This window comes from Sphaerisporangium dianthi (assembly GCF_042654065.1).
GTDB classification, from domain to species: domain Bacteria; phylum Actinomycetota; class Actinomycetes; order Streptosporangiales; family Streptosporangiaceae; genus Sphaerisporangium; species Sphaerisporangium dianthi.
In genome coordinates this window covers 173,015-230,685 of sequence record NZ_JBHSFP010000007.1, presented here as the reverse complement: position 1 = coordinate 230,685, position 57,671 = coordinate 173,015, and the positions used below count along the sequence as shown (strand labels likewise).

Here is a 57,671-nt window from a genome sequence, read left to right as displayed (position 1 = left end):
CCGCGATCCTCGACGAGTGGATCGACCTCACCTTCGCGCCGGTGGCGCACGGCGATCGCGAGCCGCTCCGGCGCGCCCTGCACGCGATCATGGACGACTCCTGGCGCACCTACGAGCGCTACACCGCGCCGCTCGGCGTCGGGTTCATGGTGCGCCCCGAGCATCACTACGGTCCCGATGTGGACGGGTACGAGTACACGTCATGGGGCACCTACCACTTCGCCGACCGTGACGGCGTCGGGGTGGACCGCACCCGCGCCACCGGCACCGGCTTCGCCGGCCAGTATCCGCCGCACTGGTCGGCGGTGTACGAGTCGCTCGATCGGTGTCCCAACGAGCTGCTGCTGTTCTTCCACCACGTCCCCTACGAGCACGTGCTCCACAGCGGATCGACCGTCATCCAGCACATCTACGACACCCACTTCGCCGGGGTGGAGCAGGTCGCCGAGGCCCGGTCGCTGTGGGAGGGGCTCGCCGGATCGGTGCCGGCGGCCCTGCACGCCCGCGTGCGGGAGCTCTTCGACGAGCAACTCCGCTGCGCGAAGGAGTGGCGCGACCAGGTCAACGCCTACTTCTTCCGCAAGTCCGGAGTCCCCGACGCCCGCGGCCGCCGCATTCCGTGACGCCGCAGCCCCCCGCCGGACACAGCGGCGGGGGGCTGCGGCGGGGCGTCACGCCGGCCAGGTGCTAGCCGTTGGCCACCAGCCGCCACCTGTTGTCGGCGGTCCCGTTGTCGGAGTCCTGGACGGCCTGGGCCCCGTTGGCGGTGGAGTTGTTCTGGATGGCGAGCAGCTTGCCGCTGTTCACGTTGCGGATCTTGTAGGTCCCGTCGCCGACGGCGACCAGGGTCCACCGGTGGTCGGCGGTTCCGTTGTCGGACCACTGCAGGACACGGGCGTTGTCCGCGGTGGACATGTTCTCCACGCCGAGCACCTTGCCGCTGTTGGCGTTGCGGAACCGCACGTTGCCGCCGTCGGTGATCATCACCCAGTTGTGGTCGGCGGTGCCGTTGTCGGTCCACTGCAGCGCGAGGCCGCCGTCGGCGGTGGACATGTTCTGGATGCCCAGCACCAGGCCGCTGGCCGCGTTGACCAGACGGTGGCTCGACGCCCCGCCGCCTCCGCCGCTCGTGTTCCAGTAGACCGTGTAGTTGTGCCCATGGGCGTCGTAGAACGGGATCAGGTTGACCGTCGCGTTGTTGGCGGTGGCCGTGAAGGTGAGCGCCGTCGTGCTGGTCCGGGTGACCGATGAGGTGGTCAGGGTCGGCAGCGCCGACAACGAGGTGTTGCCGTAGTTGCCGGACAGCACGAGCGGCCCGTAGGTGACCGCCGCCACGTTCGCGTTGTCGTTGGCGGCCTTCATGACCACCCGCATGGGCAGGCGCACCGTCACGGTGTCGCCGGAGGTCCACGAGCGCGTGAGGGTGGCGTAGGTGCCGGGCGTGGTGTCCACGCTCTCCTGCGTGCCGTTGACGCTGATCGTGGCGCCCGACGTCCAGGCGGGGATGCGGATCCGCATCGTCCACGAGCCGTCGACGCTGCCCGTGACCTGCAGGTTCGTGGTGTCGCTCGCAGGATAGGAGGTGGTCTGGGTGACCGTGATGCCGCGCTGGGACCAGTTCAGCGTGGACGGCTGGAACAGGTTCACGAACAGCGTGTTGCCGTTGTAGGAGTAGAGGGAGTCCATCAGGCTCGTGTTGACCTCCACCCCCGTGCCCTGGCAGCACCAGAACGAGTTGTAGTCGGTGCTCCACGTGCCGCCGCCCCACGCGGGGCCCACCCCGCGACGGCCACCGGCCTTGAGCGGGGTGAAGTAGGTGACGTGCCCGTGGCCGTCCGCCGGGTTCTGCGCGCCGAGGATGTGGTTGAACAGCGCCCGCTCGTAGAAGTCCATGTAGGACGCCTGGCCGGGGTTGAGCAGCCACAGCTCGCGGGTGAGCTTGAGCATGTTGTAGGTGTTGCAGTGCTCGCAGGTGTCGTTGCTGAGGTACCCGGCGATCGCGTTGGGGGCCCGGAAGTGCTCGGCCTGGCTGTTGCCGCCGATCGCGTAGGTGTGCGCGTTGACGGTGAAGTTCCAGGCGTTGTTCGCGATGTCCCTGTAGCGGGTCGTGCCGGTGGCCTTGTACTCCCGTGCGGCGCCGATCCACTTGGGCACCTGCGTGTTGGCGTGCAGGCCGTTGAGCTGGTCCTGGTTCGAGGCGAGCGGGTTGAACACGGCCGCGTGGTCGAACCGCTGCGCCGTCGTGAGCCAGCGCCCGTCCCCGGTCTGCTGGTAGATGTCGGTCAGCACCGCGTTCATGCCGCCGAACTCGGTGCCCAGCATGGACTGCATCTGGCTGGAGCTGAGCCGGGAGGTGCGCTGGTCCACCCAGCCGGCGAGCGCGAGGAGCACATCGCGGGCCTGGGTGCTGCCGATCAGGCGCCACACGTCGAGCAGGCCGGCCAGCGTCTTGTGGATGCAGTAGTACGGCACGTTGCCGTTGCTCAGCGTGCGCGCCTCGAGGGCGCTGAAGTCGGACTCGGGGAAACCGGAGAGGTAACCGGAGCCGAACCCGGCGGCGCCGTTGTTCGCCTGGCACTTGGCGAGCTCGGCGACCATGTAGGTGGCCTTGTCCCGGCACGTGGTGTCGCCGAGCACGGCGTACGCCTGGGACCAGGCGGTGAGGAAGTGCCCCTGCATGTGGGTGCGGAACGGGAACGAAGGCGCGTCCCACCCGCCGTTGGAGGCGGCGCCGCTGGTGGACAGCCGGTGGTTGGCCCGGAAGTTGTACAGCAGGCGGTTGACGTCGACGAACTGCAGGTACGACAGGGTGCGATTCTGGTTGTCCAGCCAGCGGCCGGACGTCAGGCGAACCTGCCCGAGGTCGAACATGTACGCCGCCACGCCGATGTCGGGCCGGGCCGGGGCGACCACGGCCTCGGCCGCCGGGGCGCCGGCGACCTGACCCACGGCCGAGGCGGCCACGGCGACTCCCGCGGCCTGGAAGAGCTGACGGCGGCTGAGCGGTGAAGGGGACACTTCTTCTCCAAAGCATTGAGGGGGGGACGATCGTCATCCGGAGCATCGAGGCCGTCCGCCTCGTGATCGCCGAGGCGGTGGCCTCGCTCGGACGGCGGGATGATCAGGGCTCTCCTCATGACGCGGGCGGGCTCGGTCTTGCTCCGAGCCCGCCCGCTCCGTTCCATCCGGTCCCGGCCGGGTCCCGTGGTGACGCTCATCGCCTCCGGCGTACGCCTTCGCCGTGACCGTCAGGACACCCGGGCCGGACCCGCGTCACGCCGTCAGCGCTGCAGCGTCAGCACGCCCGGCCGGTAGGGCAGCAGGCCGTAGTCGACGCCGTTGGAGCTGGGGGAACGACCCTGGTAGAGCAGTTGCAGGTTGCACGGGTCGACGGTCTTGGTCTGGTCTGCGTTGCTGCGGACCAGGTCACCGTGGCTGATGTCGTTGGTCCAGGTGGCGCCGCTGTTGGCCTTGCCGGCGAAGGGGTTGCTCTCGTTGGTGGCCTGCGGAGTCCACGAGCCGCCCAGGCTGGTGGAGGTGTAGGAGCGGAAGTAGCGGCCCTGCGAGCCGATCGACTCCACGAGCATGAGGTACAGGTTCTGGCCCTGGATCTTGTAGACCTCGACCCCTTCGAACAGGTTGTTGGTCGTGTCGCTCATGATCTGCGTGTAGCTGGAGCCGAAGCTGCTCGGGAAGTTGCCGATGGGCATGCTCTGCCGGTAGATCTTGCCGTTGTCGCCGGCGAAGAACAGGTACATGTTCTGGCCGTCACCGATGACCGTCTGGTCGATGGGCCCGGTTCCCGGGCCGGAGATGCTCGCGGTGGACAGGGTCTGCACCGACGACCAGCCGTTGGCGTTGGTGGGGTCGCTGGAGGTGCGGTAGGAGAACGCGGTGCCGCCCCACTGGTAGGCCAGCACCCAGATGTTCTTGGGCGCGAAGTAGAACAGCGTCGGCGCGACCGTGCCCGAGTTCATCGTGTTCTGGGGAGCCGAGGCCATGTCCGACCAGTTGGTGAACAGGCCGAAGTTCATCGAGCCCCAGCTCGATCCGAAGTCGTGCGTCGTGGCGTAGACCAGGTGCTTGCCGTTGTAGACGACGTTGGTGAAGTCCTTGAGCGAGACCCAGCCCGACTTCGGTGTCGCCAGCGCGCCGGTCGAGGTCCAGCGGTACGTCGACGGAAGCGGGCACGTGCCGGTCGGCGTCGGAGTCGGAGTCGGCGTGACCGTCGGAGTGATCGTCGGCGTCGGGGTCGGCGTGGGGTTGCCGCCGCCGACCTGGACGAGCTGCCACTGCTGGTTGTTGCCGCCCCAGTCGTCGTACTGGACGATGTTGCCGCCGTCGGCGGTGGAGGCGCCCTGGACCTCCATGACCTTGTTGCTGTTGCGGTTGATCAGCCGCACGTACCCGCCCGCGGAGTCGGCGAGGCGGAACTGCTGGTTGGTGCCGTTGGTGTCGCTCCACTGCACGATGGCCCCGCCGTTGGCGGTGGAGAAGCCGGAGACGTCCAGCATCTTGCCCGACAGCCGGGACTTCACCCGGTAGTAGCCGCCGCCGGAGTCGACGAACTGCCACTGCTGCTGGTTGCCGTTGTTACGGGTCCACTGGGTGATCCGCGCGCCGTCGTTGGTGGCCAGGTTGTACACGTCCAGGGCCTTGCCGCTGTTGCGGTTGACCAGCACGTACCAGGCGGTGGTGTCGACGCTCGCCGCCGACGCCGTCGTGTTGCCCAATACGAGCATGGAGCCCGCCAGGACGGCCGTCACCAGAACGGCGATCAATGACCGTAGGTCACGCCGCCGCCATCGGGAGCCCCGAGGCACCGTATCAATGCCAACCATTTCGTTCTCCTTCGATTTGCATGGGCCTTTCAGCCCGCCAAAATGGCCGTTCACATCGCATGAGCCGGTCGGCCGGACACGCATGCGACGGTTATCGCGACCGCGGTTTCCGCGGTGCGGCGGGCAGCTGAACTCACCGCCGGGATGGTAGCGCTAACATAAGCGAACTAGCGGCAGAACCAGCCGTTCAGCTGGGTATACATGAGATATGGACACAGGATGCCGATAAAGAATGTTAGCGCTAACAAACACCGCCTTAGCCTGGAGCGGTTCAATCGCGTACCCCGCCCCCGGATCGGGGCCGGCGCACCATCTAGTCGGCCACATGGCCTTATCCGGCCCGAAGGGACGAATGGTCATCCCGTCCGGGTCGGACGTTTCGTGCTTATGTCCGGTAAGTTACGACACATCCTGAGTGATCGGTCTGGCGAAGTCAATGGCGGTCAAGAGGCGCCGATCAGAGACCGGGATTCCCTTAGATCGCTGTGCGGAGTCCGTCGCTCGGGTGATGGTGCGCGGCGCGAATACGAAGCGGCATGTCCCGTCAACACTCGGGGTTCCGGACGCCCGGCGCCGTCGGCCGGCGCGGTGCGCTCATCTCGGCCGAAGAGGCCGCGGAAGCACGGCCCCGCGGGCGGCGCGGTGCTGAAACGTTCATCGGAGACCACGCCCCGAGGCGGCGGGAGACGGCATGGCCGGAGCTTCGGCGGCGAGGTCCGCCACCCTCCCGGCATGGCATGTCGATGAAAAGTGGTCCACCGGCCGACGAACAGGCCGGGGCGGTGGTGCGGGCCGGCGATCGCGGCCAGGGATGCCTACAGGGCGGTGCTCCTGAGCCAGCTCGCGGCGGCCTCTCGTGCGGCCGCGACGACGGGACGGTCGCCATGGGCGGCGAGCCATCCCAGTGCTGACGTGCAGGGGGACAGGTCGATCACGTCGAGATAGCGTACGCCTGGCCGGGGGAAGAGGCGGCGCGCCGCTTCGGGGATGAAGGACACCACCTCGCCTCTGGCGATGGCGAGCAGGAGGTCTTCCAGGTCGTGGAACACGGGCCCATATCGCACCGGGGTCCCGTCGGGGCGGGGGTCTTCGGCCCAGTGGTTCCGCCACGGTCGCGGAATCTGGGGCGGGTAGTCGGGAAAGGTGTGTCCGGCGAAATCGGTGACCGACACCGAGTCTCGTCCGGCGAGAGGGTCATCGGCTGAGACGCAGGCGACCCGGGGTTCGCTGGAAAGCCGCAGCAGTTGGACGCCGGCCGGGACCGGTGGGCGCAGAAAGGCGACGTCCACTCTGCCTTCGAGCAGTTGCGTCAGGTGGCAGGTCACGTTCGAGGTGCGCACTTCGATGCTCAGATGGGGGTGCCGGGTGCGCAGGTTCCGCAGGATCGGCTGGGCATAGGGCATCGCCGACTCGGCGGCGAACGTTCCGACGACCAGATGGCCGGTGAGGGTGCGGACCCACTGGTCCGCCTTCTCGCGCAACCGGTGCGTCGCGTCGACGACGGCCTGCGCCTCACCCCGCAGAGCGTGGCCCGCGTCACTCAGACGCACCGCGCGGCCCTCGCGGACGAACAGCGGTACTCCAAGGCGTCGTTCCAGCGCCTGGATCTGGCGGCTCAGCGCCGGCTGGGTCATGCACAGCCGTGCCGCGGCTCTTCCGAAATGCAATTCCTCGGCCAGGGCGAGGAAGAGGCGTATCTGATGAGTGCTCACCTCGCTTCTGGTCGCTCCGTGAACGATGTCGGTGTGCGAGCGGAAGTCCTTGGCTGCGTGCGTGGGGCCGAGGGCGGGGGTCATGGAGAAAAACTAGTCACTTGACTGTTACGTCGCTGATAAGGCCACTGGAACCCCTCTTGCGGTCGTGCGCCCCTTCCCGCTCCCTCTTGCCGATCACGGTCGGCCGCCGGCCGCGTCGGCTCGGGACGCGCCCTGGGCGACCGTCGCGGCTCGCACAACAGTGGCGACGAGCGGTTCAGGGCGGCGGAGCGTGTGAGCGAGCATTTCCGGCCACGCGGCCGTACGCCGTGCCCTCCGGGCGGGGGTGTGGGGTGACGGTATTTTCGGCCGCATCGCGATCAGCCTGAGATGCGGAACAAATCAGGCCGGATCTGCTGAGGCGACTCCCGGGGGAGCTTCCCGTCAGCGGTCATGACGTGAAGGTTATCAATGGCGACAAGATGCTCATGGCCGTAACGGTGGTGCTACGAGCCTCGCTTGTATGACATTTCATCTGGCGGCGAACGCATCACGGGGGCTGACGTTCGCCGCCGCCAGGACGGATCACGTCGATGAATTCTCATCGTCGAGGTAAATGGAGGAGAGAATGGTAAAAAGCCTCAAGGCCGGGATCGCTCTCGCGATCGTCGCGATATTCGCGGCGGCAGGGCTCGGCGCGGCGCCGGCCCACGCCGATTCCGTGAGCTCCTTCCGTATTCGCGACGACCTTGGCAACACGACAGGCTCCATCACGTGGATCGACTACCGATCGGTCAGGATTCAGGGCGAGGTGTGCGACTACAGCGGTGGCGCGAACACCTCGGTGTGGTTCGAATTCTACCTTGCGGGACGCGTTTCTTTCGGCGATTTGGAAAGTCGTTCAGTCACCAGCGGGTGCAGATCATTCAACTTCGAGAAGGTGGGACCGGCGGGGGGTATCCAAGAAATCGACATGAAGCTGTGCGGTGGCGGGTGCGGATCCACACGAACCTACCGGCGGTCGTAGGCGGTTGGTGAGTAAGGCCATCGAGCATATTCCGCGCCATGAGAGCCCCCGCCGCGGCGGGGGCTCTCATGTTGCCGGGGAGCCGGAAGCCGCCTGGGAGCATGCTCGCCGAAGCGCACTTATTAGGTAACGGCTTACTCGGTGGCCCGTCCTGAGTTCAGGCGATCTTCGTGCCCACCCGGTCGATGATCGCTCCGGAGTCCGCGCCGGTGGCGAGGCCGCCGTACGCCAGGCTCCGTTCCGGGCCGAGGCGGGAGGCGCAGAAGGCGTCCGCCACGGCGGGAACGCTGTGTCTGACCAGCAGGGATGCCTGCAGGACGAGGGCCAGGCGCTCGACGACCTGGCGGGCGCGGTGTTCGAGAGTGGCGGAGTCGGTGAGGGAGTCCTTGGCCTCGCGGACGGCGGTGTCCAAGTGGACGTCGGCGCCTTTCGCCTGGTCGACCTCGTCGAAGAAGGCGTCCAGATTGTCGGGTTCCTTGGCGATGGATCTGAGCAGGTCCAGCGCGGCCACGTTGCCCGAGCCCTCCCAGATGCCGTTCAGCGGCGACTCCCTGAACAGGCGCGGCATCTGCGACTCCTCCACGTACCCGTTGCCGCCCAGGCATTCCAGCGACTCCGCCGCGTGCATCGGCGCCCGCTTGCACACCCAGTACTTGGCGGCCGCCAGGGCCGTGCGGCGCAGCGCGCCCTCGCCGGTGTCGCCGCGGATGGCGCGGTCGGTCGCCCCCGCCAGGCGGACCATCACCGCGGTCGCCGCCTCGGACTCAAGGGCCAGGTCGGCCAGCACGTTGCGCATCAGCGGCTGCTCGGCGAGCGCCTTGCCGAACACGGTGCGGTGGGTCGCGTGATGGACGGCCTGAGTCACCCCGTGCCGCATGCCGGCGGCCGAGCCGATGACGCAGTCGAGCCGCGTCATGTTGACCATCTCGATGATCGTCCGGACCCCGCGGCCCTCCTCGCCGACGAGGTGGGCCACCGCGCCTTCGTACTCGACCTCGGCCGAGGCGTTGGACCTGTTGCCGAGCTTGTCCTTCAGCCGCATGATCCGCATCGCGTTGCGCGACCCGTCCGGCAGGACGCGCGGGAGCAGGAAGCACGACAGCCCGCCGGGGGCCTGCGCGAGCACGAGGAAGGCGTCGCACATGGGCGCGGAGTTGAACCACTTGTGCCCGGTGATCGCGTACGTGCCGTCGCCCAGCGGCTCGGCGCGGGTGGTGTTCGCGCGCACGTCGGAGCCGCCCTGCTTCTCGGTCATCGCCATCCCGGCGAGCACCCCGCGCTTGGCGGCCGCCGGCCGCAGGCCGGGGTCGTAACCGCGGGAGGCCAGCAGGGGCTCCCACTCGGCCGCCAGGGCCCGGGTGTGCCGCAACGCCGCCACGCTGGCGTAGGTCATCGAGATCGGGCAGCCGTGACCGGCCTCCACCTGCGACCACACATAGAACTTGGCCGCACGCGCCACGTGGGCGCCCGGCCTGGGGGAGGTCCACGGCGTGGCGTGCAGGCCGTGCTCGACGGCCACCGCCATCAGTTCGTGCCAGGCGGGGTGGAACTCCACCTCGTCGACGCGGTTGCCGTACCGGTCATGGGTGCGCAGGACCGGCGGATGCTCGTTGGCCAGCCTTCCCCATTCCTGGGCCCTGGCCGACCCGGCGAGCGTCCCGAGGCTGCGCAGTTCCCCGAGCGCCCAGTCGGCGCCCTCCCGCCGCACGCCCTCTACCATGGCGGGGTCGGCCGACACGTCGTGACCGGTGAGCGGCGGGACCTGGTTGGTGACCTCGTGCGTCAAGGGAGCCTCCGGGCGGTGTCGGTGCGTGCCGGTGCGATGCCGTTATGCGTCTTCGATGCGCGCTTCGGCATCCATCTCAACATTTCTTTGGAACAGTGGGATGCTCGGGTCGCTGACCAAGGAAGGGTGGGACCGGTGGAGGCCCCTGGAACGACCGACGATCGGCTGCTTCACCAGCGCGTCGTCGGCGGGGACGAGAGCGCGCTGAGCGAGGTGCACGACCGGCTGTATCCGCTGGTGCTGGGCCTGGCGCTGCGGGTCACACGCGACCGGGTCGTCGCCGAGGACATCTCGCAGGAGGTCTTCGTCACCTTCTGGGAGCGCCCTCTGGCCTTCGACCCCGACCGCGGGTCGCTGCGCGGGTGGCTGGCCACCATCGCGCACCGCCGGGCCGTCGACCACGTCCGCACCGAGGAGCGCCACCGGGTCTCGGCCCTCGGCCCCCGCCTGACCGATCCTGAGCCGAGCCCGCTGGAAGACTGGGTGCTGGCCGCCGACGAGGCCGCCCGGGTGCGGCTCGCCGTCAGCAGGCTTCCGAGCGAGGTCCGCGAGGCGATCGAACTCGCGTACTACCGTGGCCGTACCTATCGTCAGGCGGCCGAGGAGCTCGGGCTGCCCGAGGGCACCGTCAAGTCGCGCATCCGGCTGGGCCTTCGCAGGCTCGCCGACGAGCTCGCCGAGAAGGAGGTGTGACGGTGGACCACCACCCCGGCCCGGCCGGCGACGCCCGCGCCTCGGCGTTCCCCCCACACTCCACCCCCCCATTCGAAGCCCCGGACCCATCCTCCGCCTCCGAACCGTCGTCCCTGGCATCCACGCCGGGGGAGAAGCAGTCGTCCCCGCGCTCCGACGGCCCCGGCCGGCCGTCTGCCGCGCCGGACAGGGAGTTCGCCGTCCTCGGCGCGTCCGACGTGCCCGGCGCCGCCGATCCGGTGACGCGCCTGAGCCTCGACGCGCTGGTCGAGGCCGCCGCCGAGACCGCGCGAGAAGGCGGCGGGCAGGCGAGGCTCATGACGGCCGCCCGCGCGGCCCGCCGTCCCACCGCCGCGACCACGGGCGCCGCCGCCCCGTACGCGGCCAGGGTCGCCGCCATGGACGCCCTGCTCGCCTCCGCGGAGCCCGGTGACTGGTCGGTGCGCATCGTCGAGGGCTGGACGCTGCAACAGCTCGTCGCCCACCTCGCCGCCACCGACAGCCTGGTCGCCGCGGCCATCGGCGCGCCGGTGGCCGGTCCCGCGGTCGCCGCTGACGAGGTCCTGAGCCGCACGGCCGACATGCTCGCCTTCGTCGCCGGGCAGACTCCCGAGCGCACCCGCGCCGACTGGCGCCTCCAGGCCGACGCGATCTGCCGCCACGCCGCCTCGATGGAACCCTCCACGATGATCGCCCCCGGCGGCCTCGGCTTCCCCGTCGCCGACCACCTGCTCGCCCGCATGCTGGAGACGTGGATCCACACCGACGACGCGGCCGCGGTGCTGGGCCGGCCCCTTCCGCTGCCGCTCGACGGGCACATCCACCCGACGGCCGACTTCTGCGCCCGGCTGCTGCCCTGGACGATGCTGCTGTCCGGCGTGGAGGGCGGGGACCGCTCGATACGGCTCACGCTGACGGGTCCGGGGGGCGGCGTCTGGCACGTTCCGCTCGACGTCGCAAGGCCGGCCGTGCCCGACGACGGCTCGCCCGTCCAGGCGGCGATCACCTGTGACGCCGTGGCCTTCTGCTTCCTGCTCGGCGGCAGGGGCGCCCCCGCGACCTTCCCCGCGGAGGTCGAGGGGGACGCGGGCCTGGCCCGCGAGGTCCTGCGCACCGCCCCCGCCCTGTCAGGCCCCTGACCTCCCGCCCTCGTGACGGCCTTCCCGCCGGGCCGCCGAGGCCCCGCCTCGCGCGCCTCGGCGGGGCCGTTGAGTTCCTCCTTACGGAGGATCGGAGCGATCGTGATATCGCGCTAAATTCGTTCCATGAATGATCCGGGTGCTATGCGTGCCTCGGACGCCGAGCGCGAGGCCGTCGTAGAGCGGCTCAGAGAGGCCTCCGTCGAGGGGCGCCTGACGCTGTCGGAGCTGACCGAGCGCACCGAGGCCGCCTATCTGGCCGCCACCCACGCCGAATTGGCCCAGATCACCGCCGACCTGCCGGGCGGCGCGGCGCAGGGCTCCGCTCCCCGTCCCTTCCAGGCCCCGTCGTCCCCGCGCCCGGGGGTGGCCAGGCGCTGGTACGTCGCCGTCATGGGCGACACCAAGCGGCGCGGCAAGTGGCGCGTCGACCAGGAGATCGGCGCCGTCGCGGTGATGGGCGACGTGACGATCGACCTGCGCGAGGCGGAGGTGCGCTCCAACGAGGTCGACATCATCGCCACTGCGGTGATGGGGAACGTGAAGATCATCGTGCCGGACGGCGTGGACGTCGACCTCACGGGCGTGGCCATCATGGGCGACAAGCGGGTGGACGTCGTGGAGGCCCCGCCGAGCCGGCATGTTCCCGTGGTGCGGGTGCGGGCGTACGTCGTGATGGGCGATGTCAAGATCATCGGTGACTCCCGTGCCAAGCCGATCCAGCGGGCCTGGACCGCGTGGAGCGAGTGGTGGCTGGAGAGGCGCGGCGAGATCCACGCCGGCCACCGCGAGCACCTGCGCCTGATGAGCGAGCGGCGCGGCGAACTGCACCGCGCCCACTACGAGTCACGGCGCGAGCAGCGCGAGGCTCTCCGCGAGACCTTGCGCGAGACCCGGGAGGACATGCGCCGGTCCCGCCGGGCCGCCCGCCGTGAGGGTCCCTACCCCCCGCCGCCGCCCGCGCCCCCGTACCGCTAGATCATCGGTCGAGTCACCACTCTGAGACCTCGCCCGAACGATCTATGCGTCACCACCTGCGGTTCCGGGAGGGCCGGGGCCGCAGGATCCGTGGCATGACCGGTGCTCTCGAACCGCGGCCCCGGCCCCGTGCCGCCGGGCGCCGCAGGTCGTCATCCGGCGGCCGCGGCCTGGGCGGCCTGGATGGCCTTGTGCAGAGCGCGGGGCACCGGGGCGACGACGTCGCCCAGCTGCTCCCCGCGCTTGCGGACGGACCGCCACTGCGACCAGGGCATGACGGTCCTGAGTTTGATCACCGCCGCCAGGGCGGTGAGCGCGGCGTCCTCGGGCTCCACCCGTGACAGGGACTGCCCGCCGCGCATGGCGCCGATGACGGTCGCGGCGAGCCGCCGCACCACGCGGGTGTCGCGGACCGTCACCTTCTTCAGCGGGATGAGGCCGAGCAGGCGGGTCTGCTCCACGCGGATCCACCCTCCGGCCTCAAGCTGATCGCGCACCTGGCGCACGGCGCCGCCCGAGCCCTTGCTCACCCAGTGCTGCCAGGTGCGCCGCCTGGACGCGGCGATCTGCTGGAGCGCGGCGTCGAGCAGGGCGTCGTCCGCCACCGCCGGCCTCTTCACCACGGGGCCGCTGGTGGCGTCCTCCAGGTGCCCCCGCAGCAGCAGCTCGGCCAGGATGCCGGCGCGCATCAGGTGGCCGAGCTTCCCGCGGGCGGTGAGCCGTCCGCGCTCGATGTCGTAGGCCAGCAGGTAGAGGCGTTGGGGCAGGGAGCCGGGCAGGTTCACCGGGTGCTCCTCTCCGTCGTGTCGTCGTTCGGGGGGCCGGCCGGCCCGGCCCCCGATGGTCGGGCCGGCCGCGGGTCGTTCAGGCGCCGCCGTGGTCCTGCGCGCCTTCTTGCGTGTCTTCTCCCACGTCTTGCCGCGCGTCCTGCTGCGCGGTGTCGGCGCCGTCCAACTCCGAGGCCGCGCCGCCGGCTCGTGCCGGGGCGGCGGGGTCCTTCGGGGGGCGGCCGCGTCTGGGCATGCCGCCCACCTCACCGGGGAGCCGCCCCGCGCCGGCCAGCGCCCGTCGCAGCAGGAACTCGATCTGTGCGTTCGTGCTGCGCAGCTCGTCCCCGGCCCACCGGGTGAGCGCGTCGTGGACGGCGGGGTCGAGCCGCAGGAGGATCTTCTTGCGTTCGCTCACTGGTACAGGGAGCCGGTGTTCACGATCGGCTGCACGTCCTTGTCGCCGCAGAGCACGACCAGCAGGTTGCTGACCATGGCGGCCTTGCGCTCGTCGTCCAGGTCGACGACGTCGGCGGCGTCCAGGCGGTGCAGGGCGGCCTCGACCATGCCGACCGCGCCCTCCACGATCTGGCGCCGGGCGGCGACGACGGCGCCGGCCTGCTGGCGCCGCAGCATGGCCTGGGCGATCTCGGGGGCGTAGGACAGGCGGGTGATGCGCGACTCGATGACCTTGACCCCGGCCGAGGAGACGCGCGCGGCGATCTCGGCCGACAGCTTGCCGGTGATCTCGTCGGCGTTGTCGCGCAGCGAGAGCTGGCCGTTGTCGTGGGAGTCGTAGGGGTAGTTGCCGGCGATGTGCCGGACGGCGGTCTCGGTCTGGATGGCGACGAACTCCACGAAGTCGTCCACCTCGAACACGGCCTTGGCGGTGTCCTCCACCTGCCACACCACGACCGCCGCCATCTCGATCGGGTTGCCGTCGGCGTCGTTCACCTTGGCGACGTCGGTCTCGTGGTTGCGGATGCGGGTGGAGATCGCCCGCCGCTGGGTGAAGGGAACCGTCCAGCGCAGGCCGTCGGTGCGCACCGTGCCGAGGTAACGGCCGAGCAGCTGCACGACCCTCGCCTGACCGGGGGCGACCGCCATCAGGGCCTGGAGCGGCAGGACGCCGAGGACGATGAGGGCGACGCCGGCGGAGACCGTGACCGGGGTGCCCTGCTCGCCCTGGGACCACAGCAGCGCGACGCCCGCGGCGACCAGCAGCACGCACACGCCGAGAACGGGCCAGCCCGACACCTCCAGGGGACGCCGCTCGCTCACCTGCGCCGCCGGCATCTTCACCACGACGTCGTTCACATTCTCTACCTGGGCCATCGTTCCTCCGGGGGGCCTCGTTCGATGACACAACCATAGCAAAGTGATATCACTTTTCAAGCCCCATTTCGGTCGGTGTGGTCGACAAGGTCACCGTCGCTCCCCGACACTTCGAAGACGATGTCGGGGAAGGCGGCGGGAGCGCTATGAAGATCGTGGTGAACGGAGCGCCCGCCGAGCTGGACGCCGGCCCCGACGAGGCGATGGTGGACGTCCTGCGCGACGGGCTCGGCCTCACCGGCACCAAGGCCGCGTGCCGCACCGGCGTCTGCGGCGCGTGCACGATCATGGTGGAGGGCGCGCCGCGGCTGAGCTGCCTGCTGCCGGCCGCGGCGGCCGAGGACCGCGAGGTCACCACCGTCGAGGGCCTCGATCACCCGGTCCAGCGGGCCCTGGCCGTCCACGACGGCCTGCAGTGCGGCTACTGCACCCCCGGCCTGGCGGTCGAGGCCGCCGCCTTCGTCGACGACTGGCGCGCGCGCAACGGCGACACCGCGCCCTCCCGCGAGCACATCGCCGCCGCCATGGCGGGCCATCTGTGCAGGTGCGGAGCCTACGAGGGCATCCAGGCGGCGATCGCGGCGGCCTGCCGGGGCGAGCACGACGACGCGGCCTCCGCCCCCGAGCCCGAGCGGGTCGAGGCGATGGACAAGGTCACCGGCCGGGCCCGCTACACCACAAACGTGCGGCCGGCGGGCATGCTGGAAGGGGTGATCGTCCGCTCGGCCAAGGCGCACGCCCGCGTCGCCTCGGTGCGGGTGCGCGCGGACGGCGTGGTCGACCTGCTGCCGCCCGACCGCGTGGTCCGCTACGCGGGCCAGCCGATCGCCGCCGTCGCCGCGGCCGGGCGGCCGGAGGCGCTCGCGATCGCGGCGAGCGCGGAGATCGTCTACGAACCCCTCCCGGCCGCCCTGGACGACGCGCCGGACGCGCCGCCCGTCTACGACCAGGACGCGAGGAGGCGGGCGCCCAGCCACGCCGAAGGGCTGTCCGTGCCCGCACCCTGGAACGGCAACGTGCGCGGCCCCTTCACCCGGATGAGCAGGCGGGGCCGGACCGCGGCGCGGCGCGTCCAGGCCGCGCGGGCGGCCGCGGACCCCCGTCTGGTGACCGGCACGTTCACCACCGCCGTGCAGGTGCACACCCCGCTGGAGCCGCACGCGTGCGTGGCCCACTGGGACGGCGGCGACCTGCGCCTGCACGTTTCCACCCAGGCCGTCGGCCAGGTCGCCGAGCAGGCCGCCGAGCGGTGGGGCCTGCCGCCCGACCGGGTGCGCGTCGTCGCCGAGCACGTCGGCGGCGGGTTCGGCGGGAAGGTCGGGATGACCGTCGAGGTCATCGCGGCCGCCGAGCTGGCGCGCGCCTGCGGGGCGCCCGTGCGCGTCGTGCTCGGCCGCGACGAGGAGCTCGCCGCCGCGGGCAACCGGCCCGGCACCCGCACCGAGATCTCCCTGCTCACCGACGACCAGGGCGACCTCGCCGCCCTCACCATGGACGTGTACGGGCGGGGCGGGGTGGCCATCGGATCGGGCGTCGCGATGCAGGCGCGGCTGATGTACGGGACGGCGCCCCGCCGGCTCCGCGACTACGACGTGGTCACCAACGAGCCGCCCGGCGCGCCGTTCCGCGGCCCTGGGGCGCCCCCCATGCTGTGGGCGCTGGAGCAGGCCGTCGACGAGGCCGCGCACCGCCGCGGCGAGGACCCGATCGCCCTGCGCCGCCGCTGGGACGGCAACCGCAAGCGGCACGCCCTGTACGAGTGGGCCGCCGCGCTGCCCGCCTGGGCCGGCCGCCCCGTCACCGGCGCGCAGTCGGGCCGCTTCCGCCGTGGCGTCGGGGTGGCCGCCGCCAACTGGATCTACGTCGTGGACCCCGCCACCGAGGTGGAGCTGCGGATGGAGGGCGGCGTGGTCGTGGCCCGCACCGCCACCCAGGACGTCGGGACGGGCGTCCGCGGCGTCATCGCCGCCGTGGTGAGGGAGGAGCTCGGGCTGCCCGCCGAGCGCGTCCGCGTCGAGATCGGCAGGACCGGCGCCGTGCACGGGCCCCTCGCCGCGAGCAGCCGCAGCACCGCCTCCGTGGCCCCCGCGGCGCGCGACGCGGCGCGGCGGCTGCGCCGTCTGGGCCTCGCCGACGGCACCACGGCGGTCGGCAGGCGGCGCGGCGACAGGTACGGCTATCTCAGCCCGTTCGCGGTCGGCGGCATGACGATCGGCCGGGGGCTCAGCGGCGCGGTCCACGTCACCGAGGTGGAGGTCGACACCCGCCTCGGCGCCGTCCGGCCGCTGCGCGTCTGGGCCGGCATCGCGGTGGGCCGCGTCTACGCCGAACGGCTGGCGCGCGGCCAGTGCGAGGGAGGCGTGGTCCAGGGCATCGGCTACGCCCTGTACGAGGAACGCCACATCGACCCGGTGACCGGCGTGGTCCTCACCGCCAACCTGGACGACTATCACCTTCCCGGCATCGGCGACTGCCCGGAGATCGCCGTGCACTTCCACCGCGACGGATGGGAGCACGTCAACGGGCACGGCGTCGGGCTCGGCGAGGTCGCGACGATCGGCGTGGCCGCCTCCGTGGGCAACGCCGTCCACAACGCCACCGGCTGGCGCCCCCGCGACCTGCCCATCCGCCCCGACCGGCTCCTGGAAGGGATCGCAGGCCGATGACCTCTCCCACCGATGGAGATCGCGGGCCGATCACCTCTGCCACCGGTCTCGCCGGCATCGCCGCGGTCGCGCGACGCGGCGGCGAGTTGCGCGCCGGCGGCACCGATCTGATGTCCCGGCCCTCGCGGGGCCCGCACGTGGACCTGCGCGGCCGGCCCGAACTGTCCGGCGTCACCTGGCGGGCCGACGGCGCCGTCCGCATCGGCGCGCTGACCACGATCGCGGCTCTCGCCACGGACGAGCGCATCGGCGCGGCCCACCCCTCCCTTGCGCTGACCGCGGCCGGCCTCGCCACCCCGCAGATCCGCGCGATGGCCACGGTCGGCGGCAACCTGCTGCAGCGCAACCGCTGCGCCTACTTCCGCAACGCGGCGTTCTCGTGCTTCCAGAGCGGCGGCGACGGCTGCCCGGCCCGCGGCGGGCTCACCCTTCGCGCCGCGGTCGTGCACAGCGGCCCGTGCGTGGCCCCGCACCCGTCATCCCTGGCGATGGCGCTGCTCGGCTGCGAGGCGACGGTGGAGGTGCACGGCGGCGAGACGGCGGCGGAGACGCACGGCGAGGCCACGAAAGAGGCTCATGGCGAGGCCACGGCAGAGGCTCATGGCGAGGCCACGGCAGAGGCTCACGGCGAGGCCACGGCAGAGACTTACGGCGAGGCCACGTTCCCCGTGGCCGAGCTCTACGGGGACGGCGCCGACCCGACGCGCGACCACCTGCTCGCCCCCGGAGCCGTCCTGCTCGCCGTCGTCCTGCCGGCGCCGCGGCCGGGGGAACGCGCCGCCTACCATCGGGCGACCGCCAGGTCGCACGGCGAGTGGCCGCTGGTGGAGGTGGCGGTGCGCCTGGTCGTGGACGGCGAGCGCGTCGTCTTCGCCAGGGTGGCCGCGGGCGGCGTCGCGCGCGTACCACTGCGCCTGCCCGAGGTCGAGAACGCGCTGCTGGCCGGCGAGCCCCTGGAGCGAGCGGCCGCCCTGGCCGCCGCCCGCTGCACCCCGACCCCCCAGAACGCCTACAAGGTCGCCCTGCTCACCGGAACCGTCCTGTCAGCCCTCGAACAAGCCCGGCAGCCCTCACCCTGACGCGGACTGAATGTCAGCGTCGGCGCTTGTCGGTCCGACGAGGGTGGCCGGTGCCGGCCTGCGTGATCCAAAGGATGCGTTGATCGTCATCGATCGCATACAGATCCTGCCGCCCCCGGTCACCTCGTACTGCCACTGCTCCAGCTCGACGCCGTCGATTTTCACTGCCTTGAGATCGAACTTCAGGCGGTGCCGCCGCGCCACGTCGTCGTGGCCACGTGGGTCGGCGGTGATGGCGATCCAAGCTCGATCGAGGTTCGCGGGGGTTTGGGAAAGGAGTGAGGCCCACCCCAGCGCGGCTTGGCGGTCCACGAGGCGGACGATCCAGCCGGTCGGTCGTCGCACCTCGTCACCGCGGTTCAACTTGTCACGCACCGGCAGCGCCGGGCCGTGGCGCGTCGGCGGCCTCGGTGGTGGAGAAGGGGCCGCGGAGTCGGCGGGCGAGTTCGGGATCGGAATAGATCTCGGCGGTGGAGGTCCATTCGCGCAGCGCGCGGGCGAATGGGACGAGCAGCCCTGTGTCGGCGCCCGCGAGTAGATGATCGAGAAGTTCGGTCACGCACTCCAGGCGGGCCTCGGCAGGTAGCCAGGTCAACCAGGGGAGTTCCTCGGCGAAGACCTGTTCGGCCAGACCACGATTCGCGCGCGCGATGATCGACAGCGACCGGGCCGCAAGCCGGAGCCCGTCGGTCATGGCCTGAAAGCGCTCCGACCGCATGAGTACGAGGTTTTCGGCATCCCTGCGTTCCAGGATGACGTCGGCATCATCGAGCGCCGGGAACACGCTGGTCTGCTTGTTGATCAGCGTCGAGAAGGGAAAAGACCGCGTTGCCATGCCGCCACTCTACATTCTAAGTTCGAAAGTAGTTCAGCTAACTCCCCGACCTGTGGGCCGCGCGTCTGCGATGCGCCAGGCGATCTGTCTGCCGGCAAGGCGATCAGATGGTCGCGGGGATGGGGATTCTGGGCTGGAAGGTTCGTGGCAGGGCCTGGGCGTAGCGTTCGAGGAGGATGGCGGGGAGTTCGGGGGCCTGGCCCAGGGGGGCGGCCACCGCGTGGGCGCCCGCTCGCAGGGTGTTCGTGCGCACCTTGTCCGCGAAGTGGCCGGGGGCGAGCAGGTAGGAGGCCACCACGACGCGGCTCGCCGCCCGGCGGGGGGAGGACGGTTCCGTCCGAGGTGGGAAGAATCGTTCCGTTTGGAGCGGGGAGGACGGTTCCGTCCGGTGAGGGTTGGCGGGGTCCGTCCGGTGGTTGGTGGTGGGGCCCGGCCGGCCGGCGAGGAGTTCGCGTACCGCATCCTCGGGAGTGGGGGAGCAGGCGGAGGCGTAGGCGGGGGTGACCGAGTGCCAGCCGCCCGAGCGGGCCCATTCACGGGCCATCCGGGCGATCACGGCGTTGGCCCGCGCGTCGCTGGAGCCCGCGGAGACCAGGACCACGGCGGTGTCCGGGTCGCCGATCTCCACGCCGGCCTCGGCCAGGCGCCGCTCCAGGGCCGTGATGAGCAGCGGGTGCGGGCCGAGCGTCGCCCCCTGGTGGACGCGGAGCCCCGGACGCGTGGCGACCGCCTCCCGCAGTGCGGCGGGGATGTCGACCCGGCTGTGGTAGGCCTCGGTGAGCAGCAGGGGCAGCACCACGGCCCCGTCGATGCCGGCCAGCGCCTCACCGAGCGACGGCCGCGAATGGTCGAGGTAGGCGGCGTGGACGTCGATGCCGGGGCGCGCCAGCCGTACGCCGTCGAGCAGGGCCGCGACGGTGGCGGAGGCGCGCGGGTCGCGGGACCCGTGCGCCACGGCCACCAGGGGCGGGAGGCGTCCCGGGAGAGGGATCGGAAGCGAACTCCGCAGGATCGGCCGCGGGCTTTCGAAGGTCGGGCGCGGGCCTTCGTGCGTCGGAGGTCGGCCTTCGAAGGTCGGACGTGGGACTTCGTGCATCGGAGGGGGACCTTCGAGGGTTGGGCGCGGGCCTCGAAGATCCGGGGACGGACCCCTGAGGCTTGGACGCGCGGCCTCAGGGGCGGGGGAGGCGCTCAGAGGTGGATGCCGCATTCGGTCTTGCCCAGGCCGGCCCAGCGGCCGCTGCGGGGGTCCTCGCCGGGGGCGACGCGGCGGGTGCAGGGCCCGCAGCCGATCGAGGGGTAGCCGTCGTACTGCAGCGGGTTGATCAGCACGCCGTTGTCGGCCATGTAGTTGTCGACGTCGTCCTGCGTCCAGCGGGCGATCGGGTTGACCTTGACCATCTGGCGCTTGGCGTCCCACTCGACGACCTTGGTGCCGGTGCGGGTGGGCGACTCGTCGCGGCGGATGCCGGAGACCCACGCGAGGTAGGGCTCGAGCGCGCGGTTCAGCGGCTCCACCTTGCGCAGGTAGCAGCACAGGTCGGGGTTGCGGCCGTGCAGGCGGGGGCCGAGTTCGCGGTCCTGCTCGGCGACCGTGCGCGAGGGCCGCACGTTGATCACGTTGACGTCGTACACCTGCTGGACGGCGTCCCGGGTGCCGATGGTCTCGGCGAAGTGGTACCCGGTGTCGATGAACAGCACGTCCACTCCCGGCTTCACCCGGCTGACGAGGTCGATCAGGAGGGCGTCGCTCATCGAGGAGGTCAGGCACAGCCGGTCGCCGAAGGTGGCGGCGGCCCAGCGGATGATCTCGCGGGCGGGGGCGTCCTCGAGGAACTCGGCCGCCGACTCGACGATGCCACGCAGGTCGAGCACGCCGCGCTGTCGTTCCAGTCCGGCTTCTATCTCCACCAGTGTCATGACTCGCTCACCACTCCTCGATCTTCCGTTTGTGCGGGTGCCGCCGGGCACAGGGGTGCCCGGGGCTCGCCGCCGTTCATGAACGCACGCCGATGCCGAGGAACCTCAGCTTGAAGGCGCGGGCGCACGAGCGGCAGTACCAGCCGCCGTCGCCCTCGTAGGGTTCGAGGTCCTCCTCGCCGCAGTAGGGGCAGTGGAACGGGACCGCGCGCTCGGTCATGCGTTCCTCCTCCCGATGGCGGCGGGGCGGCCGGGGGCCCTCACTTGAGGTCCGCTTCCTCGGCCCGCTGCACCCATTCGGCGAAAGTCTCTTCGTCGTTCTTCTGGCTCTGGTAGTTCTTCAGGACGCGCTCGACATAGTCGGGCAGCTCGTCGGCTGTGGCCTTGAGGCCGCGCACCTTGCGCCCGAACCCGGCGTTCACGCCGAGCGACCCGCCGAGGTGCACCTGGAAGCCCTCGACCTGGTTGCCGTTCGCGTCGGTGACCAGCTGGCCCTTCAGCCCGATGTCGGCCACCTGGATGCGGGCGCAGGAGTTCGGGCAGCCGTTCACGTTGATGGTGAGCGGCTCTCCGAAGCCGGGGAGGCGGCGCTCCAGCTCGTCGATGAGGTTCGACGCGAGCCCCTTGGTCTCGACGATCGCCAGCTTGCAGTATTCGATGCCGGTGCAGGCCATCGTCTGGCGGCGGAAGGTGCTCGGGTTGACCTGCAGGTCGGCGGCCTCGAGGTCGGCCACGATGCCGTCCACCTGGTCCGGCGCGATGTCGAGGATGACCATCTTCTGCTCGACGGTCGTGCGGACGCGGGCCGAGCCGTAGCGCTCGGCGATGTCGGCGATCAGGTGCAGCTTGTCGCCGTCCAGCCGCCCGACCTTGGGCGCGAAGCCGACGTAGTAGTTGCCGTCCTTCTGCGGGTGCACGCCAACGTGGTCGCGGCGGCCGCCGCGCGGCAGCTCGGGGGCGGGCCCGTCCGGCAGGGTGTAGCCGAGGTACTCCTTCTCGAGCACCTCGCGGAACCGCTCGGCGCCCCAGTCGTTGACCAGGAACTTGATGCGGGCGCGGTGGCGGAGCCTGCGGTAGCCGTAGTCGCGGAAGATGCCGATCACCCCGGCCCACACCTCGTGGACCTGGTCGGGGCGGACGAACGTGCCGAGCCGCTTGGCGAGCATCGGGTTGGTGGACAGGCCGCCGCCCACCCACAGGTCGTAGCCCTTCTCGCCCTGCTCGTCGACGACTCCGACGAAGGCGATGTCGTTGATCTCGTGGACCGTGCAGGAGGCCGGGCAGCCGCTCATCGCCGACTTGAACTTGCGGGGCAGGTTCGAGTACGCCTTGTCGCCGATGTAGCGCGCGACGGTGTCGTCGATCTGGGGCGTCGCGTCGATCACCTCGTCGGCGTCGATGCCGGCCAGCGGGCAGCCGAGCATCACGCGCGGGGTGTCGCCGCAGGCCTCGGTGGTCGACAGGCCGACGGCCTCCAGGGCCTCCCAGATCGCCGGCACCGACTCGACCTCGATCCAGTGGAGCTGGATGTTCTGCCGGTCGGTCACGTCCGCCGTGCCTCGCGCGTAGGTGTTGGCGATGTCGGCGATCGTGCGGAGCTGGGCCAGGTCGAGCTGGCCGCCGTCGATGCGGACGCGGAGCATGAAGTAGCGGTCGTCCAGCTCCTCGGGCTCGAGGATGGCCGTCTTGCCGCCGTCGATGCCGGGCTTGCGCTGGGTGTAGAGGCCGAACCAGCGGAAACGGCCGCGCAGGTCGGCCGGGTCGATGGAGTCGAAGCCCTGCTTGGAGTAGACGTCGATGATCCGCTGACGGACGTTCAGCCCGTCGTCGTTCTTCTTGTTCTCCTCGTTCTTGTTGAGCGGCTCGCGGTAACCGAGAGCCCACTGCCCTTCACCACGCGGGCGCTTGTGGTGGCGGCTGGCAGGCCGGGGCGGGCTGGTCATGGTGCGTCCTTTGCCGAGAATGGTCGTCGGGTCGCACGGACGCTCGTGAGCAGGCAGCCTGACGTCTCAGGACGTGAGACGTGGGCGCAAAAAAAGGACGCCTGTCACGTGCCCGTGCTGGCGAGAAGTCAACAGGGGGCGACGGTCAACAAGCGTCACAACAGATGGCACTGCGGACACGCAGGAAGTCGACGTGGCGTCGCACGACGAGAAGCGGGTCCGCTGGCATGTCCCAAACGATACCCGCCGTGCGCGCGATGTCCAATATCGGGTCCACACTTTGGGATAAGGTGCCCCTTTTGGTAGGGGTTGTCACCCACAGATAGGGGTGCTCCATACCCCACCGGGGTTACGGGCGCGGTCAGGTAAGGGCCCGCGCCAGGCCCGGCGGGCGGCCGTCGCCGGGCGGCCCGGCGAACGCCTGGGCGACCGCCGTCCAGGCCGCGGCCGTGTCGCCGCGCACCTCCAGCGAGGTGTCGGCCAGGGAGCAGCGCTGGGTCACGAGCAGGCAGAAGTCCAGAACGGGGCCGCGCACCAGGTCCGCGGCGCCCTCCGGGCCGCGACTCCACGGCGTGCCGTCCGGCAGCGCCAGCTCCACCCGCACCGGGTCCTTCGGCGCATCCATGCCGCGGACCGTGAAGCCGTACGGCATCGCGCGCACGCCGAGATCGGCCACGTGCCGCAGCCGCGCGGTCGGCACCCGCGCGATGCCGAGGGCGTCCGCCACGTCCTGCCCGTGCGCCCAGGTCTCCATCAGCCGGGCGGTCACGAAGGACATGGCGGACAGGTCCGGCCCGTACCACGGCAGCCGCGTCTTGGGGGCCAGTCCGCCGAAGGCGTCCAGGCTCCGGGCGCGCGCCGTCCGGAACCAGTCGAGGACCTGCTCGGGGGACAGGCTGCGCGCGGCCTGGGCGATCTCGTCCACGGCGGAGTCCCCGCGGGCCGTCAGGGCCGGCAGCGCGGCGCGGAAGCCCTCGGCGTCGGTCACGGCCGTGGTCGCCGCGTCGTCGAACCATGCGAGGTGGCTGATCTGGTCACGCACGGCCCAGCCCTTCGCGGGCGTCGCGAGCTCCCAGCCCGCCGCGTCCAGCGTCCGGATCATGGCCGTCAGCTCCGCGCTTTCCGCTCGGAGATCGATCAGCAGCTCGGACATGGAGACGGCCACGGGTACCTCCGCTTCGCATGCGCTTGCGTCAGCGTAACCGAGTGTCGTTCTGGGAGGAACAGGAGGAAAATGGACGATGTGATCTGCGAAGAATGCAGGGATCACCGGCACGACGACTGCCGGGGCGGTTCCTGGTGCGACTGCCAGCACAGGCCGGCCGGCGAGCCCGGCGAGAGCATGCTCGTCTGGTCCCACACCGGTTAGCCCGCCGTTTCCCGCGCGAGGGCCCGACGTTCCCGCGCTGTGCTTCGATGTCTCGGTGCGGAGCCCGGCCGTGCGGACCGGCGCCCTCCCGTGCGGACCGGCGCCCCTCCCGTGCGGGCCCGCGCCTCCCGTGCGGCACGGCGCACCCCGCGCGCCGGCGCTCCGGGCGACGACCGCGCGTGCGGCCCTGGTTTTTCCGTGCCGCCGACAGAGCGCTTGACTACGCGTTGACCTGCGTTTTCACGGGGCTTGCCGCATATTGGATGGTTATGATGGAGGCCGATCCTCGCCCGGACAGGTAGGACGGCGGTTCAGGGGGTAGACGCCACGCTAGGAGATCGTTACGCGGTGGGGTCGTGGTAGAGCCATGTTGCGAATACCTTTGGATGCCATGACGTCCACCGACGCTCCTACCAGGTCGACCGGCCCCTCCCGCCGGGCGACCCGCTGGAGGTTGGTGCGGGCCAAGGCCAAGCGCAACGCCGCCGCCGGCCTGTCGGCCGTCCGCGGATCGAGGACCTGGGGCCGCGGGGCCAGGACGCGGGCCGCCCTGCGCGACTCGCGCCTGTGGGGGCTCGTCCGCGCCACCACGGTGGCCGGGTTCAACTTCCGGGTGACCGGCCTAGCCGGCGAGGCCGCGTTCTTCGCGCTGCTGTCGCTCCCTCCGTTCGTCCTCGGGCTCATCGGCATGCTCGGGCACATGAGCGGCGTCCTCGGCCCCGGCACCGTGGCCGAGACCCGCGGGTGGGTCCTGAAACAGTCGCAGCTGCTGTTCACCGGGAACACCGTCGAGCGGGTGGTGCGGCCGCTGCTGGACGACGTGCTGAGGGGCGGCCAGGTGTCGCTCATCTCGGTGGGTTTCCTGCTCGCGCTGTGGTCGGGCTCGCGGGCCCTTTTCGTCTATGTCGACCTGATCTCCATCGCCTACGGGCTCGGCGAGACCCGGGGCATCATCCGCACGCGCATCCTGTCGTTCGGCCTCTACCTCGCGGCGCTGCTCATCGGCCTGATCGTCATCCCGGTGCTGGTGATCGGGCCGACGATCCTGTCCAACGCCCTCCCGCAGTACAGCGGGCTGGTCGGCATCCTGTACTGGCCGGTCGTCGTCATCGGCTCGGTGCTCGTCCTCACCCTGCTGTACCACGTGAGCGTCCCCGTGCGCACCCGCTGGTGGCGCGAGGTGCCGGGGGCGCTGCTGGCGCTGCTGATCTGGATCGCCTGCGCGGCGGTGCTCCGCGAGGTGCTGGCGGCGTGGTTCTCGCCGCTGTCGATCTACGGCTCGCTCGCGGCGCCCATCGCCGTCCTGCTCTGGTTGTACATCACCGCGCTCGCGGTGCTCATCGGAGCCACGCTCAACGCCGAGGTCGACCGGCTGTGGCCGGGTGGCGGGCACGGCAGAAACGGCGAGTCCGCTATCGTCTAATCGTCGAAACGCGACGTGACTGGCGCGTCTGGGTGGGGGCTACCACCGGGGAGCGAAGAGGTCGGAGGCCGGGCGCCTGGGTCTCCGCCGGAGCCAACGAAGGGTAGGGCCATGAGTTCTCTTGCAGACGTCGACCCGGAGATCGCCGAGCTGATCAGGGCGGAGGAGCGCCGCCAGGCCGACACCGTCAAGCTGATCCCCTCGGAGAACTACGTCTCCAGGGCCGTTCTCGAGGCGACGGGCACCGTCCTCACCAACAAGTACTCCGAGGGCTACGCCGGCAAGCGCTACTACGAGGGCCAGCAGGTCATCGACCAGATCGAGACCCTGGCCATCGAGCGCGCCAAGTCGCTGTTCGGCGTCGCCCACGCCAACGTCCAGCCGTACTCGGGCTCGCCGGCCAACCTGGCCATCTACATGGCCTTCCTGAACCCGGGCGACACCGTCATGGGCATGGGCCTGCCCTTCGGCGGCCACCTCACCCACGGCTGGTCGGTCTCGGCCACCGGCAAGTGGTTCAACCCGGTCAGGTACGGCGTGCGCCAGGACACCGGCCGCATCGACATGGACGAGGTGCGGGCCCTGGCGCTGGAGCACCGCCCCAAGCTCATCTTCTGCGGCGGCACGGCCATCCCGCGCACGATCGACTTCCCGGCCTTCGCCGAGATCGCCCGCGAGGTCGGCGCCGTCCTGGCCGCCGACATCGCCCACATCGCGGGCCTGGTCGCCGGCGGCGCCCACCCCTCGCCGGTGGGGCACGCCGACGTCATCTCCACCACCACCCACAAGACGCTGCGCGGCCCGCGCGGGGCCATGCTCATGGCCACCGACGACGAGCACGCCAAGGCGCTCAACAAGGCCGTGTTCCCGGGCCTGCAGGGCGGCCCGCACAACCACACGACGGCCGCCATCGCCGTCGCGCTGCGCGAGGCCGCGGCCGACGACTTCAAGACCTACGCCCACCAGGTCGTCCGCAACGCCAAGGCGCTGGCGGAGGAGCTGTCGGGCCGCGGCTTCGAGCTGGTCTCGGGCGGCACCGACAACCACCTCATCCTGATCGACCTGACCTCCAAGGGCGTCGCGGGCAAGCCGGCCGCGCAGGCCCTCGACCGGGCCGGGCTCGAGACCAACTACAACACCGTGCCGTTCGACCCGCGCAAGCCGTTCGACCCGTCGGGCCTGCGCATCGGCACCCCCTCGGTGACCAGCCGCGGCATGGGCGAGAGCGAGATGCGGCAGATCGGCGCCTGGATGGACGAGGTCGTCACCGCGCTGGCCAAGGGGGACGCCGAGGAGGTCATCGCCCGCGTCCACGGCGAGGTCAGCGAGCTGACCGCCAAGTTCCCCGCCCCCGGCCTCAGCTGACCCGCGCGGCCGCGCCGCACGCCGGCGCCGGCCTCGCCGCACCACGACCGATGCCGGGCCCCGCAGCGAACCCGCTCCGGGGCCGGGCATCGCGCGTACGCGGCCCCGCATGCCACTCCGGGCAATTAATGAGTTGCCCGGACCGGACGGCGCCGCGATAGAGTTGTCCCGCTTCGCCGTCACGGAGACGGCGGCACCGACGATACGGGAGGTGAGGATCATGCGGGTCTTTCTGACGACCATGCCCGAATCCATTTCCTCCCGGGTGGCCGCCACGCGCTGAAGCCGCAGGCACCCGGTTGTTTCGAAAGGTGCCCTCAGTTGACCACCTCTGGTCCTGATCTTTCTTCTCTCGGCTGGGACGACTCCCTGGCCGCAGACCTTCCGGGCGGCGCCATCCCCGCCCGTGTGGCCCGCGTCGACCGCGGCGCCGCGGACGTCATCACCGCCGACGGCCACCGGCACGCCCAGTACGCCGCCCCGCTGCGCCGCCTGACGGCGGCCGACCCCGTGGCCCTGCCCTGCGTGGGCGACTGGGCCGCGCTCACCCTGCTGCCCGAGGGCCGCCACGAGTTGGAGGCGACGCTCCCGCGCCGGACCGCCCTCGTGCGCGGAGGGGTGGGCCGCGATTCGCGGGACGGCCTGTCCGGCGACTCGCAGGGGCAGGTGCTCGCCGCCAACGTCGACGTGGTGTTCATCGCCGAGCCCGCCCTGCACGCCACCGACTTCGCCGACCTCGGCCGGGTCGAGCGCCTGCTCGCCCTGGCCTGGGAGAGCGGCGCGCGGCCCGTCGTGCTCATCACCAAGTCCGACCTGGTCGGCGAGCACCTCCCCGGCCTGCTGGACGACGTGGCCGCCGTCGCGCCCGGGGTCGACCTGCACGCCGTCTGCTCGGTCACGGGGGAGGGGGTCGAGGTCGTGCGCGGCCATCTCGCCGGCTCCCGCACCGCGGTGATCCTCGGGGCGTCGGGCGCGGGCAAGTCGACGCTGGTCAACGCGCTGGCGGGCGAGGAGGTCATGGAGACCCAGCAGGTCCGCGCGGCCGACGGCCGGGGCAGGCACACCACCGTGCACCGAGAGCTGATCCCGCTCGCCGGAGGCGGCCTGATCATCGACACGCCGGGCATCCGCCGGGTGGGCCTGTACGAGATGAGCCGGGGCGTCGACCTGGTGTTCTCCGACATCGAGGAACTGGCGGAGGACTGCCGGTTCACCGACTGCGGCCACCAGAGCGAGCCGGGCTGCGCCGTCCTCGCGGCGCTGGAGTCAGGTGAGCTGCCCGAGCGCCGGCTGGAGAGCTGGCGCAAGCTCCAGCGCGAGGCGGCGTGGATGGCCAGGCGCGGAGACGCGCGGCTGCAGGCCGAGGCGACCCGGCAATGGAAGATCATCCACAAGTCCATGCGCAGCAGGAACCGCCCCTGACCGTGCGTCCGACCGCGAGCCATGGCCGTCCGCCCTCCCCGTCGGGATAATTGCCCCCTACTTGGGAGGGCGACGCCATGGACTCGGGTGATCCCGGCACCACCCAGCGGCGCATAGGGCCTTACACGGTGCTCCGCCGCCTGGGTGAGGGCGGGATGGGAGTGGTCCACCTCGCCAGGAGCGCGGACGGGCGCGCGGTGGCGCTGAAGGTCATGCGCCATAAGCTGGCCGGGAGCGAGGAGTTCCGCCGCCGCTTCCGCAAGGAGGCGGAGGCGGCGCGGCGGGTGGCGAGATGGTGCACCGCGCCCGTGCTGGACGCCGCCATGGACGGCACGCTCGCCTACCTGGTCACCGAGTACGTCGACGGCCCCGACCTGGCGGCGGTGGTGACGACCCGGGGGCCGATGGCCGGGGCCGACCTGGAGGCGCTGGCCGTGGGCGTGGCGGTGGCGTTGACGGCCATCCACGCCGCCGGGGTGGTCCACCGCGATCTGAAGCCGTCCAACATCCTGCTCAGCCAGGTGGGTCCGCGAGTGATCGATTTCGGCATCGCGCAGCTCGCCGAGGTGGGCGGCACCGGCTCCACCACGCGATCGATCATCGGCACCCCCGCCTACATGTCACCGGAACAGGCCAGGGGCGAGCGGGTGACGACGGCGAGCGATGTCTTCTCGTGGGGATCCGTCGTGGCCTACGCGGGCACCGGGCGTGCGCCGTTCGGCGGCGGGGGCATGGACGAGGTCCGGCACCGAGTGATCAACTACGCGCCGGATCTGGACGGGCTCGACGAAGAGCTCCGTGCCCTGGTCGAGCGGGCCCTGGACAAGAACCCGGCTCGAAGGCCCTCGGCGCAGCGGCTCATCGACCGGATGCTCGGCCGCGAACGGACGGACGTGGAGACCGCGGCGCTGGCCGTCGGCGAGATGTGGACCCCGCCTTCGCGCGTCATGGCCGGTCAGGCGACCGCCGGGCCAGGGCGGACGGGCTCGGCCACTGCGTCTCCGCACCCTCACGCGGCTCTGGAGGCGGCACATCCGCCGTCCGAGGCGGGCACCGGCGAGTCCGCCAGGCCGCGGCGCCGGCCGAAGTGGCCCCGCGTCGTCACCGCCGCCGGAGTGGCGCTGGTGGTCGTGGCGGCGGTCGTGATCGCCCTGGTCCTGCGGCCCTGGGAGCCCCGCGGCGTACCCGCCGGGACTACCGAAGCGGTTCTCGACGGAAAGGTCGGCGAGTTCCCGGTACGCGTCCAGATCGACTCCCTGATCCGGGACGGAACCACGGTGCAGCTGAAGTGGACGGTGATCAACAAGGGCGCCAAGGGGCAGTTCTGGGTTCCGCAGGCCGCGTTCGGCACCGGAGGCCTGGACTTCACCATGTCGGGGGTGAATCTGGTCCCCCCGGGGATCCACGCGCCGTTCCAGCCGGCCTCGAAGGACGGCCGGTGCCGGTGCAGCGAGTTCGGCGTCCACTACACGATCAACCCGGGCGAGTCGGCGAGGTTGTACGCGATCTACCAGGATGTTCCGGAGACCGTCGGGTGGGTCGACGTCGACTTCCCGCATGTGGGCAGGCTGGAGCGCATCGCGATATCCCCGGCCTGACGGGCGCCGGGTCCGCGTTCACAATCTGATCGCCCCCGCGAAGCGCTGAGCGCCCGCCAGTCGCATGACAAAGCCCTCACCCCTCCACTCCTTCCGGACGGGTGAGGGCTTTCGCCGCCGGAAGTAGGGGCGGAAGGATTCGAACCTTCGGGGTCTCCCGGCAGGACGGCCTTCACTGTGCTCACTAGTCGGTTGCTGTGAAGTGGTGAACGTGCGAGCGCAACCTTCTCGCCGGGATTGGTGACCCTTCTTCCGCTTATTCGCCCCTGCGGATCTAGCGCTTGTGGGAAATGTCCGGGCAGATGACCCAGTGGCCTTCCCTGTCGATAGAGGAGCCCCGGTCGCGGCATCTAGGGCACAGGGGTTCTTTCGGCTTCACCGGCGGGTCTTCGGGCATGCGATATCTCCTTGGGTGGGGGATGGATGAGGGGCGACAGCGAACGGGATTGGGGGAAGGCCGCTTCCCCGGTTCATGTCTCCGGGGAAGCTCTCACCCACGCGCCGCCGCCCCCCCCGCTCTTAGGGGCGGATCTCCTCGTCGGGCAGGGGATCGGCGCCCAAGCTTTCGGCCGCCTGGCTCAGCCCTTCGGCGTCGAGCCGCCGGCGCTTGACGAGACTTCGCGCATAGCCCTGCTCCAGCTCGGCGCTCTCGGCAACGGTCCGGGCGGCGTGCCTGGCCGTCCTGCGCGTGGCGGTCTCCGGCCGCCGCACGGGGTCGGCGGACTCCCGCTGGCGAGGGAAGGTGGGACGATCCGCCGGCCTGTACTTCACCTGGAACCAGACCGTCCGTCCGGCCGCGTCGTCGTAGACCGCCCACTTGTAGGAGATCATCTCCACGAGCATGAGGCCGCGGCCTCCTTCGGCGAACATGTCGGCGCGGACTTCCGGCCTGGTCGGGCCTCCGGCGTCCACCACGTCGACGTGAATCAGATCACGGCAATCGGCGATAGCCAGGGTGATCCTGCCGCCGTCCCTCGAATTCGAGTGAAGCACGGAATTAGTGACAATCTCGGACACCAGTAACGTCACGTCGTCCAGGGCAGGGTGCGTCTCGCCGAGCTTCAGCTTCACGTATTCACGTGCCACTGCGACCGACTCGGGGATACCGACCAAATCTGTGACGCCAAGCAGGCTTCCTGTCCGCATGTGCTTGCCTTTTCGCTCGCCAGTGCGCGTTTTAAAGGACGGCGCCTTATCAGATTGGCGACGAGTTGCTACGATCACTAGATGTTCTCACTCACATCGCACCACAATTGTGTGAGTGCGGATGTGAGTGCACCGAAATGCCCCCACTTCGGTAAGGATGATGCGGTTTGCCTACTCCGCGGGAGATAGACCCGAGTGAGTCCCCTCGTGCTCTTTTCGCCTTCGAACTGCGCCGCCACCGGCAGGCCGCAGGTCTGACGCAGAAGGGACTTGGAGCGCGCATACGCTTCTCGGATTCCCAGGTCGCCATGGTCGAGTCCATGCGACGCACTGCCACCGAATCCTTCGCGCGCGAGTGCGACAGGGCCCTCGGCCTGGACGGCACCATGACGAGCCTCTACATGGCCACGACCTGGAACACCGCGCCGGAGTACTTCCGGCCGTGGCTGGAGGAGGAAGCCGACGCCACGGGACTGCGGAGCTGGGAACCGAACCTCATTCCCGGCCTGTTGCAGACGGAGGCGTACGCCCGCGAGATGTTCGCGACCTCTCCGGCCATCACTCAAGAGGAGATCGAGGAGCGCCTGGCCGGTCGCATGCGGAGGCAGTCCATTCTCCACCGCGATAGACCACCTCTGATCAGCGTCGTCCTGGACGAGGCGGTACTTCATCGGTCCATTGGCGGGGCAGAGGTGATGGAAGCGCAGCTACAGTTCGTGCTCGAAGTCGCCGACCGCCCCGCAGTGACCCTTCAGGTCGTGCCGTACCAGGCCCAGGCACACTGTGGGCTGATCGGCGGGTTCATCATCGCTGAGCGGCATGGGACGCCGTATGCGGCCTACGCGGACGCGCAGCCCGTAGGACGCACTCTGGAGGGCCGGGAAGTCATCGCGCAGCTCGCCGCCCGATATGACGCGATCAGGGCGGCGGCCCTACCGTTCAAGCAGTCGGTCAAGCTCATCAAGGAAGTGGTGAACCACCGTGACTGGTGACCTTCGGGGCGCGCAGTGGCGCAAGAGCACGTTCAGTGGGGATACAGGCAACTGTGTCGAGGTCGCGTCGAACCTGCCCGGCCTTCGCGGCGTCCGCGACAGCAAGGTCCCTGGCGGGCCCGCGCTGGTCTTGTCGCCGGGCGAGTGGTCCGCGTTCCTCGACGGCGTCAAGGCGGGCCGGTTCAACGCCTGACCCGCCCGCGGGCACGTACGCGTAGCCGCAGTAAGGGCCGGCTCCACCAGCCCATAGAAGCTGGTGGAGCAGCCGCCGCCAACGGTCCAAAGCCTGCCACGGCGTCTAGGACGGCCCACAAGTCCGCGGCCTGAGGCGCTCCGGGTCCGTATGGCCGGTGGCCCGGTCATGGCTGCTCCGCCAGGATGCGGTTCAGGTGGTAGTCCAGAGTGCGCCGGACGTCCGCCCGGGTGCGGCGCCGGTGCAGCAGGTCGAGCCCGAGCCCGGTCACGCCGCCGATGAGCAGGTCCGCCTCCCGGGCCGCGTCGGTCGAGGGCCGGGCGCCGGCCGCCGTGATCAGGGCGGCGACCAGTTCCTCCAGCGGGCTGCCCTCGTGCAGGAAGACCGCCGCCAGCGCAGGGTCGGTGAGGCTCCGCGCGTAGTAGGCGGTCATCACCCGCAGGCTCGTGCGGCGCCGGTCGTCGAGCGGAAGCAGTTCCTCGAGGGTGGCGCGTAGCAGCACTCGCGGGTCGGACGCGTCGCGCAGTGCGGCGATCCGCTCCTGGGCCCGGTGCTCGTTCTCCCGGTGCAGCATCTGCAGGGCGGTGACCAGCAGGTGGTGCTTGTCGGTGAAGTGGTACTGCACCACCCGCGGGGACACGCCCGCCTCGGCGGCGATCTCCCGGACGGTGGCCATCTGGAGGCCGCGCTCGGCGGCGATCCGCCAGACCGCCTCGGCGATCTGGCGCCGGCGACCGGTCGGCTCCGGCGCGGCGGGCGCCGGGACCGGCGGGTTCTTGCGGGACCGGTACGCCCGGGCCTGGCAGGCGCGGGAGCAGTAGATCGGGCGGCGGCCGCGCGCGCTCGGCCGTACCGGGCCTCGGCAGACTCGGCACCTCGTTTCGTCACGCACGTGCCCAGCCTAGTCGCGTCATTACCGTGATGTATTGGTCCTTGAAGCCTTGTTGCGGGGGATTATGGATGGTGTCGTTGATACGTTCGTATCTCGACAGGAGTGGATTGTGAACGAAGCCTGGTACCGGCTGGCAATGCTTGTCACGCTCATCGCGGGCGTCTGGGAGGGCCCGATGGCGATCATCTTCCGCGTGTTCACCGACAAGGGCCCGAACGCGCTCGTGGCGGCCAACTACCTGCCCGCCCCCTGGTGCTACATCGTCGCCGTCGCGGCGGCGGCTGCCGCGTTCGCGGTGATCGCCGTCCTGGACACCCGGCACAAGAGGGCGATGTCCGCCGCCGGATGATCCGGCGACGGCTCCGTGCCCGGGGCACCCACCGGGGCGTCGGACAACGTGGGGCTCCGAGAGCGCGGGACAACACAGATCCGCCACGATCATGCGAGGTGCGCCCGGACGGGATCCTGGCGGACAAGGCCTACACCTCCCGCGCGAACCGCCGCTAACTGCGACGACGCGGGATCAAGCGACCATCCCGAGCAGGGCCGATCAGAAGGCCGTCCAAGGCTCGGCACGGTGGGTTCGCGGCTTCGGGGGAGGCGTAGGTTGAGGGTATGGGCGATGGCCGGCGGGTGTTCATGCCCTTCGCCGACAGGGCGGAGGCCGGAACGCTGCTCGCCGGCATGCTGGCGGAGGCCGGCCTCGCCGATCCGGTCGTGCTCGCCCTGCCACGCGGCGGCGTGGCGGTGGCGGCGCCGATCGCCGAACGCCTGGGCGCGCCGATGGACGTCCTGGTGACCCGCAAGATCGGTCACCCCTGGCAGCCGGAGCTCGGCATGGGCGCGATCGCCGAGGGAGGGGACCCGGTGTTCGACGCCGAGCTGCTGTCCCAGCTCGACATCACCGCCGGCGACCTGGAACCGGTCGTCCGCAAGGAGCGGGCGGAGCTGGCCAGGCGGGTCATGGTCTACCGCGGTGGCCGTCCGCTGCCCGCGACGGCGGGCCGGGACGTCGTCGTCGTGGACGACGGGCTGGCGACGGGCGGGACGGCGCGGGCGGCGCTGCGCGCCGTACGGGCGACCGGGCCGCGCCGGCTGCTGCTCGCTGTGCCGGTGGGGTCCGCCCGGACGGTGAACGCGCTCGGCGAGGAGGCCGACGACGTCGTGGTGCTCGCCACACCGCCGGGCTTTCACGCTGTCGGACAGTGGTACGAACGGTTCGACCAGCTCACCGACGCGGATGTCCTCCGCTTGCTGCGGCGTGATGACGGCGCAGGTCGCCACGGTCGGCGGTGATCACGGCGCTCGCGGAGTTCGGGGATGTCCCCGGGAGGGGCGGCGGCGCGGAGCCCGCGTGGGGCGGCGATCACGCGCGCCAAGGTGCTCGCGGAGTCCGGGGGCGCTCGCCGGGGGGCGGCGGCGCGGCGCCCGGGTGGAGCGATGATGGTGGGGGGTGCCCGTCAGAGGGCGGAGGAGCGGTGGGCGCCTTCCGGAGGAAGGGCACCCGCACGATCATGCGGCAATTGCGGCCCTGGAGGCGTACAGGAGCGGAAAAGCCGCATGATCATGCTGGAGGGATCATGCCGGTGGAGGTGTTAGGCAGCACTGATGCCCGCGCTGGCGGCACGCCGCATGCGCCGACGGCGCTCAGACGCGCGCTCGTCCTCGTTGAGCCCGCCCCACGTGCCGTACTTCTCGGGACGTGAAAGGGCGTAGTCGAGGCACTCCGCGCGCACGGGGCACTGGGCGCAGATGGCCTTGGCCTTGCGCTCACGGATGTCGCGCTCCGGCTGACGCTCGCCGTCAGGACCGAAGAACAGCACAAGGTCCTCTCCCCGGCACGCGGCGTCATCCTGCCAACCCCAGCTGGGGCGCGGGCGGGCGATCTGCCGACGTACCTGAGACATGAGAAACCACCTTAGGTGAGTAGGTGAGAGGTATTTCGTGTTTGTGCCGCATTGGACGCATATGGCGTCCCTGGTTCCAACGCCGTGATAGGCCGCGGTGTTCCCGGCTCCGTCGGAGCCTCAGGTCAGAACGGGCGTGCCGCACTGGATGTGCTCCAGCGCCGCCAGCCTGTAGGTTGCGATCGCGTCGGCGCATGCCGTACCGCACGGCGCGAAAACCGCGCGCTCGACCACAACCCGGAAGCTGACGTCCCCGTGGCGCACAATCGCCTCGGTGACGTCACCGTCCGACCTGGTGGATTCCACGGCCACTCCGCCTACCGAGAGCTCGCCCGTATGTGCCCGGACGAAATGCTCGGCGGCCTGCGATGGCTCAGGGATGCCTGCGCGTCCCCGGAAACGGTCGAGAACGATCTCACCGTGCCGGTACGCGTTTGCCGCCGCGATCGCGGCAGCCTGAGACATGCTGCCGTAGTAAAGCCCGTGTGGCAAGCACACGAGGTTAGCGGCGTACCGATCGCCGCCCACATGAGTGGTTTCCCACACTCTTCCCGGCTGGCTCTCACCCAAAACCCGCGCGATGGGAAGGCCGATGCGGGCACAACACGCGTTGCGCCTGGCATGCGTGCAGACCAGGAACACCGGCTCCTTCACCAGTATGCAGGACTCCGGAACCACTCCGCGCACGAGAGATCCCAGGTCAAGATCGCTCGGGTCGTCGAAGAACCCCTCGGCCAGCCACGGGACCTCCGCGGTGGTATCGGCGACCATGAGCCGGAGAGGCGTGGGGGTGGCGCGGCGCTGGAGCGGGCGGCGGACGAGCTGGGCACGGACGCCGAGCCCGGCCGCGCGCCGGATCAGCGCGTGGACCGGCTCGGGCAGCTCACAGTCGGCGAGCTCGGAGGCCCACGGACCCGCGTGCTCGATGAGCAGCCAGAACCGCGCCTTGGTCGTTGCACTGGCCAGCGTGGGCACTTCGCCCGTGTGGCAGCCTGCCGGGTGGTCACACCCCCGTGCCCGCTTGGTCGTCACGCTTCCTCCCCGAAGACTTAGGTAAGACTAACCTAACGGCACTGAGCCCTTTCTCGCGAGGCTCCGAATCCGCTCGGTGTCCGATCTCCCGGGTGATATGCGGCTTTGCAACTGTGAGATAAGTCACTGACCGATTTGCCAGGGATGGTTGTCTTCAGGGCGCAGAAGCGTTACCCCGCCCTCGGCGAGGCGTTACCTGGAGGGCGTGACCTCGCAGGACGTCACCCGGCGGAGGGCCGGCCGGCGTGCTCGCGCAGGACGCGTTCCGCGGCGGGAAGGGCCGCGGCGCGATCGCCGGCCACCAGCCCGATGCGGGTGCGCCGGTCGAGCAGGTCGCCGGCGTCCAGGGCCCCCTCGTGCCGGACCGCCCAGACCAGCTCGGCGAGCGTCACCCCCAGCGGCAGGGTCTCGGCCAAGGAAGGATCGCCCGCCGCCAGGGCGTGCACGGCCGCGGCCTCCCACCCGTAGCGCTCCACCAGCCGTCGCGGCGGCCCGCCCGCGTCCGCGACCGCCGCCGCGACGGCCGGCGACGGCGGTCGCGCGCCCACCAGGGGAAGGCGCGCCGTGCGGCTCGGCGGCGCGTCCGGGAAGGCGGCGTCGACGGCGTCCTGCGCCATCCGCCGGTAGGTCGTCAGCTTGCCCCCCACGACGGTCAGAACGCCGTCAGGAGCCGTGATGACGGCATGCCTGCGGGAGAGGTCGGCCGTGCGCCGGTCGCCGCTCAGCAGCGGTCTCAGGCCCGCGTACGCGCCCGCGACGTCCTCCCGCGCCACGGGGACCTCAAGGACCGAGTTGAGCACCTCGAGCAGGAAGACGATGTCCGCCTCGGGCGCCTCCGGGACGTCCGGCACCGGACCGTCCACCGGCTCGTCTGTCAGCCCGACATAGACCCGCCCGTCGGCCTGCGGGAGGACCAGGGCGAAACGCGCGCCCTGGCCGGGGATCGGCACGTGCAGGCTCGCGCGCGGCTCGCCGAGCACGCCGGGACGCAGGACGAGATGCGTCCCGCGCGAGGGCCGCAGCGACACCGACGGGGACAGCTCTCCCGCCCACACGCCCGCCGCGTTGACCACCTTGCGGGCCCGGACGGCGAAGACCTCGCCCGACAGCTCGTCGCGGATCTCGGCGCCGTCGCCCCGCAGCGAAAGGGCACGGCACCGGGTGAGCACCCGCGCTCCATGGGCGGCCGCCGTGCGCGCGATCGCCACCACCAGCCGGGCGTCGTCGACGACCCGCCCGTCGAACGACGCCATCGCCCCGCGCAGGCCGGCCGGGCGCAGCGCGGGGAAAAGGGCCCGGGCGCGGGCCGCGGTGACCCTGGACGGGCCGGGGAGCGACCGGCGGGAAGTGCCCGCCGAGGCCCGCAGCAGGTCGCCGAGCCGGTAGCCGGCCATCAAGGTCGCGGCCCGCGCCGCGGAGACCTCCGGCGTGAGCGGCAGCAGGTACGGCTGGGCGCGCACCAGGTGCGGAGCCGTGCGCGCGAGCATCGCGCCGCGCTCGACGGCGCTCTCCCACGCCACGCCGACCTGTGCCTTGGCCAGATAGCGAAGCCCGCCGTGGATCATCTTGGAGCTCCACCGCGAGGTGCCGAACGCCAGGTCGTGGGCGTCGATCGCGGCCACCGACAGGCCCCGCGACGCGGCGTCGAGCGCGACCCCGGCCCCCGTGGCGCCGAGCCCGACGACCAGCAGGTCGACGACCGTCCCGCGCACCTCGGCCAGCTCGCGCGCCCGCCGCGCGGCGTTCAGCGACGATCCGGGGCTCACGCCGAGGAGGGAGGACGGAGGCGGCCCGGGCGCGGAGCCAGGAGAGAGCGTCACGGTGCGGCACCTCCAGAATGGGCACCCCGCCGGGGTACCACAGCCGGGCGTGTCACAGTGTAGGGCGTGGAAACTCCCAAGACGGCGGCCGAACCGATGCTCTGGTCCGGCTGGGGCGACCCCGCCAAGGCCGCCGAACTCCCCCAGTCCGTCCGCAAGCTGCTGAGCGAACTGCTCGGCGTGCGCGAGCCCGCCGAGCCGCCCGCCAGCTTCGGCGAGGTCAGGCTGGGGCCGGTGGCCCTGTCGCCTCTGGTGCTGGCCGACCTGCGCAGGGCCGTCGGCGCCGACCACGTCCGGTTCGACGACGACACGAGGATCCGCCACACGCGGGGCAAGTCCACCCCCGACCTGCTGCGCATGCGCGCCGGCGACGGGTCGGAGGCGCCGGACGCGGTGCTGCTGCCGGGCTCGCACGAGGAGGTGCTGGAGGCCCTGCGCGTCTGCGCCCGCCACCGGGTGGCCGTCGTGCCGTTCGGCGGGGGCACCTCGGTGGTCGGCGGGCTCGCCGCCTCCCGGCAGGGCTTCGCCGGCGTGGTCGCCCTGGACCTGGCGCGGCTGAACCGCCTGCTGTCGGTGGACACCGAGTCCATGGTCGCCGAGCTGGAGCCGGGCCTGCGGGCTCCGCAGGCCGAGCAGCTCCTGGCCGGGCACGGGCTCACCCTCGGCCACTTTCCCCAGTCGTACGAGTACGCCACCCTCGGCGGCTTCGCGGCGGCGCGGTCCAGCGGCCAGGCGTCGGCGGGGTACGGGCGGTTCGACGACATGGTGGTGGGCGTGACCGTCGCCACCCCGCGCGGCACCATGGAGTTCGGCCGCGCGCCCAAGTCGGCCGCGGGCCCCGACCTGCGCCAGCTCGTCCTCGGCTCCGAGGGGGCCTTCGGCGTCATCACCTCGCTGCGGCTGCGCGTGCGGCGCGCGCCGGCCGAGAAGATGTACGAGGGCTGGCGCTTCGCCTCGTTCAAGGCCGGCCAGGCGGCGCTGCGCCGCCTGGCCCAGGACGGGCCGATGCCCACCGTGCTGCGCCTGTCCGACGAGACCGAGACCATGGTGGGCCTGGCCAAGCCGGGCGAGATCGGCGGAGTGCAGCCCGACGCCGGCTGCCTGGCCATCCTCGGTTACGAAGGGGAAGGCGAGGACGTCGCCTACCGGCGCGAGCGCGCCGCCGGCACGCTGTCGTCGCTCGGCGGCGTCTACCTCGGCCCCGAGCCGGGCGAGGCGTGGGCGCACGGCCGCTTCAGCGCCCCGTACCTGCGCGACGCCCTGCTGGCCGCGGGGGCGACCGTGGAGACGCTGGAGACGGCCTGCTTCTGGTCGGGCATCCCGCGGCTCTACGACGCCGTGCGGCTGGTGCTCAGCGTGGCGCTCGGGCCCGCCGACGCCGCCGGCCAGGGGAACCCCCCGCTGGTGATGTGCCACCTGTCCCACGTGTACCCGACCGGCGCCTCGCTGTACTTCACGGTCGTCGCGGCGCAGGGCGACGACCCGCTGGAGCAGTGGGACACCGCCAAGCGGGCGGTCAACGAGGCCATCGTGCTGGCGGGCGGCACCATCTCCCACCACCACGGGGTCGGCAAGGACCACCGGACGGCCTACGCGGCCGAGATCGGCGACCTGGGAGTGGAGATCCTGCGCGCGGTCAAGGAACGGCTGGACCCGGCCGGCATCCTCAACCCCGGCATCCTGATCCCCTGACCGCCGCCCGGGGACCGTCACCCCGGCCCCGGGACCGTTCCGGTCACATGGCCCCCGGCCATGACGGTCACGCGGGCCCCCGGTCACGCCGGTCAGGCCGGGCCTGGTCACGCCGGGTCCCGGCCGCCCCGGCCCTGGCCCCGGGAGGGACCCTCGTCACGACGGCCCTCCTGCCGGTCCGGTCGAGATGATTCGGGGGGCCGGGTTCCGGTTCATTCCGGTTGGCGATTCCCGCCGTGCGATGCAGCAAGATCGGGAAAGATGGAGACATGGTGGATGTTGACCGGGCGGCCGAGCGCGGCAGGCGCGCCTCCTCGCGCGTCTCGGAAGAGGGCGCCGGATGGTCCTGCCAGGAGATCGGCACGTTCCAGAAACTGCGTCCCGACACCAGGTCGTTCTCCTGGCTGAAGTTCGCGACGCTGATCCGCTCGCGCAACGAGATCCTCGCCCAGCTGTTCGGCGACCCGGCCAACGAGGTGCGCCGGCGGTGGATGGCCGCCCGCGAAGAGCAGGGCGCCGACCCCGACCACCGCATCCAGATCGATCCGGGCCCTGAGTACAGCTTCCTGCTGCTCGGCGACACCGGCGAGGGCGACGCCTCGCAGTACGCCGTCATCCCGGGCATGCTCGCCCTCGGCGCGGGCACGTCGTTCGCCGTCATCGCCAGCGACGTCATCTACCCCACGGGCTCGGGCAACGAGTACGACGACAAGTTCTTCCGCCCGTACAAGGACTACCCGGGGCCCATCTACGCCCTTCCCGGCAACCACGACTGGTACGACGGCCTCGGCGGTTTCATGCGCGTGTTCTGCGGCGCGCAGGCCCTCCAGCAGGAGCGCCGCGGGTTCTCCCTCTCACCCGCGGGCTTGCGCGGCCTGCTGTGGAAGCGTCCGGAGGCCATCGACGAGCCGCGCCTCGCCGAGGCGCGCCGCCGGCGTGCGCTGCCCGGCCAGCAGGCGACGCAGCCGGGGCCGTACTGGGTCATCGACCTGCCCGGCCTGCTGCTGGTGGGCATCGACACCGGCATTCTGGGCACCATCGACCGCGACCAGGGCGCCTGGCTGCGGCGGGTCTCCGCCGACCCGCGGCCCAAGGTGCTGATCACCGGCAAGCCCATCTACGACCGCAACGACCACCACCCCTGCCCCATCGAGGACGGCGGCACGGTGGACGACATCGTGCGGGACCCGGCGAACAACTACGTGGCCGTCATCGGCGGCGACACCCACAACTACCAGCGCTATCCGGTCCGGGTGGGCGACCGCGTCATCCAGTACATCGTGGCCGGCGGGGGAGGGGCGTTCATGCACGCCACCCACACGATCCCGCGGGTCGACGTCGGCGGCGTGCGCGAGGACGACTTCAAGTGCTATCCGCTGCGCGGTGACTCGCTGTCGTTCTACAGCAAGCTCTACAGCGAGCGGTACGGCACGCGCTGGCTCTACCTCACGCCCGACGAGGGCCTGGTGCTGATGTCCGACCAGATCGGCAACGTCCCGCCGCGCCCGGTCGGCACCGGCGACGGGACGGCCGGCGACCCGGTCCCACCAGCAGGCGGCGTCTCCGCGCCGGATACCGGCGGCGCTGTCGTGGCGTCGGACGGCGGCGCCCCGGTGTCATCGCACGGCGGAGCCCCGGCGGCGCCCGCCGGCGGCGGCGGCGATGGAGGGCCGGGAAGCGCGGCGAAGCCCATGGAGATCACGGCGAGGATGAAGTGGGCGGCCAGGCTGCTCGGCGGGCGCACGATGCCGTTCCGCCTGCCGGTGGGACGCGCCTTCCACCGGTGGTTCTCCGAGCTGTCCGACTGGGACACCCCGCCGTTCTTCAAGAGCTTCCTGCACCTGTCCGTCGAGGCGGGGGTTTTGCGGATCCGCTGCTTCGCGGCGACGGGCTGCCGTCCGCAGGAGATCCAGCCGCCGCTGGAGGACGAGGTGGCCATCCCCCTGACGGCGCCATCCCCCTGACGGCGCCATCCCCCTGACCCTGGCGCCGGCCGCCGCCGACGCCTGACCGCCGGTTCGAGGGTCAGAGCCGCTCGGGCGGTCCGGTGGTGACGGCCACTTCGGACCGCCCGTGGTGACGTCGGAAGCGTCGCCGGGTCGAGAGGGCGAGCCGCTCCGGCGGCTCCTGGCGGGCGCCGGGAGCCGGTCAGCTCGCGGGCTTGAAGCTGCTCCACAGGACCGACATCGCCTCGCGGTTGTCGGGCTGGTCCCATTCGGCGTCGGGAGCGGTGAAGGTCACCTCGTAGGCCGACTTGTCGTCCAGGGCGACGTACCGCGTCACCGCGTGCGTCGTGACGTTGGTGAGTGCGGTGTAGGTGTACTCCCAGACGCTGCCCTGCCACTTGCCGTTCCCGAGCGGGGAGGACTCCAGCCGGGCCTGGGCGTAGTCGGTGAGCGTGGCCTCGTCCTTGGCCTTGGTGAGCAGGTCGAGGCCGTCGTCGCCGGTCGGGGCGACCCGCTTGATCTGGATGCGCCGCCCGGTGTTCTTGGGGCCGGTGTAGGTCACCGCCGCGTTCGAGGCGGACGCCGTCCAGTCCTTCGGGACCGACACCGACACGCCGGCGGCGGTCTGTGTGCGGTACCCGCCGGGGATCTGCGGCGCGGCGAGGGTGTCGGCGCTCTCGGCGGGCGCGGGCGACGCCGGACCCTGGTCGCCGCCGGAGGTCACGAGCGGGGTCGCGACGTTGTCCTGCGGAGGCGACCCCGCCGGCCACAGCACGAACAACAGCGCCGCCACCACGCCGATGACGCCGATGCCCGCGAGCACGAGCAGCACAGGGGAGCGGCCCTCACGGGTGTCGTCGGCGTCCTCGTCCAGATCGGGCCTGCCGCGGCGCCCGCGCCCGTACGGGCCGCCCTCGGGCCGCTCGGAGGAACCGGAGACCGGACCCCCGGATCTGGCGCCGGGGCCCGTGAACCGGCCTTCGCCGGCGAGGTCCTTGGCGAGCTCGGCGGCCAGGTTCGGCGAGGAGGCCGGCGGCCAGACCCGCGACCCCGTCGCCCCGGCCACCAGCGGGTCGTGGCCCGGTTCCTGGGCCGACAGCTCGCTCAGCGCGGCATAGGGGCCCGCCGGGGGATCGGCGGGACGCAGCGCGTCGTAAGGGCTGCCCGGCTGCGGCCCAGAAGGGCCGCGCAGCGCGTCGTAGGGATCGGGCTTGGGGACGCGCGAACCCGTCTGCGGGCCCGACGCGCTCCTGAACGCGTCGTACGGTGCGGCGGGCTGTGACCCGGAGTCGCTTCTGAGGGCGTCGTACGGTGCGGCCGCCTGCGGGCCCGAGGCGCTCCTGAAGGCGTCGTACGGTGCGGCGGGCTGTGACCCGGAGTCGCTCCTGAGCGCGTCATAAGGGCCGGCGGGCTGCGACCCTGAGCCGCTCGCGAGCGCGTCGTAGGGTTCGGGCTGTGGTCCCGTCGGGCTCCTGAGAGCGTCGTAGGGGTTCGGCCGGGGACCGGTCGCGTCCATGCCCGCGTCGAACGACTGCGGCCCGGACGGGCTCCTGAGCGCGTCATAGGGATTGGGCCGCCCGCCCGAGGGGCTCTCCAGCGCGTCGTACCCGGGATGGGCGGGGTAGGGCCCGCTCTGCGGGCCGGTGACGGCCCGGAACAGGTCGGGACGGTCGCCCGCCCGGCCGGCGGCGTTGCGGTCGACCGGCACGCGCACCGGGCCCGACGGCGTCTCGATGATGCGCGAGGGCATCGGCCCGGACGGCATGTCGAGCGGAGGCAGCATGTGCACCGGAGTGGTCTCGTTCTGCACCGGCAGGACCGCGCTCGGCCGCTCGCCGCCCCGCAGAGGCAGCCCTGAGCCGTGGGTGCGCAGCACGCGCTCGAGCAGGTCGGCGGCCTGGGCGGCCGGCATGCGGTCGGCGGGGTTCTTGCGCAGCAACCCTTCGATGACCGGCAGCAGCGCTCCGGCGCGCTGCGGGCGGTTGGGCTCCTGGGTCAGCACGGCGCCGAGCACCGCGACCGCGTCGGGCCCCTCGTACGGCGGGCGGCCCTCGACGGCGGCGTACAGTGTCGCGCCGAACGACCACAGGTCGGCCGCGTGGGTGATCGGGCGGCCCTGCAGCCGCTCCGGGGGGATGTAGGCGGGCGAGCCCATGAGCAGGCCGGTCTGCGTGATGGTGACGTCGCCCTCGATGGCGGCGATGCCGAAGTCGGTGAGCACCACCCGGTCGGCGGTGAGCAGCACGTTGCCCGGCTTGACGTCCCGATGCAGGATGCCGGCGGCGTGCGCGTGCCGCAGCGCGTCCAGCACGCGGATGCCGATCTCGGCCGCCTGGACGACCGGCAGCGGCCCGCTCTGGCGCACGGCCTGCTCCAGCGACCAGGCGCGCACCAGTTCCATGACGATCCAGGGACGGCCGTCCTCCTCGACGACGTCGTGGACGGTGACGATGCCGGGATGGCTGAGCCGGGCGGCGGAGCGGGCCTCGCGCAGCATGCGCCGATGGGCGACCTGCTTGCCCGCGCTGTCGAGGCCGAAGGGCAGGATCAGTTCCTTCACCGCGACGTCGCGGTCGAGCAGCACGTCGTGGGCGTGCCAGACCATGCCCATGCCGCCGCGGCCGACCGGTGAGAGCAGGCGATAACGCCGGCCCACGAGCCGCCCCTGCCCCTCCGGCGCGACGCCGGCATCCCCCAGGGGGCTCTTACCCTCGGCCATGGAGGGCGCCCTCCCGAGCGCGCCATCGGTCGTCATACCGCGGTCCCCAATTCACGCTCGTCCGCGTCATATCCCCATTTGTGGATCATGTAAAGATCATCAGCGTCATCTGGACTGTGAGACTGGCCACTGATATTAGGGTCAAAGTTGGGTCAATGGGAATTCGGTCTTCTTTAAAGTTCAATGAGAGCCGCGAGGGCCTTGGTGAACGCCTCGGCCGGCGGCGTCACCAGACCCGCCCCGACCTGCCCGGTTCCCGCCACGCGGCCCGCGATGCCGGTGTTCACGACCGGGAGCCGGCCGGTGCGGGCGATGAGGGCGACGTCGATGCCCGTCGGCGTGCCTCGGAAGCCGAGCCCGGGGATCTGGTACGCCGGGTGCTCGGCCAGCGTGATCTCGTACATGGAGCGGGTCGCGGCGACGGCGTCCGACACGTCGCCGCCGACGAAGCGGACGATCGCGGGGGAGGCGGCCATGGCGAACCCGCCGAGCCCGGAGGTCTCGGTGATGGTGGAGTCGCCGATGTCGGGATTGGCGTCGTCAGGGCCGTACGCGCCCAGGTAGAGGCCGTCGGGGACGCCCGCGGGGCCGGTGAACCACCGGTCGCCCAGCCCGGACACCTGGACGCCGAAGTCGGTGCCGTTGCGCGCCATGGCCACCACCAGCGACGACCCGGGGACGCCGCGCGCCGCGTCGGCGCTGACCTTGCCCGCGGCCATGCCGGCGTTGAGGAAGAAGTGGTCGTTGCCGTTGATGAAGCGCAGCACGGCGGAGGCGTGCTCGGGCGAGGCGTCCACCACCGACGGCGCGAGTTCGCGGACGAACAGGGAGGTGGCGGCGCGGTTGCGGTTGTGCAGCTCGTCGCCCATCTGCAGCGCCTGGGCGATCAGCGACCGCAGGTCGATCGGGCCGCTGAGCGCCAGGGCGGCCGCCAGCACCGGGCCGAGCACCTCGCCCATCCAGCGCAGCCGCTCGATCACCTCGGGTCCGTACGCCCCGTAGCGCAGCACCTTGCCGAGGCCCTCGTTCAGCGAGCAGTAGGCCGTGCCGCCGTGCTCGTCGTCGACGACCTCGAACATCCACATCGACGGGCTCACCACCCCCGCCATCGGCCCCACCGTGCGGTGGTGGTGGCAGGAGTCCAGCCGCACGCTGCCCGCGACCAGCAGGCGCTCGGCCTCCTCGGCGTCCGCGGCCAGGCCCTCGAAGACGGCGGCGCCGATGAGCGCCCCGCGCATCGGGCCGGAGGCGCGTTCCCACTCGATGGGCGGCCCGGCGTGCAGGAACGTGCGGGGCGGCAGGCCGAGCACCTCGGCGGCCGGACGCACCCCCACCAGCTTGGGACGGGCCGACAGCAGCCGCCCGACGGCGACCTCGTTGGCGCGCGAGCGGCGCGGATCGGCCAGGACCCTCGCCAGGGCCTGAGAGGTGCCCGCCCGCGGCGGGCGCCAGTCGACGCCGAGACGCGGGACGGCCTGCTGGTCGAGCGCCTCGGCCAGCACGGCGGCGCCGACGCTGATCACCCGCGGCTCGCCGTCGAGCAAGGACAGCCTCACTGTGCACTCCTGACCAGGCTGGTGGCGTGCCTGGCGGCCGCCGCGTTGGAGGTGAAGACCGACGCCCCTGCCGCGACCAGGGCGTCGGCCTGCCGCCGCAGCCCCTGCGGGTCCGAGCCGGTGCCGACCAGCGCCACGACCACCGCCGCGCCCCGCCCGGCCGCCCGGCCGATCGCGGGCGCCAGCCGCGCCGAGGGATCGGGGTCGGCGGCGTGGCCGAGGACCACGTCGAGCAGCACGACGCCCGAGGCGCTCTCGAGGGCCGCGAGGCGCACCGTCGGGTCGATCATCGGGTGGGGACGGCCGAGGGTGTACTCGTCGTCGCCGAAGTCGGTGAAGGCGCCGGCGCCCGCGATGATCTCGGCCTCGGCGCAGAGGGTGCCGCCGGAGTACAGCCCGCACAGCCCGGCCGGGCGCGCCTCCTGGGGGACGGTCCAGCTCGGCCATTCGGGGACCGGCAGGCCCAGCGCCCGCAGGGCCTTCTCGGTGGCGGCGGTCAGGTCGTCCTGGCCGGGGCCGAGCAGCGCGGTGACGACCGGGGTGGACAGCCCGTCGACGGCGCGGCGCACGACCTCGGCGACCTCGGGCGCCGGCGGCTTGGAGATCAGCACGATCAGCTCGGTGGCGGGGTCGGCGTCCAGGGCGGACAGCGCCGCCAGCGTGGAGGCGCCGCCCACCGCGGCCGACAGGTCTCTGCCGCCGACGCCGAGGACGTGGCTCACCCCGGCGCCCGCGTGGTCCAGCAGGCAGGTCACCTGCTGGGCGCCGGTGCCCGAGGCGGCCACCACGCCGACGGGCCCGGGACGCAGCACGTTGGCGAAGCCCAGCCCCACGCCGCCCACGACCGCGGTGCCGCAGTCGGGGCCCATGACCAGGACGCCGCGCTCGCCGGCCCGCTCTTTGAGCAGGACCTCCTGCTCCACGGGCACGTTGTCGCTGAAGATCATGACCGACAGCCCCGCCTCGACGGCGTCCATGGCCTCGGCGAAGGCGTGCTCGCCGGGGACCGAGACCAGCACGAGCGAGGCGTCCCACGACCGGGCCGCGGCCCGGGTGGTGCGCGGCGCGATCTCGCCGCCGGAGTCGGCCGACGCGCCGCCCTTGGCGAGCGCGGCGAACTGCCGGTCGAGCTCGGCCGCGGCCTCCTCCAGCGCGGCCGGGCTCTCGGCGCGGACGGCGACCAGCAGGTCGGCCGGCCCGGCGCCGGGGACCGCGAAACCGGCGTCCCGGGCGAGTTCGACGTTGAGTTCGGTGGCCATGGCCACCACGGCGACGGTGACGCCAGGGCGCGAGCCGACGGCCTGGCTGACGCGCATCAGGCTCACCGAGTCGTGATACTGCCCGGCGCGCACCTCGACCCGATCAGTGCTCGTCGTCAACGGTCGCTCACCGCCCCTCGCATGACGTCCGCTCTACTCTCATTGGTCGCTCACCGCATCTCAGCCGATTTCTCACACGGTTTCTGACAGGCTCCGTGGTACGAAGTCCGTTCGGTGGCCACGGTGGGCGACGGCGGCCGCCGCCCGCCGGAGGCGCCCGGCGGGCCGGCCCTCGTCCCGGGGCTCATGGTCGTGCACGTCGTTCTCGTGGTTCCGGTACCCACTGATGGATCCGGTGGTCGTCCTCGTGGTCGCGGTTCGCACGGGCGCCGCTGGTCAGCGGTCCGCGGACGGCGCCGCGCCGCCCAGTCGCACCACCGCCGACATCCCGGCCCGCAGCCCCCAGGCGAGGTCCGCGCCCGAGGTGTGGCCGAGCCGCAGCAGCCGGCGCACCGCCGGCTCCAGCGGCTGGTGGCCCGCCACCGCGCGCAGCACGCCGAGAGCCTCCGCGCACGCCTGGCCCTGGGCGGCGCAGTGCAGCAGCGTCGCCGAGATCGGGGTGGTGCGGGTGCGCGCGTCGAAGGCGACCGTCGCGGCCAGCCAGTCGGCCAGCCACACGGCCCGCTGGACGCCCGCCGCCCCGCCGAGGCACCGCAGCGCGACCAGCATGCCCGCGAGCATGTCGTCGCCGCTCGGCGTCAGGCCGGGACCGAGCCCCATGAGCCGCTCCGCGGCCGTGATGGCGCCAAGGAGCGAGCCGGATGCGCAGCCCTCCGCCAGCAGGGCGCCCGCGCCCCCGGGATCCAGGCCGGTTCCCCGGTTCGACGCCCCGCACACCTCGCCGAACGCCGGCAGCACCGCCGCCATCCGGTCCAGGTCCACGGAGCCGAGCGCGGGGGAGGGATCCCACCAGCGGCGGACGTGCACGGTGACGTGGCCGATCTCGACACAGCCGTCGCCCACGGCGGCCTCGTCGCCGCCGGCGGCCGGAGGTAAGGGATCGCCCACCACCACGGCGTTGGGCAGCCGGGTGGCGGCGCCGGTCACGACGGCCACCACGAACGGCTCGGTGTCGGTGCGGATCTCCAGGTAGAGGCCGAGAGGGAAGGCCGCGAGCACCCGGGCGGGCCGCCGGGGCGACTCCAGTGCCGGGCGCAACGCCGTGCTCGCCGCGCCGAACGCCGTGGTCCTCGCCGGCGGGCGATGTCGGATCGATGTACGCGTCCCCACTGTCACTACTCGGCCTCCCCGCGAGTCTGGGGAGAACGTAGAACGGTCCCGAAGCCCGACGTACGGAGAAAGCTGACAACACTTCCGCTTGGAGTTGGCTCTTGTTGACAGGAACGGTGTTCCGTCAGAATCACTGAAAAGGCGTTTCACCCTGGAGCATGACCATGACAGCTGACCCATCACCCCCGGCGATGCGATTGGCCTCCACGGGCACCATCATTCACGGCATCAGCGTGGGAGAGGTGCTCGGCGTCTCCACCCTGGCCGGCGCCCGCCTGATCGGCGGCGGGAACGGCCTCGATCGCATCGTCCAGCGACTCAACGTCATGGAGGTTCCCGACATCCTGGCGTGGGTGAAACCCCACGAGTTGCTGCTCACCACCGGCTACCCGCTGCGCAACACCCCCCAGTCGCTCGGCAGGCTCGTCGCCGACCTCGACGAGCGCGGCCTCGCGGCGCTCGGCATCAAGCTCGGAAGGTACGTCGACGAACTGCCCGGCGACATGGTCGAGCAGGCCGACCGGCTCGGCTTCCCTCTCATCCTCCTGCCCAACGACGTCGGCTTCGACGACATCCTCAACCAGGTCCTCACCGACATACTCAACCGCCAGGCCGCGCTGCTCGCCCGCACCGAGGAGGCGCACAAGGCCCTGGTGCAGATCGTGCTCGCGGGCGGAGGGCTGCGCGAGGTCGTCGCCGAGGTCGCCGGGCTGCTCGACGTCTCCGTGGCCGTGGTCGACTCCTCCGGGCAGATCCTGTCGGCCTCCGGGGACGGCGCCGCGCTGCGCGCCGCGCCGCCCGTGTCCGCGGGCGAGTACACCGTCGTCCCCGTCGTCGCCGGCGGCCACCACCACGGGCGCATCGTCGCCCACAGCCCGGCCGGCGTGATGCGCGACGGCGACATCGGCATCCTCGAACGCGCGGCCACGGTGGCGGCCCTGGTGGTCACCCGGCAGGAGGCCGTCACCGCCGTCGAGAGCAAGTACCGCGCCGACTTCCTGCGCGACGTGCTCACCGGCCGCGGCGGCACCCGGGTCGCCGCCCGCGCCCGCGCGTTCGGGTGGGACCTCGAACGGCCCGTCGGCGTGCTGGTGGCCGAGATCGACCCCGAGTGGGACATCCCGCCCGACCGGCTGCTCTCGGCGTGGGTGACGGCGCTGCGCCGCCACGACCCGAACGGGGCCGTGGCCGGCTTCTCCCACGAGGTCGTCGCCATCGTCGGCTCCGGCGTCGACATGGCCCGTCTCGCCAAGGACGCCGTGGCCTCCTTCGCCGACTGCCGGCCCGCGACCTTCTCCACCGGCATGAGCAGGGTCGCCCAGGGCGCCGACTCGCTGCCCGACGCCTACGGCCAGGCGCTCAAGGCGGCACGCGTGGGCCGCCAGCTCCACGGGAGCGGCGCGGTCGCCCACTTCGACCAGCTCGGGGTCTACCGGCTGCTCTCGCTGGTCAACGACACCGCCGAACTGCACGCGTTCGTCAAGGAGACCCTCGGCGTTCTCGCCTCCGACGACGACGCCGAGAACGCCGACCTGCGCCGCACCCTGCAGGTGCTGCTGGAGACCAACCTCAACGTCGCCGAGACCGCGCGCCGCCTGCATTTCCACTACAACACCCTGCGCTACCGCATCGGCAAGCTCGAGCGCATGCTCGGCAACTTCACCGAAGACGCCCACCTCCGCCTCAACCTCACCCTCGCCCTCCACGTCCTCCGCATGCGCGGCATCTGACCGCCGCCCGCGCGCGGGCGGCGGTCAGATGGCAGAGTCGAATCATGAATCACGACTTATGCCTGGACGTTCCGGCGGACTTCGACGACTCCGATGCCGACTCCCAGGTCCATCCGATCGCCAGGCTGATGTTCCATGGGCGGACCAACGCGGACGCGTTCGGTCAGGCCCAGGAGTGGGTGAGTGCGCACGAGGTGTTCCTGGTGGATACGTCATGGCATCACGAGGACAATGAGGAATTTCCGTTCGTCCTGAGCATTTTCTTCCGTTTCGAGAACGAACCCGAAGACGACTGAGTCATAGGGGTGAAGGGCACGCCCGCGGCCGGAACGAGGAACCTTGCCGACGAGGCGGTGACGCCCTGACGAAGCTCGCCGACCGAGTCAGGCTCGCTCGTGGTCGCCGGGGTGAGATGGGATGCCTTCGATGGTGGTGAGCTCGGTGAGGCCGGAGATGGTCAGGACGGGGGCGAGCAGGGGGTTGGCGCGAAGCGTGATGCGCGGGGCGTGGGAGAACAGGACGGTCAGGCCGGCGCTGTCGAGATAGTCCACCGCGCTCAGGTCGACGAGCAGGAGGCCGTGGCCGGTCGACCGGGTCAGCGCGTCGTCCAGGTCACCGGCGTTGCTCATGTCGATCTCTCCGGTGACGGCGATGACCGGGGTGCCGTCGGAGCGCTCTGAGGCCACCAGGGTCAAAGGGGTGGTCATCAGCTGATCCTCGCATGCATGTCGACGGTGGTCCCGGCGGTGCCGGGCTGGACGGTGACCTCGTGCATCAGCGCGCGCATCAGAGCGAGGCCCCTGCCCCTGTGGGCGTTGGCCTCGGGCTGGGGAGGCCGCCAGCGGCCGGTGTCGGCGACGGTCAGGCGCAGGTCGCTGACGGTGGCGACCGCGCGCAGCCGGATCATGTGGCCGGGGCTGTGGCGGTGTCCGTGCTCGATCGCGTTGGCGCAGGCCTCCCCGGCCGCGACGAGGACCTTCTGGACCAGCGACGGGGCGATCTGGCAGCGGTTCAGCCAGTCTCGCAGGGCCGTGCGCACGGGGGCGAGCTGGCTCGACTCGGCGGGGAAGGCCACCTCCAGCGGAGCGGGCTGGCGGTACAGCAGCAGGGCGACGTCGTCGGTGAAGCCGCCCTCCGGCGCGAGGCGGGTCATGACGTCGGCCGCCAGGTCCTCGATGGGGGTCGAGGTGCCGGCCCGGACGGCGGCGCCGGCCTGGTCGATGCCGTCGGTCAGCGGACGCCGGCGGCGCTCGACCAGACCGTCGGTGTACAGCAGCAGGGTCGACCTGGCCGGCATGGTGCAGCCGGACTCGGGGCGTGGGTGACCCGGCCGCACGGCCAGCGGGACCGAGCGCCCGCCTTCCAGGAGCAGGGTGGTGCCGTCCGCGTGGGCGAGGATGCCGGGGGGATGGCCGGCGCTGGAGTAGACGAGGTCGCCGGTGACGGTGTCAAGGACGCCGCAGAAGACGGTGGTGCACTTGGCGCCGGGAACGAGGGCGGCGAACCGGTCGAGGGCGGTCAGCACCTGGGCCGGGCCGGCGTCCTGCAGCAGCAGGGCACGGCAGGCGCTGCGCAGCTGCCCCATGACGGCCGCGGCCTTCAACCCGCGTCCCACACAGTCGCCGACCACGATGCCGATGCGGTCTTCGGCCAGCGGCACTATGTCGTACCAGTCGCCGCCGACCTCCAGGGGCCGGCCGGCCGGTTCGTAGCGCACGGCGAAGCCGTCGGGCAGCCGGGAGGGGCCGAGGATGGCGCGCTGAAGGGCCACGGCGGCCTCGCGCTGCTGGTCGAGCTGGTGGACCCGGTGCAGGCCCTGACCGAGGTGGCCGGCCAGCAGCGCCAGCAAGGTCTGGTCGTCGTCGGTGAAGGGCCGGTTCTGGCCCAGATCGATCCAGACGGTCAGCAGGCCTTCGGGATGCTCCAGGGTGACGCCCGCCCCACCCGCCTGGGAGGCGGCCGGACGCAGCGGCGGCTGCTCTCGCAGTGCCGCGAGCCTCTCGCGCGATGCCTCCGGCAGGTCCGTCCAGCCGCCTCCGGGAGGAGTGCAGACGAGCTCTGGCGGAGCGTCGCCGTTCCTCCAGACGGCGGCCGGCACCTGGCGGGCCTGCCAGACCTCCTGGAGGGCCTCCAGCGCGCCCCGCAGCGCGTCGGTCAGGTTGTCCGCCTGGGAGACGCGCACACTGAGCGCGGCCAGCGCGCTCTCGCGCTGCACGAGGTAGCGCTCGGCGGTGACGTCGCGCAGCGTGCCCACGATGCGGCGCAGGCCGGTGTCGGGGTCGACGACGTCGTTGAAGGTGGCCGCGATCCAGACTCGGTGCCCGTCACTGTGGGTGACGGGGATCACGCAGTTGCCCCTGCCCTCGCCGACCAGCTGGGCGAACGCCGCGGCGAACATGCCGTGGGCCTGCGGGTCGTCGTTCTCGTCCGGCCACCACGGGTGCAGAGGGGTGTAGGGCAGGCCCTCGGGCCCGTAGCCGAGGATGTCGGTGAACGCCGAGTTGATCTCGATCACGGCGCCGTTCTCGTCGGTGACGAAGAACGCCTCCTGCAGAGAGTCGATCATGGCGCTGCGCCACCGCGTGTGGCGGCCGCGCATGCGGGCCAGCTCGACGTTGGCCCGCACCCGCGCCAGCAGCTCGGCGGCGGAGAACGGCTTGACCAGGTAGTCGTCCGCGCCCGCCTCCAGGCCCTCGATGGAGGCCTCCTGCCCGGCGCGGGCCGACAGCAGCAGCACCGGCACCCCCGCGGTGCGCGGGTCGGTCCGCAGCGCCGCGACCATGGCCAGGCCGTCCAGACGGGGCATCATCACGTCGCTGACCACCAGGTCGGGAGCGTCCGCGCGGATGGCGTCCAGGGCCTGCATCCCGTCGCCGACGGCGTCGACGAGGTAGCCGGCGCCCTTGAGGAGGCGCAGAAGGTACTCGCGCATGTCGGCGTTGTCGTCGGCGATCAGCACCCGGGCGTGCGCGCCGTCACCCGGCACCGGGGTGTGGGCGCCGGCGGGGTCGCCCTGGGCGGCCGTCCCCTCGGCGGCGGTGGCGTCCGTGGGCAGCCAGCGCATGGCCTCTTCGACGAACGGGCTCGCGGAGACCGAGACGGCCTCCGCCGCTCCGGCCGGGACCAGGCTGTCGGCCGGCAGGTGACCGGGACCGAAGGGCAGCCGGATGGTGAAGGACGTGCCCTTCCCCTCGACGCTGTCGGCGGTGATGGCGCCGCCGTGCAGGCTGACCAGCTCTTGCACGAGGGCGAGGCCGATGCCGCTGCCCTCGTTGGAGCGCGACCGGGCACTCTCGATGCGGTGGAACCGCTCGAACAGCCGCGGCACCTCCTCGGCCGGGACGCCGATGCCCGTGTCGGTGACGGTCACCACCGCGTGGCCGTCCTTCGCGCGCACCGCGACGCCGACCGAGCCGTCGAAGGTGAACTTCAGCGCGTTGCTGAGCAGGTTGAGCACCACCTTCTCCCACATGCTCAGGTCGACGTACACCGGTTCGGCGAGCGGGGGGCAGTCCACCTGGAAGTCCAGGCCGGCCTTGTCCATCGCGGAGCGGAAGACGCTGGCCAGCTCGGCGGTCACGGCCGCCAGGTCCACCGGCTCGTACCGGGCCTGCATGCGGCCGGCCTCGATGCGGGAGAAGTCGAGCAGGGTGTTGACGAGTTTGCCCAGGCGCAGCCCGTTGCGGTGGACGACCTCCAGATCTTGGCGCACCTGCGGGCCGGCGTCGGCCAGCGTGTTCCGCAGCTCGCTCACCGGCCCCATGATCAGGGTGAGCGGGGTGCGGAACTCGTGGCTGATGTTGGAGAAGAAGACGGTCTTCGCGCGGTCCAGCTCGGCGAGCTCCTCGGCCCGCCGCTGCTGGGCCTGGTAGCTGCGGGCGCTCGCGATGCCCGCGGCGACATGCCCCGCCGCCAGTTCGACGAACCCGCGGTACCCCTCGTCCAGGGGCCGGTACCGGTTGAGCGCGGCCACCAGGAACCCGTACGGCGCACCGCCCTGCCGCAGGAGCGGCGTCACCAGGGCCTGGCTGGGCGGCTCGGGCCAGTCACCGGACGGCAGGCCGGCGAACGGGGCGCCGTCGAGCTCCACGAGCGCCGGCTCTCCCTGGGCCGGCGCCGCCGCCGGCCATGGGCCGTCCGGATCGCCGGGCGGCAGGGTGGCGAGGGCCGCCGGATGCCCGGCGGCGATGCCGGTCGTCCCCGCCAGCCGCGCGTGGCCGTCGTCGCCGAACAGGTAGGTCAGCGTGAAGGGGAGGTCGTGCGGGTTGCGTCCGAGCTGCCGGCAGGCGAAGGCCAGCATCTGCTGCTCGGTGCGCACCACGCTGGGATCGGAGCCGAGATCGCGCAGCGTCGCCATGCGCCGCTGGCCGATGACCCGTTCGGTGTCCTCGCTGACGACGCACAGCATGCCGACCACCGCGCCGGCGTCGTCCCGCAGCGGACTGTAGGAGAACGTGTGGTAGGTCTCCTCCGGGTAGCCGTCCCTTTCAAGGAACAGCAGCAGCGCCTCGTCCCAGGTCGCCTTCCCCGTGTCGAGGACGGCGTCGATGCGCGGGCCGATGTCGCCCCAGATCTCCGCCCACACCTCGCTGGCCGGCCGCCCGAGCGCCCAGGGGTACTTGCGGCCCAGGGTGTTGCGCCGGTAGGCGGCGTTGCAGAAGAACGTCAGCTGCGGGCCCCACGCCATCCACATGGAGAACCGGGACGACAGCAGAATGCTGACCGCCGTCTGCAGGCTCTGCGGCCATTCGGCCGGCGGACCCAGCGGGGTCGCGTCCCAGTCCACCGTCGCCAGGTCACGGCCGACCTCGTCGTCGACGGTGAAGATCCCGGCGCCGGACGCCTTCACCGGCCCGCGCTCAGCGTCGTCATGACGCGTCATCCGACACCCTTTCTTCGACGGTGAGCCCGGCCGGGCCACTTCATGGCCGGTCCGTCACCGTGCCGCCGTTCTCGTCATTCCCCTGCCGTCCGGAAACCGCGGTTCCATCGACCGGCCGTCCTCAGCGGCCTCGGCCACGCTGTCCTGTTTCGTACCGCTCATCGCCCCGCCAGGATCCGTGCGAACGGGTCGATGTGCCCGCGGGCCGGTCCGGCAGGCCGAGCGAGCATCAGGTCATGTGAGCATCAGGTCATCGGTTACGTAGGATAGGGCAAATCGCTCCGGGGCCCTGCGTCCGCTCCGCGTGCCGCCAGGGTGAGGTGGAGAGGAGCCCGACGTCAGCACCGCCGACGAAGCGCGACGGCTGGCGGCCGTTCGCGGCTACGCGATTCCGGACGCTCCAAGTCGCGGCGCGCTGGACCGTGTCGCCTCGCTGGCCGCGCGCGTCTTCCACGCCCCCGCCGCCACCGTGACCTTCGTCGACGACGAGTGGGTCCACTGCCGCGCCGCCTACGGGATTCCGGCGCGGCTGTGCCAGAGCAGGCGTGCGGTGAGCCTGTGCGCCGCGGCCGTCGATCAGGACGGCGTCCGCGTCATCCCCGACACCGCGGCGGACCCGCGTCTCACGGCCGATCCGCTGGTCGGCGGCGAGCCGGGCATCCGGTTCTACGCGGCGGCTCCGATCATCACCTCCGACGGTCACCGCCTGGGCAGCGTCAACGTCATGGACACCCGTCCCCGGCAGGCCGACGCCGGGGAACTGGCCGCCCTGCAGGATCTGGCGGCCCTGGTCATGGGCGAACTGGAGCTGGGGCTGGCCGCCTCGCGCATCGTCGCCGCCGAGCGCGAGCAGCGGGCCGGCGCGGAACGCCTGGCCCGCACCCTGCAGCGCACGCTCGTCCCCTCGGTCCTGCCGCGGGTGCCGGGCCTGCGCGCCGCCGCCGCCTACCACCCCGTCTCCACCGACGAGGTCGGCGGGGACTTCTACGATCTGTTCCCGCTGGACGGCAACCGCTGGGGGTTCTTCCTCGGGGACGTCTGCGGCAAGGGCGCCGATGCCGCCGCCCTGACCTCGCTGGTCCGCTACACGCTGCGCGCCGCCGCCGTCTACGACCCCGACCCGTGCACGGTCCTGGCCAACCTGGACGCGGTCCTGCAGCAGGAGCACGCCGGCAGCCTCGCGCCGCCGCGTTACTGCACCGCGCTGTTCGGAGTGCTGGAACCCGACCAGGACGGGTTCACCGTCACGCTCGCCGGCGGCGGGCACCCGCCCGCCCTGGTCGTGCGCGCCGACGGCGTCGTGGACCCCGTCCACCCGGAGGGCGGACAGCTGATCGGCATCCTGCGCGCCCCCCACTTCGCCGAGGTGAGCACCCGCCTGGACGCCGGGGACGCGCTGCTGCTGTACACCGACGGCCTCACCGAGGCCCGTACGGGGACCGGATCCATGCTGGAGGAGGACGGCCTGGCCGCCCACCTGGCGGCGACCGCGCCCACGAGCGCCGACGGCCTGCTCGACACGGTGAATAAACTGATCGGGACCCTGGGCGACGGTGTGTCGGACGACACCGCGGTGCTCGCCCTGTCCGTCCCGTCCGCTCGACGGCCGTCCCCTCTCAGGAGCCCTGGTGCGACATGACCACGGTCTGACCGTAACCCTGCAACCGCATACGGCCCGCATCCGCGTGCTGGCCGTGGCCGGTGATCTTGATCATCACACCAGCCCCAGCCTGCAGGCGGTCATGGACGAGCTCACGCTCGCCGCCGGCGATGGGCTGGTGATCGAGCTGACGGGGCTGACGTTCTGCGACTCCACCGGCATCTCGCTGCTGGTCGCCGCGCATCAGCGCGCGCAGGACGCCGGCGCCGCGCTGGCCCTGGCCGGTCTCCACTCCGACATCGCGCACGTCTTCGAGATCATGGGCCTGGACCGGCTGTTCTCCTTCTACGACACCACCGAGAAGGCCGCGACCGCACTGCGGTGAACGACCGGGGCCGCCGCGTCGCCGGAGGAACCGGCGTGCCACCCCGTCACGGAAGACCGGCCCCGGCCTGGGAAGGCGCCCGAGTCCGGACCGGACGGAGGAACCCCCTCAGGAGTGTCCGATGATCTGGTGCGGCCGGTAAGGGGCCTCCAGGAGGGCGGCTTCCTCTTCGCTCAGGGAGACGTCCGCCGACGCGATCGCGTCGTCCAGATGCTCCACCCGGCCGGCCCCGACGATCGGCGCGCTCACCCCGGGCCTCCCGAGCAGCCAGGCGAGCGCGAGCTGCGCCGGAGGCAGTCCTCGCTCGCCGGCCACCGCGCGCACCGCGTCGACGACGTCGAAGTCCACGTCCTGGTACATGCTGCCGGCCAGCGGGTCGCTGCCCGACCGGACCGTGCGTTGCCGTCCGTCGCGCCGGCGGCTCCCGGTGAGCAGCCCGCGCGCCAGCGGGCTCCACGGGATGACGCCCACCCCCTGGTCCAGGCAGAGCGGGATCATCTCGCGCTCCTCCTCCCGGTACACGAGGTTGTAGTGGTTCTGCATCGACACGAACCTGGTCCAGCCGGCCGCCTGGGCGGCGTGCTGCGCTTTGGCGAACTGCCAGGCGTACATGCTGGAGGCCCCGATGTACCGTGCCTTGCCGGCCCGCACCACGTCGTGCAGGGCCTCCATGGTCTCCTCGATCGGCGTCTCGTGGTCCCAGCGGTGGATCTGGTACAGATCGACGTGATCGGTCCCGAGCCTGGTCAG

General features: G+C 71.8%; 48 protein-coding genes and 1 riboswitch (2 of these 49 running past the window's edge). Of the genes, 22 read left to right on the top strand and 26 right to left on the bottom strand.

What is annotated here, in order from left to right:
• Positions 1 to 623, top strand: the 3' end of a protein-coding gene (locus ACFO60_RS13780) for an alpha-glucuronidase (RefSeq protein ID WP_380840518.1). It extends 1,531 nt beyond the left edge of the window; 623 of the gene's 2,154 nt are visible here — the last part of the coding sequence; its start codon lies off the left edge, out of view; the stop codon is at positions 621 to 623.
• 64 nt (positions 624 to 687) lie between these two features.
• On the opposite strand, the gene ACFO60_RS13775 is transcribed toward ACFO60_RS13780, so the two are convergent.
• The 3 genes from ACFO60_RS13775 to ACFO60_RS13765 form a co-directional block, all read right to left on the bottom strand.
• Positions 688 to 3,018 carry a beta-L-arabinofuranosidase domain-containing protein gene (locus tag ACFO60_RS13775; protein ID WP_380840517.1) on the bottom strand — a complete coding sequence of 777 codons (2,331 nt, stop codon included), beginning with the start codon at positions 3,016 to 3,018 and terminating at the stop codon, positions 688 to 690.
• A 263-nt stretch (positions 3,019 to 3,281) separates the two neighbouring features.
• Complete coding sequence (locus tag ACFO60_RS13770) at positions 3,282 to 4,742, bottom strand: non-reducing end alpha-L-arabinofuranosidase family hydrolase (RefSeq protein ID WP_380840612.1); 1,461 nt, start codon at positions 4,740 to 4,742, stop codon at positions 3,282 to 3,284.
• A 914-nt stretch (positions 4,743 to 5,656) separates the two neighbouring features.
• Positions 5,657 to 6,637 (bottom strand): LysR family transcriptional regulator, encoded by a 981-nt coding sequence (locus tag ACFO60_RS13765; RefSeq protein WP_380840516.1) that lies wholly within the window; start codon positions 6,635 to 6,637, stop codon positions 5,657 to 5,659.
• A gap of 514 nt (positions 6,638 to 7,151) precedes the next feature.
• On the opposite strand from ACFO60_RS13765, the gene ACFO60_RS13760 reads away from it, so the two are divergent.
• On the top strand, positions 7,152 to 7,562 hold the full coding sequence (locus ACFO60_RS13760; protein WP_380840515.1) for a hypothetical protein: 411 nt from the start codon (positions 7,152 to 7,154) through the stop codon (positions 7,560 to 7,562).
• Between the two features lie 157 nt (positions 7,563 to 7,719).
• On the opposite strand, the gene ACFO60_RS13755 is transcribed toward ACFO60_RS13760, so the two are convergent.
• Entirely contained in the window at positions 7,720 to 9,348 is a 1,629-nt protein-coding gene (locus ACFO60_RS13755) for an isovaleryl-CoA dehydrogenase (RefSeq protein WP_380840513.1), read from the bottom strand.
• Between the two features lie 135 nt (positions 9,349 to 9,483).
• On the opposite strand from ACFO60_RS13755, the gene ACFO60_RS13750 reads away from it, so the two are divergent.
• The 3 genes from ACFO60_RS13750 (at position 9,484) to ACFO60_RS13740 (ending at position 12,158) form a co-directional block, all read left to right on the top strand.
• Entirely contained in the window at positions 9,484 to 10,041 is a 558-nt protein-coding gene (locus ACFO60_RS13750; protein WP_380840512.1) for a sigma-70 family RNA polymerase sigma factor, read from the top strand.
• A 2-nt stretch (positions 10,042 to 10,043) separates the two neighbouring features.
• Entirely contained in the window at positions 10,044 to 11,180 is a 1,137-nt protein-coding gene (locus ACFO60_RS13745; RefSeq protein ID WP_380840510.1) for a maleylpyruvate isomerase family mycothiol-dependent enzyme, read from the top strand.
• 144 nt (positions 11,181 to 11,324) lie between these two features.
• A complete protein-coding gene (locus tag ACFO60_RS13740) occupies positions 11,325 to 12,158 on the top strand; it encodes a DUF1707 SHOCT-like domain-containing protein (protein WP_380840509.1) in 834 nt (277 codons plus the stop codon).
• A 152-nt stretch (positions 12,159 to 12,310) separates the two neighbouring features.
• Here the strand turns inward: ACFO60_RS13740 and ACFO60_RS13735 are convergent, their stop codons facing one another.
• The 3 genes from ACFO60_RS13735 to ACFO60_RS13725 form a co-directional block, all read right to left on the bottom strand.
• On the bottom strand, positions 12,311 to 12,943 hold the full coding sequence (locus ACFO60_RS13735; protein ID WP_380840507.1) for a GOLPH3/VPS74 family protein: 633 nt from the start codon (positions 12,941 to 12,943) through the stop codon (positions 12,311 to 12,313).
• 79 nt (positions 12,944 to 13,022) lie between these two features.
• Positions 13,023 to 13,343, bottom strand: coding sequence for a type II toxin-antitoxin system antitoxin (locus tag ACFO60_RS13730; RefSeq protein ID WP_380840506.1), 321 nt, complete (start codon positions 13,341 to 13,343; stop codon positions 13,023 to 13,025).
• Positions 13,340 to 14,260 carry an SPFH domain-containing protein gene (locus ACFO60_RS13725; RefSeq protein WP_380840504.1) on the bottom strand — a complete coding sequence of 307 codons (921 nt, stop codon included), beginning with the start codon at positions 14,258 to 14,260 and terminating at the stop codon, positions 13,340 to 13,342. The genes ACFO60_RS13730 and ACFO60_RS13725 overlap by 4 nt, the downstream gene beginning before the upstream one ends.
• 146 nt (positions 14,261 to 14,406) lie before the next feature.
• Between ACFO60_RS13725 and ACFO60_RS13720 the strand changes: the two genes are divergently transcribed.
• On the top strand, positions 14,407 to 16,926 hold the full coding sequence (locus tag ACFO60_RS13720; protein WP_380840503.1) for a molybdopterin-dependent oxidoreductase: 2,520 nt from the start codon (positions 14,407 to 14,409) through the stop codon (positions 16,924 to 16,926).
• Positions 16,923 to 18,005: an FAD binding domain-containing protein gene (locus ACFO60_RS13715; protein ID WP_380840501.1), complete on the top strand. Its 1,083-nt coding sequence runs from the start codon at positions 16,923 to 16,925 to the stop codon at positions 18,003 to 18,005. The genes ACFO60_RS13720 and ACFO60_RS13715 overlap by 4 nt, the downstream gene beginning before the upstream one ends.
• On the opposite strand, the gene ACFO60_RS13710 is transcribed toward ACFO60_RS13715, so the two are convergent.
• The 7 genes from ACFO60_RS13710 to ACFO60_RS13680 all read right to left on the bottom strand — a co-directional run bounded on the left by ACFO60_RS13710 (position 17,997) and on the right by ACFO60_RS13680 (position 23,868).
• A complete protein-coding gene (locus ACFO60_RS13710) occupies positions 17,997 to 18,380 on the bottom strand; it encodes a hypothetical protein (RefSeq protein WP_380840500.1) in 384 nt (127 codons plus the stop codon). The genes ACFO60_RS13715 and ACFO60_RS13710 overlap by 9 nt on opposite strands.
• On the bottom strand, positions 18,373 to 18,840 hold the full coding sequence (locus ACFO60_RS13705; protein WP_380840499.1) for a hypothetical protein: 468 nt from the start codon (positions 18,838 to 18,840) through the stop codon (positions 18,373 to 18,375). Before ACFO60_RS13705 ends, ACFO60_RS13710 begins: the two co-directional genes overlap by 8 nt.
• 103 nt (positions 18,841 to 18,943) lie before the next feature.
• Positions 18,944 to 19,801, bottom strand: a complete 858-nt coding sequence (locus ACFO60_RS13700) for a sirohydrochlorin chelatase (RefSeq protein ID WP_380840498.1) — start codon at positions 19,799 to 19,801, stop codon at positions 18,944 to 18,946.
• 230 nt (positions 19,802 to 20,031) lie between these two features.
• Positions 20,032 to 20,760 carry a phosphoadenylyl-sulfate reductase gene (locus ACFO60_RS13695; protein WP_380840497.1) on the bottom strand — a complete coding sequence of 243 codons (729 nt, stop codon included), beginning with the start codon at positions 20,758 to 20,760 and terminating at the stop codon, positions 20,032 to 20,034.
• 76 nt (positions 20,761 to 20,836) lie between these two features.
• A complete protein-coding gene (locus ACFO60_RS13690) occupies positions 20,837 to 20,980 on the bottom strand; it encodes an Insertion element protein (RefSeq protein WP_380840495.1) in 144 nt (47 codons plus the stop codon).
• A 40-nt stretch (positions 20,981 to 21,020) separates the two neighbouring features.
• Entirely contained in the window at positions 21,021 to 22,703 is a 1,683-nt protein-coding gene (locus tag ACFO60_RS13685; protein WP_380840494.1) for a nitrite/sulfite reductase, read from the bottom strand.
• 361 nt (positions 22,704 to 23,064) lie between these two features.
• A complete protein-coding gene (locus ACFO60_RS13680) occupies positions 23,065 to 23,868 on the bottom strand; it encodes a TIGR03084 family metal-binding protein (protein WP_380840492.1) in 804 nt (267 codons plus the stop codon).
• Between the two features lie 69 nt (positions 23,869 to 23,937).
• Between ACFO60_RS13680 and ACFO60_RS13675 the strand changes: the two genes are divergently transcribed.
• From ACFO60_RS13675 to ACFO60_RS13655, 5 genes are all read left to right on the top strand, one after another.
• Positions 23,938 to 24,072: a hypothetical protein gene (locus ACFO60_RS13675; RefSeq protein WP_380840491.1), complete on the top strand. Its 135-nt coding sequence runs from the start codon at positions 23,938 to 23,940 to the stop codon at positions 24,070 to 24,072.
• Between the two features lie 391 nt (positions 24,073 to 24,463).
• Positions 24,464 to 25,495 (top strand): YihY/virulence factor BrkB family protein, encoded by a 1,032-nt coding sequence (locus ACFO60_RS13670; RefSeq protein ID WP_380840490.1) that lies wholly within the window; start codon positions 24,464 to 24,466, stop codon positions 25,493 to 25,495.
• A gap of 5 nt (positions 25,496 to 25,500) precedes the next feature.
• Positions 25,501 to 25,584: riboswitch (ZMP/ZTP riboswitch) on the top strand.
• A gap of 22 nt (positions 25,585 to 25,606) precedes the next feature.
• Complete coding sequence (gene glyA, locus ACFO60_RS13665) at positions 25,607 to 26,860, top strand: serine hydroxymethyltransferase (protein WP_380840489.1); 1,254 nt, start codon at positions 25,607 to 25,609, stop codon at positions 26,858 to 26,860.
• A 321-nt stretch (positions 26,861 to 27,181) separates the two neighbouring features.
• Positions 27,182 to 28,282: a ribosome small subunit-dependent GTPase A gene (rsgA, locus tag ACFO60_RS13660; protein ID WP_380840488.1), complete on the top strand. Its 1,101-nt coding sequence runs from the start codon at positions 27,182 to 27,184 to the stop codon at positions 28,280 to 28,282.
• Between the two features lie 77 nt (positions 28,283 to 28,359).
• Complete coding sequence (locus tag ACFO60_RS13655) at positions 28,360 to 29,880, top strand: serine/threonine-protein kinase (RefSeq protein ID WP_380840487.1); 1,521 nt, start codon at positions 28,360 to 28,362, stop codon at positions 29,878 to 29,880.
• A gap of 519 nt (positions 29,881 to 30,399) precedes the next feature.
• Here the strand turns inward: ACFO60_RS13655 and ACFO60_RS13650 are convergent.
• Positions 30,400 to 30,951: an ATP-binding protein gene (locus tag ACFO60_RS13650; RefSeq protein WP_380840486.1), complete on the bottom strand. Its 552-nt coding sequence runs from the start codon at positions 30,949 to 30,951 to the stop codon at positions 30,400 to 30,402.
• A gap of 242 nt (positions 30,952 to 31,193) precedes the next feature.
• Here ACFO60_RS13650 and ACFO60_RS13645 point away from each other — a divergent pair, with 242 nt between their 5' ends.
• Positions 31,194 to 32,018 (top strand): helix-turn-helix domain-containing protein, encoded by an 825-nt coding sequence (locus ACFO60_RS13645; RefSeq protein WP_380840484.1) that lies wholly within the window; start codon positions 31,194 to 31,196, stop codon positions 32,016 to 32,018.
• Positions 32,008 to 32,211, top strand: a complete 204-nt coding sequence (locus tag ACFO60_RS13640; protein WP_380840483.1) for a DUF397 domain-containing protein — start codon at positions 32,008 to 32,010, stop codon at positions 32,209 to 32,211. The genes ACFO60_RS13645 and ACFO60_RS13640 overlap by 11 nt, the downstream gene beginning before the upstream one ends.
• 166 nt (positions 32,212 to 32,377) lie before the next feature.
• Here ACFO60_RS13640 and ACFO60_RS13635 read toward each other — a convergent pair whose 3' ends face one another.
• A complete protein-coding gene (locus tag ACFO60_RS13635; protein WP_380840482.1) occupies positions 32,378 to 33,103 on the bottom strand; it encodes a TetR/AcrR family transcriptional regulator in 726 nt (241 codons plus the stop codon).
• 109 nt (positions 33,104 to 33,212) lie between these two features.
• On the opposite strand from ACFO60_RS13635, the gene ACFO60_RS13630 reads away from it, so the two are divergent.
• Positions 33,213 to 33,452, top strand: a complete 240-nt coding sequence (locus ACFO60_RS13630; RefSeq protein ID WP_380840481.1) for a hypothetical protein — start codon at positions 33,213 to 33,215, stop codon at positions 33,450 to 33,452.
• A gap of 266 nt (positions 33,453 to 33,718) precedes the next feature.
• A complete protein-coding gene (locus ACFO60_RS13625; RefSeq protein ID WP_380840480.1) occupies positions 33,719 to 34,399 on the top strand; it encodes a phosphoribosyltransferase in 681 nt (226 codons plus the stop codon).
• 299 nt (positions 34,400 to 34,698) lie between these two features.
• Here the strand turns inward: ACFO60_RS13625 and ACFO60_RS13620 are convergent, their stop codons facing one another.
• The 3 genes from ACFO60_RS13620 to ACFO60_RS13610 all read right to left on the bottom strand — a co-directional run bounded on the left by ACFO60_RS13620 (position 34,699) and on the right by ACFO60_RS13610 (position 37,808).
• Entirely contained in the window at positions 34,699 to 35,010 is a 312-nt protein-coding gene (locus ACFO60_RS13620; RefSeq protein ID WP_093171423.1) for a WhiB family transcriptional regulator, read from the bottom strand.
• Between the two features lie 120 nt (positions 35,011 to 35,130).
• Positions 35,131 to 36,042 (bottom strand): sucrase ferredoxin, encoded by a 912-nt coding sequence (locus ACFO60_RS13615; RefSeq protein ID WP_380840479.1) that lies wholly within the window; start codon positions 36,040 to 36,042, stop codon positions 35,131 to 35,133.
• A gap of 221 nt (positions 36,043 to 36,263) precedes the next feature.
• Complete coding sequence (locus tag ACFO60_RS13610) at positions 36,264 to 37,808, bottom strand: glycerol-3-phosphate dehydrogenase/oxidase (RefSeq protein ID WP_380840611.1); 1,545 nt, start codon at positions 37,806 to 37,808, stop codon at positions 36,264 to 36,266.
• A gap of 150 nt (positions 37,809 to 37,958) precedes the next feature.
• Between ACFO60_RS13610 and ACFO60_RS13605 the strand changes: the two genes are divergently transcribed.
• Entirely contained in the window at positions 37,959 to 39,554 is a 1,596-nt protein-coding gene (locus ACFO60_RS13605) for an FAD-binding oxidoreductase (protein ID WP_380840610.1), read from the top strand.
• Positions 39,555 to 39,823: 269 nt separating this feature from the next.
• Positions 39,824 to 41,518 (top strand): metallophosphoesterase family protein, encoded by a 1,695-nt coding sequence (locus tag ACFO60_RS13600; RefSeq protein ID WP_380840478.1) that lies wholly within the window; start codon positions 39,824 to 39,826, stop codon positions 41,516 to 41,518.
• A gap of 184 nt (positions 41,519 to 41,702) precedes the next feature.
• Here the strand turns inward: ACFO60_RS13600 and ACFO60_RS13595 are convergent, their stop codons facing one another.
• The 4 genes from ACFO60_RS13595 to ACFO60_RS13580 all read right to left on the bottom strand — a co-directional run bounded on the left by ACFO60_RS13595 (position 41,703) and on the right by ACFO60_RS13580 (position 48,324).
• On the bottom strand, positions 41,703 to 44,219 hold the full coding sequence (locus ACFO60_RS13595; protein WP_380840477.1) for a serine/threonine-protein kinase: 2,517 nt from the start codon (positions 44,217 to 44,219) through the stop codon (positions 41,703 to 41,705).
• 173 nt (positions 44,220 to 44,392) lie between these two features.
• Positions 44,393 to 45,775 (bottom strand): YlbE family protein, encoded by a 1,383-nt coding sequence (locus ACFO60_RS13590; protein ID WP_380840476.1) that lies wholly within the window; start codon positions 45,773 to 45,775, stop codon positions 44,393 to 44,395.
• A complete protein-coding gene (locus ACFO60_RS13585) occupies positions 45,772 to 47,154 on the bottom strand; it encodes an FdrA family protein (RefSeq protein ID WP_380840475.1) in 1,383 nt (460 codons plus the stop codon). Before ACFO60_RS13585 ends, ACFO60_RS13590 begins: the two co-directional genes overlap by 4 nt.
• 276 nt (positions 47,155 to 47,430) lie before the next feature.
• Positions 47,431 to 48,324, bottom strand: a complete 894-nt coding sequence (locus ACFO60_RS13580; protein WP_380840474.1) for an oxamate carbamoyltransferase subunit AllH family protein — start codon at positions 48,322 to 48,324, stop codon at positions 47,431 to 47,433.
• 164 nt (positions 48,325 to 48,488) lie between these two features.
• On the opposite strand from ACFO60_RS13580, the gene ACFO60_RS13575 reads away from it, so the two are divergent.
• Both ACFO60_RS13575 and ACFO60_RS13570 read left to right on the top strand, forming a co-directional pair.
• Positions 48,489 to 50,054, top strand: coding sequence for a PucR family transcriptional regulator (locus tag ACFO60_RS13575; protein WP_380840473.1), 1,566 nt, complete (start codon positions 48,489 to 48,491; stop codon positions 50,052 to 50,054).
• A 44-nt stretch (positions 50,055 to 50,098) separates the two neighbouring features.
• A complete protein-coding gene (locus ACFO60_RS13570; RefSeq protein WP_380840472.1) occupies positions 50,099 to 50,350 on the top strand; it encodes a hypothetical protein in 252 nt (83 codons plus the stop codon).
• Between the two features lie 87 nt (positions 50,351 to 50,437).
• Here the strand turns inward: ACFO60_RS13570 and ACFO60_RS13565 are convergent, their stop codons facing one another.
• Positions 50,438 to 50,761 (bottom strand): STAS domain-containing protein, encoded by a 324-nt coding sequence (locus ACFO60_RS13565; protein ID WP_380840471.1) that lies wholly within the window; start codon positions 50,759 to 50,761, stop codon positions 50,438 to 50,440.
• The gene (locus ACFO60_RS13560) at positions 50,761 to 54,936 is read right to left on the bottom strand and encodes a SpoIIE family protein phosphatase (protein ID WP_380840470.1); all 4,176 of its coding nucleotides are present in this window, start codon (positions 54,934 to 54,936) and stop codon (positions 50,761 to 50,763) included. The genes ACFO60_RS13565 and ACFO60_RS13560 overlap by 1 nt, the downstream gene beginning before the upstream one ends.
• 364 nt (positions 54,937 to 55,300) lie before the next feature.
• On the opposite strand from ACFO60_RS13560, the gene ACFO60_RS13555 reads away from it, so the two are divergent.
• Both ACFO60_RS13555 and ACFO60_RS13550 read left to right on the top strand, forming a co-directional pair.
• On the top strand, positions 55,301 to 56,575 hold the full coding sequence (locus ACFO60_RS13555) for a PP2C family protein-serine/threonine phosphatase (protein ID WP_380840609.1): 1,275 nt from the start codon (positions 55,301 to 55,303) through the stop codon (positions 56,573 to 56,575).
• On the top strand, positions 56,565 to 56,921 hold the full coding sequence (locus ACFO60_RS13550) for an STAS domain-containing protein (protein ID WP_380840469.1): 357 nt from the start codon (positions 56,565 to 56,567) through the stop codon (positions 56,919 to 56,921). The genes ACFO60_RS13555 and ACFO60_RS13550 overlap by 11 nt, the downstream gene beginning before the upstream one ends.
• Before the next feature lie 108 nt (positions 56,922 to 57,029).
• On the opposite strand, the gene ACFO60_RS13545 is transcribed toward ACFO60_RS13550, so the two are convergent.
• A protein-coding gene (locus tag ACFO60_RS13545; RefSeq protein ID WP_380840468.1) for an aldo/keto reductase crosses the window boundary here: on the bottom strand, positions 57,030 to 57,671 show its 3' portion. The gene runs 339 nt beyond the window's last position; the window shows 642 of its 981 coding nt (coding positions 340-981); its start codon lies off the right edge, out of view — the gene reads right to left on this strand; its stop codon occupies positions 57,030 to 57,032.

Excerpts from the sequence above, each read along its gene's own strand:
- ACFO60_RS13655 (WP_380840487.1), top strand. The coding sequence starts at position 28,360 with ATGGACTCGGGTGATCCCGGCACCACCCAGCGGCGCATAGGGCCTTAC.
- glyA (WP_380840489.1), top strand. The coding sequence starts at position 25,607 with ATGAGTTCTCTTGCAGACGTCGACCCGGAGATCGCCGAGCTGATCAGG.
- ACFO60_RS13675 (WP_380840491.1), top strand. The coding sequence starts at position 23,938 with ATGGACGATGTGATCTGCGAAGAATGCAGGGATCACCGGCACGACGAC.
- ACFO60_RS13670 (WP_380840490.1), top strand. The coding sequence starts at position 24,464 with ATGACGTCCACCGACGCTCCTACCAGGTCGACCGGCCCCTCCCGCCGG.
- ACFO60_RS13605 (WP_380840610.1), top strand. The coding sequence starts at position 37,959 with ATGCTCTGGTCCGGCTGGGGCGACCCCGCCAAGGCCGCCGAACTCCCC.
- ACFO60_RS13565 (WP_380840471.1), bottom strand. The coding sequence starts at position 50,761 with ATGACCACCCCTTTGACCCTGGTGGCCTCAGAGCGCTCCGACGGCACC.
- ACFO60_RS13620 (WP_093171423.1), bottom strand. The coding sequence starts at position 35,010 with ATGTCTCAGGTACGTCGGCAGATCGCCCGCCCGCGCCCCAGCTGGGGT.
- ACFO60_RS13570 (WP_380840472.1), top strand. The coding sequence starts at position 50,099 with ATGAATCACGACTTATGCCTGGACGTTCCGGCGGACTTCGACGACTCC.
- ACFO60_RS13715 (WP_380840501.1), top strand. The coding sequence starts at position 16,923 with ATGACCTCTCCCACCGATGGAGATCGCGGGCCGATCACCTCTGCCACC.
- ACFO60_RS13725 (WP_380840504.1), bottom strand. The coding sequence starts at position 14,260 with ATGGCCCAGGTAGAGAATGTGAACGACGTCGTGGTGAAGATGCCGGCG.
- ACFO60_RS13575 (WP_380840473.1), top strand. The coding sequence starts at position 48,489 with ATGACAGCTGACCCATCACCCCCGGCGATGCGATTGGCCTCCACGGGC.
- ACFO60_RS13690 (WP_380840495.1), bottom strand. The coding sequence starts at position 20,980 with ATGACCGAGCGCGCGGTCCCGTTCCACTGCCCCTACTGCGGCGAGGAG.
- ACFO60_RS13595 (WP_380840477.1), bottom strand. The coding sequence starts at position 44,219 with ATGGCCGAGGGTAAGAGCCCCCTGGGGGATGCCGGCGTCGCGCCGGAG.
- ACFO60_RS13720 (WP_380840503.1), top strand. The coding sequence starts at position 14,407 with ATGAAGATCGTGGTGAACGGAGCGCCCGCCGAGCTGGACGCCGGCCCC.
- ACFO60_RS13685 (WP_380840494.1), bottom strand. The coding sequence starts at position 22,703 with ATGACCAGCCCGCCCCGGCCTGCCAGCCGCCACCACAAGCGCCCGCGT.
- ACFO60_RS13760 (WP_380840515.1), top strand. The coding sequence starts at position 7,152 with ATGGAGGAGAGAATGGTAAAAAGCCTCAAGGCCGGGATCGCTCTCGCG.
- ACFO60_RS13625 (WP_380840480.1), top strand. The coding sequence starts at position 33,719 with ATGGGCGATGGCCGGCGGGTGTTCATGCCCTTCGCCGACAGGGCGGAG.
- ACFO60_RS13765 (WP_380840516.1), bottom strand. The coding sequence starts at position 6,637 with ATGACCCCCGCCCTCGGCCCCACGCACGCAGCCAAGGACTTCCGCTCG.
- ACFO60_RS13740 (WP_380840509.1), top strand. The coding sequence starts at position 11,325 with ATGCGTGCCTCGGACGCCGAGCGCGAGGCCGTCGTAGAGCGGCTCAGA.
- ACFO60_RS13705 (WP_380840499.1), bottom strand. The coding sequence starts at position 18,840 with ATGGCAACGCGGTCTTTTCCCTTCTCGACGCTGATCAACAAGCAGACC.
- ACFO60_RS13560 (WP_380840470.1), bottom strand. The coding sequence starts at position 54,936 with ATGACGCGTCATGACGACGCTGAGCGCGGGCCGGTGAAGGCGTCCGGC.
- ACFO60_RS13695 (WP_380840497.1), bottom strand. The coding sequence starts at position 20,760 with ATGACACTGGTGGAGATAGAAGCCGGACTGGAACGACAGCGCGGCGTG.
- ACFO60_RS13600 (WP_380840478.1), top strand. The coding sequence starts at position 39,824 with ATGGTGGATGTTGACCGGGCGGCCGAGCGCGGCAGGCGCGCCTCCTCG.
- ACFO60_RS13770 (WP_380840612.1), bottom strand. The coding sequence starts at position 4,742 with ATGCTCGTATTGGGCAACACGACGGCGTCGGCGGCGAGCGTCGACACC.